The organism is Enterococcus sp. DIV0901a (assembly GCF_051711525.1).
Classification (GTDB): Bacteria; Bacillota; Bacilli; order Lactobacillales; family Enterococcaceae; genus Enterococcus_B; species Enterococcus_B faecium.
Map to the genome: position 1 here is coordinate 1 of NZ_JBIOMW010000003.1, position 57,495 is coordinate 57,495.

General features: G+C 33.4%; 57 protein-coding genes and 1 pseudogene. 7 read left to right on the plus strand and 51 right to left on the minus strand.

Annotation, left to right across the window (positions count from 1 at the left end; translation table 11 throughout):
- Positions 1-269, plus strand: a pseudogene (locus tag IGL70_RS13820) (hypothetical protein); the annotation flags it as partial.
- 358 nt (positions 270-627) lie between these two features.
- On the opposite strand, the gene IGL70_RS13825 reads toward IGL70_RS13820, so the two are convergent.
- From IGL70_RS13825 to IGL70_RS13875, 11 genes are all read right to left on the minus strand, one after another.
- Positions 628-948: a hypothetical protein gene (locus IGL70_RS13825; RefSeq protein WP_113844085.1), complete on the minus strand. Its 321-nt coding sequence runs from the start codon at positions 946-948 to the stop codon at positions 628-630.
- Between the two features lie 15 nt (positions 949-963).
- A complete protein-coding gene (locus IGL70_RS13830; RefSeq protein WP_104889591.1) occupies positions 964-1,293 on the minus strand; it encodes a DUF5406 family protein in 330 nt (109 codons plus the stop codon).
- Entirely contained in the window at positions 1,280-1,609 is a 330-nt protein-coding gene (locus tag IGL70_RS13835) for a hypothetical protein (RefSeq protein ID WP_104889590.1), read from the minus strand. The genes IGL70_RS13830 and IGL70_RS13835 overlap by 14 nt, the downstream gene beginning before the upstream one ends.
- A 79-nt stretch (positions 1,610-1,688) precedes the next feature.
- Entirely contained in the window at positions 1,689-1,964 is a 276-nt protein-coding gene (locus IGL70_RS13840; protein WP_104888027.1) for a hypothetical protein, read from the minus strand.
- On the minus strand, positions 1,961-2,104 hold the full coding sequence (locus IGL70_RS13845) for a hypothetical protein (RefSeq protein ID WP_164978338.1): 144 nt from the start codon (positions 2,102-2,104) through the stop codon (positions 1,961-1,963). The genes IGL70_RS13840 and IGL70_RS13845 overlap by 4 nt, the downstream gene beginning before the upstream one ends.
- Before the next feature lie 22 nt (positions 2,105-2,126).
- Positions 2,127-2,303: a hypothetical protein gene (locus IGL70_RS13850; protein WP_104888028.1), complete on the minus strand. Its 177-nt coding sequence runs from the start codon at positions 2,301-2,303 to the stop codon at positions 2,127-2,129.
- Positions 2,304-2,354: 51 nt separating this feature from the next.
- Positions 2,355-2,573: a hypothetical protein gene (locus IGL70_RS13855; RefSeq protein ID WP_096710568.1), complete on the minus strand. Its 219-nt coding sequence runs from the start codon at positions 2,571-2,573 to the stop codon at positions 2,355-2,357.
- Between the two features lie 73 nt (positions 2,574-2,646).
- A complete protein-coding gene (locus IGL70_RS13860) occupies positions 2,647-2,802 on the minus strand; it encodes a hypothetical protein (protein ID WP_162781606.1) in 156 nt (51 codons plus the stop codon).
- Between the two features lie 253 nt (positions 2,803-3,055).
- Complete coding sequence (locus tag IGL70_RS13865) at positions 3,056-3,313, minus strand: hypothetical protein (RefSeq protein WP_113844068.1); 258 nt, start codon at positions 3,311-3,313, stop codon at positions 3,056-3,058.
- Between the two features lie 984 nt (positions 3,314-4,297).
- A complete protein-coding gene (locus IGL70_RS13870; RefSeq protein ID WP_096710576.1) occupies positions 4,298-4,603 on the minus strand; it encodes a type III secretion system protein PrgN in 306 nt (101 codons plus the stop codon).
- A 180-nt stretch (positions 4,604-4,783) separates the two neighbouring features.
- Entirely contained in the window at positions 4,784-6,280 is a 1,497-nt protein-coding gene (locus IGL70_RS13875; protein ID WP_113844067.1) for a primase C-terminal domain-containing protein, read from the minus strand.
- Between the two features lie 516 nt (positions 6,281-6,796).
- Between IGL70_RS13875 and IGL70_RS13880 the strand changes: the two genes are divergently transcribed.
- Positions 6,797-7,678: a ParA family protein gene (locus IGL70_RS13880; RefSeq protein WP_113844066.1), complete on the plus strand. Its 882-nt coding sequence runs from the start codon at positions 6,797-6,799 to the stop codon at positions 7,676-7,678.
- Position 7,679: 1 nt separating this feature from the next.
- A complete protein-coding gene (locus IGL70_RS13885) occupies positions 7,680-8,060 on the plus strand; it encodes a replication-associated protein (protein ID WP_113844065.1) in 381 nt (126 codons plus the stop codon).
- Positions 8,061-8,418: 358 nt separating this feature from the next.
- Here the strand turns inward: IGL70_RS13885 and IGL70_RS13890 are convergent, their stop codons facing one another.
- From IGL70_RS13890 to IGL70_RS13915, 6 genes are all read right to left on the minus strand, one after another.
- Positions 8,419-8,520, minus strand: coding sequence for a putative holin-like toxin (locus tag IGL70_RS13890; protein WP_219621936.1), 102 nt, complete (start codon positions 8,518-8,520; stop codon positions 8,419-8,421).
- Positions 8,521-8,651: 131 nt separating this feature from the next.
- Positions 8,652-9,974, minus strand: a complete 1,323-nt coding sequence (locus IGL70_RS13895) for a C39 family peptidase (RefSeq protein ID WP_113844064.1) — start codon at positions 9,972-9,974, stop codon at positions 8,652-8,654.
- Positions 9,975-10,227: 253 nt separating this feature from the next.
- Positions 10,228-10,359: a hypothetical protein gene (locus IGL70_RS13900; protein WP_257971829.1), complete on the minus strand. Its 132-nt coding sequence runs from the start codon at positions 10,357-10,359 to the stop codon at positions 10,228-10,230.
- Between the two features lie 3 nt (positions 10,360-10,362).
- Entirely contained in the window at positions 10,363-10,926 is a 564-nt protein-coding gene (locus tag IGL70_RS13905) for a recombinase family protein (protein ID WP_104876446.1), read from the minus strand.
- A gap of 562 nt (positions 10,927-11,488) precedes the next feature.
- Positions 11,489-12,907 (minus strand): hypothetical protein, encoded by a 1,419-nt coding sequence (locus IGL70_RS13910; protein WP_113844063.1) that lies wholly within the window; start codon positions 12,905-12,907, stop codon positions 11,489-11,491.
- 100 nt (positions 12,908-13,007) lie between these two features.
- The gene (locus IGL70_RS13915) at positions 13,008-13,619 is read right to left on the minus strand and encodes a recombinase family protein (protein WP_104880694.1); all 612 of its coding nucleotides are present in this window, start codon (positions 13,617-13,619) and stop codon (positions 13,008-13,010) included.
- 341 nt (positions 13,620-13,960) lie between these two features.
- On the opposite strand from IGL70_RS13915, the gene IGL70_RS13920 reads away from it, so the two are divergent.
- Both IGL70_RS13920 and IGL70_RS13925 read left to right on the plus strand, forming a co-directional pair.
- On the plus strand, positions 13,961-14,575 hold the full coding sequence (locus IGL70_RS13920) for a recombinase family protein (protein WP_104880687.1): 615 nt from the start codon (positions 13,961-13,963) through the stop codon (positions 14,573-14,575).
- Positions 14,576-14,781: 206 nt separating this feature from the next.
- Positions 14,782-16,077, plus strand: a complete 1,296-nt coding sequence (locus IGL70_RS13925) for an ISL3 family transposase (RefSeq protein ID WP_002296623.1) — start codon at positions 14,782-14,784, stop codon at positions 16,075-16,077.
- Positions 16,078-16,169: 92 nt separating this feature from the next.
- On the opposite strand, the gene IGL70_RS13930 is transcribed toward IGL70_RS13925, so the two are convergent.
- The 5 genes from IGL70_RS13930 to IGL70_RS13950 form a co-directional block, all read right to left on the minus strand.
- A complete protein-coding gene (locus tag IGL70_RS13930) occupies positions 16,170-17,270 on the minus strand; it encodes an Abi family protein (RefSeq protein WP_104880686.1) in 1,101 nt (366 codons plus the stop codon).
- A gap of 252 nt (positions 17,271-17,522) precedes the next feature.
- The gene (locus IGL70_RS13935; protein WP_240187490.1) at positions 17,523-18,200 is read right to left on the minus strand and encodes a hypothetical protein; all 678 of its coding nucleotides are present in this window, start codon (positions 18,198-18,200) and stop codon (positions 17,523-17,525) included.
- Between the two features lie 279 nt (positions 18,201-18,479).
- Positions 18,480-18,665, minus strand: a complete 186-nt coding sequence (locus tag IGL70_RS13940) for a hypothetical protein (RefSeq protein ID WP_104880700.1) — start codon at positions 18,663-18,665, stop codon at positions 18,480-18,482.
- Between the two features lie 495 nt (positions 18,666-19,160).
- Positions 19,161-19,337: a hypothetical protein gene (locus tag IGL70_RS13945; protein WP_162781605.1), complete on the minus strand. Its 177-nt coding sequence runs from the start codon at positions 19,335-19,337 to the stop codon at positions 19,161-19,163.
- Positions 19,338-19,407: 70 nt separating this feature from the next.
- Positions 19,408-19,803: a hypothetical protein gene (locus IGL70_RS13950; RefSeq protein ID WP_113793238.1), complete on the minus strand. Its 396-nt coding sequence runs from the start codon at positions 19,801-19,803 to the stop codon at positions 19,408-19,410.
- A gap of 130 nt (positions 19,804-19,933) precedes the next feature.
- Here IGL70_RS13950 and IGL70_RS13955 point away from each other — a divergent pair, with 130 nt between their 5' ends.
- On the plus strand, positions 19,934-20,209 hold the full coding sequence (locus tag IGL70_RS13955; RefSeq protein WP_104880670.1) for a hypothetical protein: 276 nt from the start codon (positions 19,934-19,936) through the stop codon (positions 20,207-20,209).
- Positions 20,210-20,230: 21 nt separating this feature from the next.
- Here the strand turns inward: IGL70_RS13955 and IGL70_RS13960 are convergent, their stop codons facing one another.
- The 29 genes from IGL70_RS13960 to IGL70_RS14100 all read right to left on the minus strand — a co-directional run bounded on the left by IGL70_RS13960 (position 20,231) and on the right by IGL70_RS14100 (position 56,903).
- The gene (locus IGL70_RS13960; protein ID WP_104889514.1) at positions 20,231-26,698 is read right to left on the minus strand and encodes a helicase-related protein; all 6,468 of its coding nucleotides are present in this window, start codon (positions 26,696-26,698) and stop codon (positions 20,231-20,233) included.
- An 85-nt stretch (positions 26,699-26,783) separates the two neighbouring features.
- The gene (locus IGL70_RS13965) at positions 26,784-27,122 is read right to left on the minus strand and encodes a type II toxin-antitoxin system PemK/MazF family toxin (RefSeq protein WP_081123657.1); all 339 of its coding nucleotides are present in this window, start codon (positions 27,120-27,122) and stop codon (positions 26,784-26,786) included.
- Positions 27,115-27,342, minus strand: coding sequence for a type II toxin-antitoxin system PemI/MazE family antitoxin (mazE, locus tag IGL70_RS13970; RefSeq protein WP_071856366.1), 228 nt, complete (start codon positions 27,340-27,342; stop codon positions 27,115-27,117). The genes IGL70_RS13965 and mazE overlap by 8 nt, the downstream gene beginning before the upstream one ends.
- Before the next feature lie 78 nt (positions 27,343-27,420).
- The gene (gene mobP2 / locus IGL70_RS13975; RefSeq protein WP_113844060.1) at positions 27,421-29,640 is read right to left on the minus strand and encodes a MobP2 family relaxase; all 2,220 of its coding nucleotides are present in this window, start codon (positions 29,638-29,640) and stop codon (positions 27,421-27,423) included.
- Positions 29,640-30,026 carry a hypothetical protein gene (locus tag IGL70_RS13980; protein WP_129160175.1) on the minus strand — a complete coding sequence of 129 codons (387 nt, stop codon included), beginning with the start codon at positions 30,024-30,026 and terminating at the stop codon, positions 29,640-29,642. The genes mobP2 and IGL70_RS13980 overlap by 1 nt, the downstream gene beginning before the upstream one ends.
- Before the next feature lie 644 nt (positions 30,027-30,670).
- Positions 30,671-30,991 (minus strand): hypothetical protein, encoded by a 321-nt coding sequence (locus IGL70_RS13985; RefSeq protein WP_205224430.1) that lies wholly within the window; start codon positions 30,989-30,991, stop codon positions 30,671-30,673.
- Between the two features lie 299 nt (positions 30,992-31,290).
- Positions 31,291-32,223, minus strand: a complete 933-nt coding sequence (locus IGL70_RS13990) for a hypothetical protein (RefSeq protein WP_081123653.1) — start codon at positions 32,221-32,223, stop codon at positions 31,291-31,293.
- 33 nt (positions 32,224-32,256) lie between these two features.
- Complete coding sequence (locus tag IGL70_RS13995; RefSeq protein ID WP_104889498.1) at positions 32,257-32,892, minus strand: hypothetical protein; 636 nt, start codon at positions 32,890-32,892, stop codon at positions 32,257-32,259.
- 12 nt (positions 32,893-32,904) lie between these two features.
- Complete coding sequence (locus IGL70_RS14000) at positions 32,905-33,984, minus strand: lysozyme family protein (protein ID WP_104889499.1); 1,080 nt, start codon at positions 33,982-33,984, stop codon at positions 32,905-32,907.
- The gene (locus IGL70_RS14005) at positions 33,981-35,153 is read right to left on the minus strand and encodes a DUF3991 domain-containing protein (protein WP_104889500.1); all 1,173 of its coding nucleotides are present in this window, start codon (positions 35,151-35,153) and stop codon (positions 33,981-33,983) included. The genes IGL70_RS14000 and IGL70_RS14005 overlap by 4 nt, the downstream gene beginning before the upstream one ends.
- Before the next feature lie 24 nt (positions 35,154-35,177).
- Positions 35,178-35,366: a hypothetical protein gene (locus IGL70_RS14010; RefSeq protein WP_086325187.1), complete on the minus strand. Its 189-nt coding sequence runs from the start codon at positions 35,364-35,366 to the stop codon at positions 35,178-35,180.
- A 1-nt stretch (position 35,367) separates the two neighbouring features.
- Positions 35,368-37,920 carry a trse protein gene (locus IGL70_RS14015; RefSeq protein ID WP_104889501.1) on the minus strand — a complete coding sequence of 851 codons (2,553 nt, stop codon included), beginning with the start codon at positions 37,918-37,920 and terminating at the stop codon, positions 35,368-35,370.
- Positions 37,917-38,291 (minus strand): DUF5592 family protein, encoded by a 375-nt coding sequence (locus IGL70_RS14020; protein ID WP_081123648.1) that lies wholly within the window; start codon positions 38,289-38,291, stop codon positions 37,917-37,919. The genes IGL70_RS14015 and IGL70_RS14020 overlap by 4 nt, the downstream gene beginning before the upstream one ends.
- A gap of 48 nt (positions 38,292-38,339) precedes the next feature.
- On the minus strand, positions 38,340-40,370 hold the full coding sequence (locus IGL70_RS14025; protein WP_104889502.1) for a pLS20_p028 family conjugation system transmembrane protein: 2,031 nt from the start codon (positions 40,368-40,370) through the stop codon (positions 38,340-38,342).
- On the minus strand, positions 40,367-42,904 hold the full coding sequence (locus IGL70_RS14030; protein WP_104889503.1) for a type IV secretory system conjugative DNA transfer family protein: 2,538 nt from the start codon (positions 42,902-42,904) through the stop codon (positions 40,367-40,369). The genes IGL70_RS14025 and IGL70_RS14030 overlap by 4 nt, the downstream gene beginning before the upstream one ends.
- Positions 42,901-43,992, minus strand: coding sequence for a hypothetical protein (locus tag IGL70_RS14035; protein ID WP_104889504.1), 1,092 nt, complete (start codon positions 43,990-43,992; stop codon positions 42,901-42,903). The genes IGL70_RS14030 and IGL70_RS14035 overlap by 4 nt, the downstream gene beginning before the upstream one ends.
- A gap of 3 nt (positions 43,993-43,995) precedes the next feature.
- Entirely contained in the window at positions 43,996-44,322 is a 327-nt protein-coding gene (locus IGL70_RS14040; RefSeq protein ID WP_207494788.1) for a hypothetical protein, read from the minus strand.
- The gene (locus IGL70_RS14045) at positions 44,312-44,518 is read right to left on the minus strand and encodes a hypothetical protein (RefSeq protein WP_104857890.1); all 207 of its coding nucleotides are present in this window, start codon (positions 44,516-44,518) and stop codon (positions 44,312-44,314) included. The genes IGL70_RS14040 and IGL70_RS14045 overlap by 11 nt, the downstream gene beginning before the upstream one ends.
- Before the next feature lie 11 nt (positions 44,519-44,529).
- Entirely contained in the window at positions 44,530-45,360 is an 831-nt protein-coding gene (locus tag IGL70_RS14050) for a hypothetical protein (protein ID WP_086325195.1), read from the minus strand.
- Between the two features lie 360 nt (positions 45,361-45,720).
- On the minus strand, positions 45,721-46,470 hold the full coding sequence (locus tag IGL70_RS14055; RefSeq protein ID WP_104889507.1) for a hypothetical protein: 750 nt from the start codon (positions 46,468-46,470) through the stop codon (positions 45,721-45,723).
- 2 nt (positions 46,471-46,472) lie between these two features.
- Entirely contained in the window at positions 46,473-48,083 is a 1,611-nt protein-coding gene (locus IGL70_RS14060) for an FIVAR domain-containing protein (RefSeq protein ID WP_104889508.1), read from the minus strand.
- Positions 48,076-48,465, minus strand: coding sequence for a hypothetical protein (locus IGL70_RS14065; protein ID WP_104889509.1), 390 nt, complete (start codon positions 48,463-48,465; stop codon positions 48,076-48,078). The genes IGL70_RS14060 and IGL70_RS14065 overlap by 8 nt, the downstream gene beginning before the upstream one ends.
- A gap of 37 nt (positions 48,466-48,502) precedes the next feature.
- Positions 48,503-48,607 (minus strand): DUF3789 domain-containing protein, encoded by a 105-nt coding sequence (locus tag IGL70_RS14070; RefSeq protein ID WP_104889510.1) that lies wholly within the window; start codon positions 48,605-48,607, stop codon positions 48,503-48,505.
- An 89-nt stretch (positions 48,608-48,696) separates the two neighbouring features.
- The gene (locus IGL70_RS14075; protein WP_104889511.1) at positions 48,697-49,005 is read right to left on the minus strand and encodes a hypothetical protein; all 309 of its coding nucleotides are present in this window, start codon (positions 49,003-49,005) and stop codon (positions 48,697-48,699) included.
- Positions 49,006-49,014: 9 nt separating this feature from the next.
- The gene (locus IGL70_RS14080) at positions 49,015-49,362 is read right to left on the minus strand and encodes a DUF805 domain-containing protein (RefSeq protein WP_104889512.1); all 348 of its coding nucleotides are present in this window, start codon (positions 49,360-49,362) and stop codon (positions 49,015-49,017) included.
- Between the two features lie 416 nt (positions 49,363-49,778).
- On the minus strand, positions 49,779-51,302 hold the full coding sequence (locus tag IGL70_RS14085; RefSeq protein ID WP_308411812.1) for a peptidoglycan DD-metalloendopeptidase family protein: 1,524 nt from the start codon (positions 51,300-51,302) through the stop codon (positions 49,779-49,781).
- A 91-nt stretch (positions 51,303-51,393) separates the two neighbouring features.
- Complete coding sequence (locus IGL70_RS14090; RefSeq protein WP_104889626.1) at positions 51,394-52,398, minus strand: class A sortase; 1,005 nt, start codon at positions 52,396-52,398, stop codon at positions 51,394-51,396.
- A gap of 145 nt (positions 52,399-52,543) precedes the next feature.
- Positions 52,544-55,768, minus strand: coding sequence for a SpaA isopeptide-forming pilin-related protein (locus tag IGL70_RS14095; protein WP_113844086.1), 3,225 nt, complete (start codon positions 55,766-55,768; stop codon positions 52,544-52,546).
- A 217-nt stretch (positions 55,769-55,985) separates the two neighbouring features.
- Entirely contained in the window at positions 55,986-56,903 is a 918-nt protein-coding gene (locus IGL70_RS14100; RefSeq protein WP_113843478.1) for a LysM peptidoglycan-binding domain-containing protein, read from the minus strand.
- Positions 56,904-57,045: 142 nt separating this feature from the next.
- Between IGL70_RS14100 and IGL70_RS14105 the strand changes: the two genes are divergently transcribed.
- Positions 57,046-57,291, plus strand: coding sequence for a hypothetical protein (locus tag IGL70_RS14105; RefSeq protein WP_104761947.1), 246 nt, complete (start codon positions 57,046-57,048; stop codon positions 57,289-57,291).
- Positions 57,292-57,495: the final 204 nt, after the last annotated feature.

A 57,495-nucleotide genomic window follows, 5' to 3' on the forward strand; every position in this document is an offset into this window, starting at 1 on the left:
CGCTAAGCGAAGTAAAAGCCCTTCAAGGTGCTGATATTCAAGTGTTGGGGAAAACACAAATTACAACGGTATTATTTCAAGATAAAAATCTTGCTGTTCTTTCTCCTGAATCCGGAGAAGAAATTCAGTTACCAATCAAAGTAACTGACAAAGAAAAAAATTTATTTGAAATTCCAAAATTGAAATATGCTCCAAAATCTCTAAAAATAGGGGATACTTTTGGCTTAGCAAAAAAAGAGAATACCTATTTCGCATACAAAGAAAAATAAGCATAGTTTCATTGCTTATTATAACAAATTTTCCATAGAATGTTACGCTTTCATTCACAAAATATTGTTTTGGGATCATAATCGTTTATTACTTACGAGGGAACACCCCTCGTAAGATTTTTTTGTGAAAAGAAAGGAGTAAAAATGAAATTAGTTTCCACTAGTAAATAACTAGCAAATCTCAATTACTTCCATAAGAAAGTAACTGAAATTTGTTAGTTATTTTTCTGTTTAAGTGAACTTCACACTCATTTTCATGGATTTTTTCTATCAGAATTTCTCTCACATACTTCTTGTCGATCTTGCAAAAGAAATATCACAAAACCAACTAGTCCCAAAAAATTAAAAAAATACCCATTTATATAATCATCCGTTCTTTCCTTGTTTTTTGTTGATATATATGGATAACTGCATTTGCTAAATCGACTTGTCGCTGTCTCCAATTGTTTGGATCTCGATACCATTTCCTAAATTCATAACTCATTTCAAGATAAGGACTAGCGAAAATCTCTTCAAACATTGTTGCGAGTCCTTCTTCATCTGACTCAGCTACAACAAACAAATATAAATCTGAAAATGTCATGCCTTTTGAAAGATACTCTGCAAAATATTCGATTCTTTTTTGTACAAAACTTGGAATTTTAGTTTCATTTAATTCTTTCACTTTGAAAAATTTCATTGTCTATTCCTCCGTTTACTGTTCTTTATCTGCTACAAAAGCAATAATTTCAAGACCTACAATGTAGTCACCTAACTCTTCCCATACATCTTCCACTAACAATTCGTCCCCTTCGTCATTTGTCAGGGTCATTTTGAACCACTTATTACCTTCATCATCTTCAGGAAGTACTCCAAACCCGATTGGGTTATCAGTCAATGGCTGATAATACTCTAACGCTAGAACATCTAAACCTTTACAGTTGCCACCTCTTCTAAACGTCACAAACCCTTTGTAATCCCATCGTTGAAAAGTAACTTTAACAGTATGTGTTCCCCATCGAATATTGGGATCATAATTTTTCATTTGTTGTAACCTCCTCATAATCAGTTAGTTCTACAAAGCTATCCTTATTTTTGTTCAAAAATTCTAATAAATCTTGTATAGAAAATAGCTCTTCATCGGCTTGTCCATAGTAGATACCTTCGATAATTGCGGCTATATCTGAAAAACTAATTTTTACTGGACATTTGTCGTCTACCGCATTCAATACCGACAAAATTGCTTCTTTTTCTGCAATCTCTCGTTTGAATTTCTTTGGAGCTAATTGCATGACACTCAAGTCGTTTTCAAGCTTTTCAATCCATGAAATTTTACTCATTTTTACGAATGTTTGAATCATCCTTTTTCCACCTCTGCTATCTCCCAAAAATGGGAGTAATTTCTCTCTATATATCAGCAAGATAGCAATAACAGTTGTCTTACGCCTTAATCAAATATTGACGCGACATCCCTTCTTCCAATTGGTAATAGATCTTCACTCGTTCAAACCGTTTCAAAAGACCGAAAAAACAACGCTTTTCTTTAGGCGAAAAATTCGCAATATATTGACTTACTGGAAGCTTTCGATCCTTCCTCTTCTTGATCTCAGCTAAAATATCTTTCTCGAAACGACGAATCATTTTTTGCTCTTCTTGTAAATTGAACTTCCGACTAAACCCATCGACTAGAGGGTGATAATTATAACTTGTTTTCATACAATCTCTTCTTTTCTAGAAAGAACAAGAAGTACTAATGGCTCAAAGATTTTTTTCGCAAGAATCCATTCATTGGCTTCTTTTTTGCTTGGACAGGAATAATACACACGTCCGGTATATTTCCCTATAACCTTTACCATAGGCATTCACTCCTTCTCTTAATTACTTGTCTCGAAATGCTTGACGTATAACATATTCGTTATTGATTATTCGCTCTAAAGAGTCACAAGGATAAATTCTCTTGTTGTTTTTCTTTTGGTCTTCTTCTACGATCCACTGAAGTTTTTGAATCGTTTCCTCAGTGACCGCAATCTTGATCCTTTTTTTCTTTGTTCCCATATTCAGGTGTCCCCTTCTCTATTAGTAGGTGTCCCCTCTATTTTTCTAAACCTAAGCAGTTCGTAATTTCAATATTCGTACAACCTGCCCGTTTTGAGTGACATAATTTGGAGGAATCGCCTGACTTCTTGATAATTCAGCCAACAACTGGCGATAACGCCTTTCTGACCACTTATGTTTCCTCTTTTGCAGAGAAACATATTCAGCCATTGAAATTTCCTTGCGTTTTCCCGATTCTAAAAAGCAAATCAATCGTTGAATTTCCGTCATTTGGACGCCCCCTAGTAAAAATTTCTCTTGTTTACAAGTAAATCGTAAATCAAATAAAAGTTAGTGTTCGTTGTTAAGTAAAACGATAACTCGGCATATTAGGTAAATGCTCAACCTGTGAACCACAAATCACTCGAAATGTACCAAGTATCAGAAATCCTTCTGCTAACAGATAGTTACCGAGGTAACCCTTACCTGCGCTACTTATTTCTCCGCAATTTGCCCTCACAAAATCATCCCAAAGGGTCACTACACCTTCAGGTACTGTCTTTCTTTGAACACAATCGTAGATTAGACAGCGAGAATATCTACGACTGGTAAGAAAACATTCTTATCTCCTTCTAAATCTTTTCAACCTCCTCATTTAGAAACCAGACGGTTTTCTTACACCCTTAAACTGTGTTCTTTTTATTCAGTTTTCAAGGATCAGGGCGTTCACAAGCAAAGCGATTTACTTGCAAACAAGAAAAATCTTTCCGTTCTTACATGTGTTTTGCCTTATAAGGTTTCTCTAGAAACAAGAGACATCCTCGTTTCTTTTTACGCTTCGCAATCACTTGATGATTCACACCCACAACAGTTCGAGTAGAACGGTAAAGCAAAGAAATTGGTCGGATTTGCTTTGTTTGACGATTAATAAACCGTCCGTCCCCTAAATTAGCCCAAATACTGTTGTTATATAGCTTGATCGTAATTGCTTGACGCTTCAGATCCTCTACTGTACAAAATCTTTCAGACATGTTTAAACTCCTCTAAAAGTATGAACTTATTGCTCAACTTGTTGTCGAACAATGCAGAACCAAACAAAAAAAGAGAGAGACTAGCTACTACCTTCAAAGATAATAACAGTCTCTCTCTTTATGCCATCAGAGCCTTCTTTACAACACTATAATAATATACGCACTGTACCCAATAAAATTAGATACACTACTCCATAAACTTTTAATAAAACTAATACAAGTACAAAAGACATGATTGTTCATTACTACAAATTTATGGTATTATTGTTCACGTTGCAGGAAGACCCTGCGGCAAAAAGGAGCAGCACCGTTATCTAGGTCTTAACGGTCGGGGTAGAAATCTATGACCCTAGGAAGAGGTGAGAGCCTTTCTAGGCGAGATTTCTAAACCACTCCTTTTTTTGTTGGGCTCTACATTGCACAACAACATATCGCAACAAAAAAAGTATATTCACTTTTAAATTTCAAATTAATTTTTTCTAAAAGAACAATATCATATTCATTTCTAAAATACAAACAAATTCATTAACTAAATTACATTGAATCAATAACTTCCTTGAAATAACAATGTTTTTAATCCAAAAAATCTATTCATACTTTACAAAATATTCTATTCTCTTTTAAAAATCATTATTTTTTTAAATACCTCCCTCCTAATTCTAAGCTAAGAAGTACTTCTATTCGTATCCTATCACAACTTTCTAAAAAAATAAAAACACCAAAAATAACAACGTTTGTTCTTTTTTAAAAAACTTTTCGTTATAAAATTTAAACAATATATAATTTTTTTAGCCAGATTTTAGAAATTAAAAAAACAAAAATATACCCAGCCACTCTCTTTATCATTCTCTCTCTTATTAACGATTTTGAAACCAAAACCAACGATTATGATTTTATCGAATAAATTTCTAATAACAATTTTAAATAATTTAAAATAAATCATTACATTTGTAACAAATGTAACATACTAAAATTTATCAAAAATTACTCTAAACGTTTTTTCACTTTCTTCCCCTTCTTGAATCCTACACGTTCACGATAGCGATAATAATCATCTTGTAGTTTTAACAATTCCTCATAGATCTCCCCCATATTACGACTAGAAGCCAAAGATAAAGCATAAATAAATGACGCAGGCAACGTCTCTACCGAACGCTCTCTTGTTACCCAACTAGCCACCGTCCCTTGATTAAACCCATAAAGCTCACAGAATTGTTCTACTGGCATACTCAAATACCGCAAAATATACACATTCACTGCATGAGAATACACATACAACTTCATAGCCATAAAAACCCCTCCTTCAGATAAACAAACATCATTACAAACGTAATAATAGCAGAGAATCCTTAAATAAACAGAAAGAAAAATACCTGCATATTCAGAAGCACTGGAACAACTAAACACCAAAAGAAAACTAGAGAAGTATCAAAGATATATTGTAAAAGGCAATTGACGTCTTTTATTTTTTCAACCTGTATCGACCTCGAATAGCCTGATTTCTTGGACTTCTTTCTCAGGGATTAGCTGTTGAATGGTGCTTGTCCATTCATCGATGGTTAGCTTAAACTGCGCAATGATTCCTTGAATAAAGGCTTCTTTTTCTTCTTTCTTCGCTTGGATCAAGCTTGCGACTAATACCCGTACTGAAGCAAGTAAAAGTCCGCCGCCACGCCCTTTTTTGACATGGTAGAACACTTTGTGTTCTTGTTTTAAGGCACTTAATGCACGATCCAAACTTCTTAGTGGCATATTTAATTGTTCTGCCAATTCTTTTTTAGACAGTTTCAAATAAGGCATACGAAGATCACTTTTTTCGCTCAAATAACGCATGATATCTTCTTGCCATTCATGTTTATGACTATATTCTCGTTGCTCACGTGGTTTCTTGAACTTCCACCACCCACGACGTTGGATAAACAACTCGCTTTCTTGAATGTCTGAAGCGATCCATTCTTGGCATAATTCCAAAATAAAGTCACGATTGGCGGCTTGATAATTGCCAGAATACGCACTTTTGACAATCTTTCGCACTTCGCCTTCAGACAACGGCTCATTTAAGCGTTCGTTAAACTCAAACATGTTATACTCACAGGTTTCTTGTCCGTAACCAGAAGAATAATAAGCCAAAGAGAGTGTAAAAATCACGTTATTCCGTCCTAAACGACCTTCTCTCCCGATAATATCTGCTTTTCGTAGCAACAAATCAAACCAAGGCTCATCGACTTGGCGATACTCTTTTTTCTCGGGAAAAACAATCAATTTCGCGTTTCTTTCTGCTTCATTTTTTTGGTTAGACGCCATTTTCATTGACCAATTCAACCAATCAGAAAAAGAATATTGATTTTCTAGCTCACAAAATACGATATTTTGTTTGTTTGGGAATCGAGCAATCCCAAAATGGTTACAACCTACATCGATACCTGGTAACTGATTAGCTAATTGTGTCCGAATCGTTGTAGAAATACGTTTCGCTACTTCAATGACTTTAAAATTACTCTTTTTCGTCACATAAGCAGGTGTTTGCAACACAAAGTAAACTTGATAGCCATGATCCGATTCTAAAATCATTGTTGGCATATACCCTAATTCATCTACACAAGCTAAGAAAATCTCTCCTTGATGGTTTTCTTTGGAATCGATATCTACCACAAAAGTATTGATTTGACTTAAATTCTTTTCTGAGTGTCCTTTGACAACTGAACGATTTTCGTCTGCATAAGTCCCATAGCGATAAACGTTTGGTGTCCAATGGGTCAGTTTTGACTGATTTTCTAAAATCGCTTCTTCAGACGTAATAACCATGCCACGCCCTGCGTTCATCAATTGTTTACTGCGGTACGCAAAGACTGCACCATTCCTGCTGGTATTCTCATACCCGACAGGCTTCATGGTGCTGTTTCGATATTTGTATGTACGAATGCCTTGTTTCAACAACGCTGCATAGCATTGATCTAAGTTTTCCATCCTAAAATTTCCTCCGAATTGTATTAAAAAAGAGAACACATGCCAATTTTAAAAATGGTTCTGTGTTCTCTTCCAATATTCGGCTTAAATTCCTAGAAAAACCTAGAAAAATGTCGCTTTATCTATTGAACTGCTCGCTCTAAATGTGCTATAATTTAAGCACATTTGTAAAACAACTAAGTGGTTTGCGAGACCACTTAATTATTTATTGAGACGAGCGCGAACACATGAGTGCGTTTCATGTGATTCAGAAATAATTGATCCGACCAAAGTCAATTATTTCCGTCTCTCTTTTTTTATGTATTTTTCAATTATCAGAATAACTCACTTAAAAAAAAATGTAAATAGCTTTTTTTTTAGCTTTAAATGCTTTTGCACTTTTACACATTTACACTTTTACACTTTTGTAAAAAACAGTTTGACAACCCCGAATAGCATGATATAATCATGTTGTATTTTACACATTTACACTTTTACACTTTTGTAAAAGGACACATAAAGTTGGGAGGAATTTATATGAATATATTTGAAAAATATCAGTTGGCACAAAAAGTAAGAAAAATTACTGTAGGAAATGAAAAAGGTGGTGTAGGTAAAACATCAATTATTCGTCTAATTCCATTTATTCTTTCAGAAATGGGATTTAAATGTCTCATCATTGATAAAGATACTCAATCTAACACAACTAAGTCTTTATATGTCACTAGATCTCTATACCACGAAGAAGAAGTTACAATATTTAAAAAAACTCTTATGCGTGGTATTGCTGATGGAGATTTATCTGATTTAATAGTAAATGTAAAAGAGAATTTAGACTTTATTCCTTCTTCTTTAGACTTTGCTAGTTTTCCAACTTTTTTAAGCAAAAAGTTTGGTTTGGTAGACAAAACTGATAAAGACTATATCCCAGTGACAAAATCAAAATATGAATATTTCAAGTCATTAGTTGACGAAGTATCAAAAGATTATGATTTTGTTTTCTTCGATACTCCACCAACTATATCAGATTATACTCAAGCTGCTGCCTATGCTTCTGACTATATTCTAATCGCATTTCAAACTCAATCTGATAGTCTCGATGGTGCTAAAAGCTATGTTCAAAACACTTTAAAACCATTAGTAGAAGATTTAGATGCAGAAATCGAAGTAATGGGAATTTTACCAAATCAAGTTACAAAAAACGGAAGTATTGATAATAAAGTAATTGATGACGCAAAAGAACTTTTTGGAGAAGAGAATATATTTAAAAATATAATTCCTTATTCAAAAGCAATTCAAAATATACCGAGAAATGGTATTACTCGTGAAGGATATTGGAATGAAAAAATGTTTAAAAATGTATTTGAGCCTATTACTGATGAATTTTTAAGAAGAATTTCAGCAATGGAGGAAATTTAATATGGCAAACTTACTAGGAGGAAAAAATAAAAAAACTTCAAAAACAATTATCAAACAAAATAATGAGTATAAACAAGATATTTCCCCTCAAGAACCTTATACAGGTTACAGTGAAGAAATTGAAAAAAAATACTTGAAAGATGATAGAGGAACTATCCGTATTCCAAATGAAAACAAACTAGAATTTGATGCTTTATTAAGTATTCAAGAAGACTTTCAATATAGTTATGAGCTTTTTGCTGAACTTGTATATGATAGAGTAAAAAGATTATCCAAAGAAGAACATCAGGAATATTTGGATCAACTTGCTAGATTGAAGAAAAAACACATTCAAAAAGAAATAAAAAAGGCTGAAAAAAAAGCAAAGAATAAAAAAGTGTAAAAGTGCAAATGTGTACATTTACACTTTTTAAATCCTTGATAAATAAGTCTTTCTAACCAATTAAAAAATATTTTTGCACAAATATATTTGTGTACTTTTGTAAATTTACACATTTACACTAATTAACACTACTATATATTTTTTTCTTATTAAGTTTTTCAATATAATATAGCATTTAAAAAGTACACAAGTGTAATTTTACACTTAGCAAACTACAACCTCATATTTGCAACTTCTACATTACTTTGCTATACTTTGAATAAGAAAAAGGAGCTATGCTCAAACATAGCCCCCATGTAGAACCGTTAAAAAGACGGTGACTACGATATAAATAGTATTTTAACCATCTAAACGCCGGTCAAAGTGTCAGATGGTTATTTTTTTGGTCTTTATGGTCAATTATCAGCAAAACTAACGTCGCAAAAGCGATCATCAGTTGAATTGCTTCAAACGTTGACACGTGCTACTCCCTTCTAGGGATAAAGCTATGAACCATAGGCATCACCCCTTTTTCAAGAGATTAGCCACCATCTTTTCACTTTTCTACTGTTCAATTATAGCATATCTAATCGTTCATGACATTGCTATTCATTAACGAACAACAACGGCATATTTACGAGCATTATAGATATTCTCGAATGTTGTACGACTCATCCAATAAGAGCCACTGATCGGATCAGATACATGTACCTGATTACTTCCTTTATTGTAACCGTCAAGTGTCACTGCATGGTTATTATTCGCTGCCACACCAAAGCTCCAATTCCCCCAACGTATTGGCTGGAAATTAATCGTAACCCAAGCTACAACAGGATTGCCGTTCTTCACTTCATTAAGTAACGTATTCATAGAACTTCCTGAAATGTTCTGTACATTCCCATATTTTTGTCCCCATGTAGTCAGTGGGGCAGGGTAAATAGCAGAATACGTCCATGAATTTTCGACAAATGGACTGCCGACAAATCCATTATTGGGATTTCCATTTGGTGACTTAGGAATCGTATTTAAGAATTGTGTCAAACTCCAATTGGTTAACTTGCCTTTATATTGCAAAGCCTGCAAGAGAGAAGCTCCTTCACAACCGCTAGGCGCACCTAACGCATACTGATTATAGTTTTTCACACCCAATAATTTATAATCATCGTTGCTTTGCTGACCATTTCCAACTGCATACCAACCTACACCTTCGTATTTCCAGCCTTGTTTGGTAATCACGCGCTTTTCATTCTCATCTAGCGTATAATGATGCCAGTTGACTTTTTTATTGTACAAACGACTGACTGGAATCCCATTTACTCCTTTGTACGAATACCAACCGATCCCTTCATATGTCCAACCTTGTTTGGTAATACTGTCTCGCTCTTTCGCATTTAATGTGTAGAAATGCTCCCCATTATAGCGATTGTACAAGCGATAAACTGGATCACCACTTGTGGGCGCCTGCCAACCAATTCCTTCGTAGTTCCAACCAATTTTTCTCAAATGATCTCGCTCTCCAGTATCTCGTGTGTAAAAATGCTCACCACTATTGGGATTAAATAGACGATACATAGGGATCGTTTTAACCGCAGCTCTTGAACTACGACTCATTGAACCATCCATTAATTCTTCTTTTGGCGCTTGTGTTGCATTTGCTTCACTTTGTCCTGCTTTTTCTGGTGCTTCCAGTGTGACTTCTTGTCCATTAATGATTGCAGTTTGCGGTTGTTCTACATTACTTGTCTCGTCAGTAGTAATTGTTTCCATTACAGATTGTATCTCACTGGTCACTTGTGTATCTTCAGTAGAACTCGTCGTTGATTCAGTAGTGACTGTCGAACCTCCTATATTTATTTCCTCTGCAGATACATTTACTCCCATACTAACACTCGTTAGTACACTAAAACTTGCCAATAAATAGAGATAACGTTTCATTTTTTCCTCCTAAACAAATTATTCTCATAAGAAAATTATATCGAATGAAAAAGCGCATTCAATATTTAAATCCCAAAAAATAAAAAAAACTTCTGTTCTACATAGAACAGAAGACTGCAAAAAGTATTTAAAAGTAAGGATTAGGAACAACGATAGAACATCGTTGTTCTTACATTTTATCAAATCAATTCTAAACATTCAATATTAGCGATCTATCTATAAAACAGCATGATTATTATTAATCTCTGCTTAGTTATGTTAAAACTTTTTCTATGTCTTTTTTATTCCAACTTACATCAATAATTATAAAATTCTTGAAATCTTTAGAAGTGACAATTTCTAAAGACGTTTTTTCATCCAATTTCACAGTTTTTGTTTTCATCATTCTTTATTTTCCTTCCAGTTTATCTAAGTAACGATAAATTGTTGTTCTAGAAACATTCCATCGTTCTGCAATTGTTTTAATGGGTGTTCCACTATCAACTAGAGTCTTTAATAATTCTAAGTCTTGTGCTTTTAATTTTTCAGGACGTCCTCCAAATCGCCCTCTTGCACGTGCGGCAGCACGTCCAGCTGCTGATCGTTCCAAGATCAAATTACGTTCAAATTCTGCAAATGCCGCAAACAAATGAAACATAAGTTGTCCCGTAGAGCTAGATTTATCCATCGTAATATTTTCTTGAAGACTATGAAAACTCACACCGCGTTCATTCAATCGATTGACGATTGAAATCAAATCTTCCATATTTCTTCCCAAACGGTCTAAACGCCAAACAACAAGTGTATCTCCAGAACGAACAAAATCGATGGCCATTTCTAATCCTGGTCGATTACTTTTTGCTCCGCTCATATGATCGGTAAAAATTTTTTCACAACCAAATTTATTTAAACTATCTTCCTGTAAATCTAAATTTTGCAATCCGGTTGATACCCGGGCGTATCCTATTTTCACAAAAATCACTCCTTCATTAATTTTATTGTAACATAACTTTATCCATATAGTTTAACTGAACATAGATTTTATTATGGGTTTATGAACATAAAATGAGTTGATTTTTTGAAAAATAAAGTAAAAAATGAAAGTGTCCATAAAGGGACGATTTTATGAACACTAAAAAACAAATTAATCAAATTATATTAGTGTCATTTTTCTAGATAAATGGCATAAATTTTCAACGCTAAGTGACAAAAGCAACTAATTTTTCATAATAGATTTTTAAATATCTCAATCTATCTCCAAAATTAGTTGCTTTTGTAGCTATAGTTGACTATGAATATGACAAATAATTAGAAAAAACTGTGCCAATTAAATATAAAAATGACAAACTAACCACTTATTAGATTTTAAATGCGTTAGAATCTTCATATATCAACTAATTAGAATAAAAAAAGCAAAGTAACTAATGAAAATCCATTAGTTACTTTGCTTTTTATTAAAAATTTTCAATCGTTAAATTACTAAAGTTTTTTAGACCACTAGCAAGACAGATACAAAATAATGAATGAATTGAAAGTTATTGTTCCAATTCTCTTTTTAATTGAGGAAAATCATTAAGTAATTCAAATAAAATACTAAAGTTTGAGAGAAAACTCACATCCTTATTAGGATTTTCTGAATTATTCATTCCATATAATATTTTTAATCTTTTGAAAACTTCCTTCATGCTTTCATTTTCTGCATATTTACTTTCTAGAGATAAATCTGAGAGATAAATAATGTAATACATATTTATATATATATCATTCCATGAGAATGTATCTATATTTTTTTGTCTCCCGTTGTATCCTTTATAAGTATATGATTTTTCAACTGATTCCAGTGCAATGTTTATAAGCATTTCATTTATTTTTTCATTCAAATCCAACTCTTTTAGTTCTTTTAATTCAATTATTTTATATACCAGCAATTCCTGAAAGAAATAATTGAATTTTTCTTTTAAAGCAGCTGGAAAAACGGGGTCTAATTTATAAGGCTCTGATAGAACATCTATGAAATTACCTATTTTTTCTTTTAATATTAGATTATCTTGCATTTTAATAAATCTAATTATTTTATCAATCATCCGATTATCTAGTCGTAATATTGAATCACTTCTATCTCTGTTCCATTGCAAACATGCTACATCTATGTTATTAATTACAAAAATAGAAAATAAAGCTAATTCAGGATCAGAATTAAGCAGATTATACATTTCTAGTCGATGATTCTCAAATAAGTGATTAAATACTTCTTCAGTATGCAGAGTGTAAATATCATCGGGACGAGGATTAAAAAAACTTCTATAAAAAATACTAAGAATTTCTATCTTTTCTTTTTCTGTTAATAAATAAAAAGACTCTTCGATTACTCTTAATCTATTTTCAGGAATATCCCCAGATTGCTTATACCATTCGGTAATTTCTTGGTAATTTTTTAAAAAGCTTTCCTTGTTTTCGCCTATTCTAGTCCTATGTGCATATTCTATTATGAATTCCCATAAAGATTGCAATTGTGCTAAAGTGATTTGATTTGTTTTATCATGCACTGCATCATTTCTAATATTTTTAAAGTATAAAAGCTTAGTTCTATCCCCATCGTTCAGCCTTAATATATTAGTATCGGTATTTTCATTTAAAGCACTAATAAGAGCATTTTCCCATTTATCAACATCGATTAGATTTTTGTTTAACCCTCTCCACTTGTTTTCAATCTTTGCTTTATATTTTTCTTCTGTCTCATTTTCTTTCTTTTCTATTATACTGAAATAAGGATTTTCATTATAATTTATTATATTTTGTCTTATTTGTTGTAAAAAGCCTACATACGAAGTAATGTACGATGATCTATACGCTCCTATTGAATAGGTCATAAAAGACTCTTCAAATAAATAAGACACCTTATTAAAGTAGGGACTATTCAAAATTTTTTCTTTAGTATTGTTTATAAATTCCATTTACTCCACCCTTACTTAATTTTTAAATTAATGGATTATATTTGTTAATTAAGACTCAAGTAAAAATATGAAATCGGTTCAATCTCTGTGAATTTTTAAGTTATTTTATCTTATTTTTCTCTCTCAATTTACTAGTGATTCCGTATTTCATTCTGTACCTTCTAAATGTTCTTCGATTAATTCCTGTTTGCTCTTCTACTTCTTTATCTGTAGATCCAGCTAAAAATAATTTAAATGCTAATTGCAGACGTTTATCATCTTCTCTATACTTTGGCTTCCCACCTTTATATTTTCCTTTTGCTTTAGCAAGCGCAATTCTCTGTTGCTGCGTTTCACGAATATATCGACGTTCTTCTTCAGCCTGGTATTTATATAATTCAATAATTAAATTATTAAGTAATCGACGCAAATTATCATCAGTTATCCCTGTTAATGCTGGTAAATTCAAAACTTCCAGAGTCGCTTTCTTTAGCTGAATCAAATTCATCGTTTCTGTTAGCTCTTTATTATTTCGTCCAAGACGTTTTAATTCTGTTACAACGACAATATCACCTTCACGTATGAATTGCATCATTTCTTGAAATCCTTCACGATTGGTATCTTTCCCACTTGCCTTATCAGTAAAAATTTTATCACACTTTGATAACAATTCTAACTGTCGATCTAAATTTTGATCAATACTGCTTACTCGAGCATATCCAATTTTAGCCATAGAAAAAACTCCTTTAAAATTCAAAAACTTGGATCATTTTTAAAATCCTGTTGCCCAACTCTGCTGACCCCTTAGAAATCCAAGTGTCATTTTTCTAGATAAATGGCATAAATTTTCAGCGCTAAGTGACAAAAGCAACTAATTTTTCATGATAAATTTTTAAATATCTCAATCTATCTCCAAAATTAGTTGCTTTTGTAGCTATAGTTGACTATGAATATGACAAATAATTAGAAAAAACTGTGCCAATTAAATATAAAAATGACAAATATTGAAAAATCTGGTTTTCTAGTGTGTGATTAGGGTGTATTTTAAATAGTTGCAGAAAGTAGGTAAAAATTTTGAGAGTTGCATACATACGTGTCTCATCGATCGATCAAAATGAACAACGGCAAATTGAAGAAATGAAAAAGTTCGGCGCAGAAAAAATTTTTATTGAGAAACAATCTGGAGCAACGATTACTCATCGACCAATTTTCCAAGAAACTTTAGAATTTGTCCGAGAACAAGATGTTTTTATCATGGAAGCCATCGACCGACTTGGAAGAAATTATGACGAGATCATTGAATCGGTCAATTACCTTAAAAAGAAAAATGTGCAGCTAATCATCACTAGTTTACCAATCATGGCTGAAGCAATTGGAAATCCACTCCTGGATAAATTCATCAAAGACTTAATCATTCAAATCTTGGCTATGATTGCAGAGCAGGAACGTACAGAGTCTAAACGACGCCATGCACAAGGAATTAAGATTGCTAAAGCAAATGGAGTCTATAAAGGACGACCTAAATTATACAGTGCTAACGCAAAAGATCCTCAACGTCGCTTAGTGTATAAAAACATCGTTGAAGATCTCAAAAAAGGCATTGCTATTTCAAAAATTTCGAAAGAATACAATGTTACTAGACAAACAGTATATCGAATCAAAAACGATCTGAAATCGATTACAGAATAGGAGATAAACAAAAAAGGACTGGAAACATCCAATCCTCTAAATACAAACTAAAGTACTACGCCCCAATTTGATAACCTTATTATGGCTCTATACTTTTTGATGTTGGTGAACTTCACCAACATCTTTTTTGTATAAAAAAAATATAGAAAAGATACCCTGAAATCCTTTAGAATTAATTTGGCTACCAATTCATAGGAGGATTCAAGATGTCTCATACTCAGCTTATCAAAGATACCCTAAATATTCTAGACCTAAATATCTATTTCGAGGAAAATTGTTTAACTAAAGAAAAATACAAAGGGCAAATTTGCTTGATTTACAAAGGAACTCTTCTGTACAAGCCAGAAGAGTGTTCCCATTGTCTTTGTGTCGTCCCCTCTAGGATCATTCGTTGGGGGACGACAACCGTTCGGTTGTTACTGAATGATGTGTCTGAGTATCGCACTTATCTGGAGCTGAAGAAACAACGATTTAAATGTAAGTCTTGCCAAAGAACATTCGTAGCGGATACCTCTGTTGCTGAAAAACACTGTTTCATTAGTCAAAAAGTTCGTTGGTCTGTCATTGCTCGCTTAAAAGAGAATACTTCCATGACGGAAATCGCTCGTCAGAAAAATATTTCCACTTCTTCGGTCTATCGTGTCATGAAGCGATTCTACCGCCCATTGAATCCTTTCAAACAGACTTTGCCAAAGGTCTTATGCTTTGATGAATTCAAATCGGTTCGAAGTGTTGCCAGTGCAATGAGTTTTATCATGATGGACGGACAAAGCCATGCATTATTGGATATTGTCGAAAATCGACGCTTGCCTTATTTAGAACGCTATTTTTCTCGGTTTTCATTAGCGACTCGTGAAGCCGTTCAATTGATTGTTATTGATATGTATGCGCCTTATGTTTCGTTGGTGAAAAAGCTTTTCCCGAATGCTCAGTTGATCATCGATCGTTTCCACATCGTCCAACATATTGGCAGAACTTTCTTGAATCATCGAGTGAAAGAAACCACGGTACGACTTAAAGGAAATTCCCACTCTCAACGAGGGTTAGGGAAAAAATTGAAGCGCTATTGGAAACTCCTACAAAAAGAAGAAGCAAAGTTAAACTATGAAAAACGGGTTTGGCGTGCCAGTTTTAAAGATTATTTGACTGAAAGTGAGATTGCCGATCGACTGTTAGCTGCTTGTCCCAACTTACGCCAAGGCTATCAGTTATACCAAGACATTCTTTATGCGGTAAAGAAAAGAGATCAGTCACTATTTGAGGATTGTTTAACTAGAGACATTAGCGGTCTGCCAGAAACCTATACAACCACTTTACGAACGTTTAAAAAGTTTCTGCCACAGATCCAAAATGCGCTTCACTACAGCTATTCAAACGGACCATTGGAATGCTTAAACAACCACATCAAAGTATTAAAACGCAATGCGTACGGCTTTCGCAACTTTTACAATTTCAAACTACGAATTATGATTCGTCATGGCAAAACATTTTTAACCAAATAAACAGAACAGAAAGAGGTTTTCTTCTTTCTGTTCTGTCCAAATTATTCTAAGATTTCTCTTTACCAACATCATTTGACAAAGAGCCCTTATTATTAGTTTACTATTTTCAAAGAATCATACCAATTATCAGGAAATCCAATTCTATAGGTATTAGCTGAATATAGTTCTATACGTTGCATCAATTTATTTAAAAAAATATTCCAACGCTCTTGTTCGTGTTTAGGAAGAATTAAATAAAAATTCTTCATTGTTAATAGCCCAGCAAAAAATGTATGTTTTATTTTATCAATTTCTTTTTGATCATTTTTTAATTCTTCGGGAAATTGTTCAAAATCCCTTCCAGTAAATTGTGGATTATAATTAAACATTTTCCCATAGAATCTGGAACAATGTGCTCCTGAGTTTCTCAAAAACTGAATTGTTTTAATCCATTCTACAATCCATCTATCATTAATATCACTTATAAAATACTTAACCCATTTTTTTCTTATAGATCGATCAAGATAAGTTACAAATGTAGCAATATCACCTAAAGTCAGATGCTCTACTAGTACCCAGACTGGAATTTGACCACCATAATATTCAACATGGTGCCTAATACTTGGGTCTTTATCTTGCTTGGATTCAAGAAAGTCTGCGAAATGAGCTAACATCTCATCACATTTACCATTATTTACATATTTTTCTTTAAATATCGAATAGTCTAGATATACTAACGCTTCGTCTTTAGTCGGATTACCGATTAATCGTTTATAGTTTGTTGCTAAAAAATAAGCTAACGAAGTTTTTAAAGCTATTTCTATTGGAGGAATCAATCGATTCACTGACTCTCTCAAAAAATTATCAAACCTGTATAGATTTAAAAGACTTGTAAAACTAGAATCTTCATTATCCAAGTATCTTGAAAACACAGAAAGACGATAATAATTTGTTGTTTTAAATATGTTTAAAGCTTCTAATTCTTCTTCTTTAGTGAAAGTGACATTATGAAGTTTTAAATTATTAGGCATATCTTCAATTAATGCAGGTTTCTTAAGCTGGTTATTTCCCTTATTTTTTAATTTTGGACTAGTAAGTTTGATTGGAAATTTACTTCCATCTATAAAAATCTCGTCAAACTCACTAACATTATAAGTTTTAAACGGTTTTTTTATATCTTTGGAACTAAATGTTTTTCTTTGATTATTCGTCATATATTATACCTTTACAAAAAAAATAGGCCTTACCTGGTACGCTTCATCGATAGGCGCGGTAAGACTCGCTTGTCTATAATATACTAATTTGTCTATTATTTGTCAATACTTTACACTTAATAATATTAGATTTCAAAAAAACTATTACTCCCTTTTGTTAATCTCCCAAGAAGTCAAATATTTATAAAAAACATAACGGCAAAACTATTTATAATTAATAGTTTTGCCGTTATGTTTTTCTTGTACAAAATCTTATTTATTTATTTTTCTTATTGTAAACGGACGTTTACGATTTTCTTGTTGCTTTTGATTAGAAGTTACAATATTCTCTTCCTTTGGTATAGTGATATAGTCTGTCTTTTTGAACCCTTTCGCAACTTTTTTCAAAAAAAATGGTTTAAATTTCGGTTGAGTGAAAGTTACTTCTTTATTCAATTCTGTCGGTTTATAGACTTGAATAATTAATACATGAAACTTTTTACCTTTAACAGAAAAGATCACAATATCTCCTATGCCAATTTTCTTATAGACAGTTGGTGGTGCTTTAAAATAAACCTTTTGTTTGGTTTTGTGTAAAGTCTTATCTTTTAACTCCAAAAATAGCCCTTCAAAAATTGTCTTTTTATTTATGAATCGTATTTTAGGTACTCCTTCTCCTTTTCGCACAGGAAGAACGCCAGAATTTTCGTTAAAGATTTTACTAATGATCGCAGTATACTCATTTTCTTCTTCTTCAGATCTACCTGTAATTATATTTTTTACATAAACCAATTGACCATCTTTAGAATACACAAGCATTCCCTTTTGAATCTCTTTTTCTAATTTTTCAGCTACACGAAAAGTAAATATCTTATTTTTTAAGTAGACAGAATCATTGATCCTTCCATGTGCTGGTTGAACATGAACAGCTTCTACTAACAACTTATTCACTTCCTCTTCATTGAATATATTAGCAAATTACCAAATGATATACTATGAATAAAATAAAAAAAGCTATGCGTAAACATAGCTCCTAAATTTGCTTCAGAAACAGACAAAAAATGCTATCGTAAACTTACTACGTCTTGAGTATAACATCTATACATCAAATAAAAAAGATAGGTACTGCCTGAAACTTCATTAACGGACAGTACCTAAAAAGTCTATAGTATGGACGTTTAACAATATTATTTTATCAAAAAAACTTATCATTTCAACATATATAATTATCTAAATATTCTTCATTGAATGCTCATATTTTATTGATTGTTCTTCTACAATATATTCATCCCACAAACAAAACAAGTAAGTCATTGTTCCTCCAGATAAAATAACTTTCCATTCAATGGATAAAAAGCTAATCCAAATACCTACTGTTAATATAAGCATTGCTAAATTACAATTGATTTTATTCATAATTGATTTCTCTCCATTCTTTTGTTAGAATGGACATATATTGCCATATGTTTTGGGACTGTTTTTAGTAGAAACAGTCCCCTTTTTTATGCCCAAAAAGCTACTTGATATTTAAACCATCTTTACTTAATCTTTTCAAAATTTGTTGTTCCTTTTATCAAACGATATTGATTTCTACAATTGGAACACTGCCATATATATGTGTCATAATAATGACCATTCTTTCGACAATACTGGTGCTTTGCCAGCTCAGAACAATCACATCTGATATAAGTAGGTGGCCAACAATGTTTTTGGTTAAATTGATTAATAGGAATTTGATATCTTCCCCAAAAACACTCTCGATTTGAAAACATCAATATTCTCCTTTCACTTATTTTTCAAATTCGATAGAAACTTTTCTACTAGAAAATGGTGATCGTATTAGTTCTATTGTTCGTGGATAAATATGATTATCTTCTGAAGAATATGAAAGTTGCATGGAGTAATTCTTTTTCATAAAGCTTTGAGTAGATTTTTTTTTTCAAAATCATCAATTTTATGTTGCCTTTTTAGTGTCGATAGCTCCTGATTCAAATTTCCGTCAAATAAATAATCATCCATACGAATTGCTGAGAAAAAAACAGCTAAACATAAAGCAAAAATTAAACTGATTTTTTTGTAGTTTTTCATAAATTATTTTCCTCCTTTATATTATGACAAGAAGGAAAAATTCTTGTCATAACACTTATTTTTAACTAATTCAAAGGTCGGAGTTTTTATCTAATCCTATCTCCTGATAAAAGTTTGAATATTCGTATTCTTTGATATTTTCTGATAAAAATTTAGGTTCAAATGTTCTTTCATCAATCACAATTTCAATTTTTTCTTTTACGTCCCCTTCAAAAACTGTCGCATTTTCGCTTAGAAAATTATCAAACCAGATAATTCTATTCTTTGTAATACTAAAATAATTTCTAATTCCATCTGTCGTCCAAAAACAGATTACTTTTGAATTTTTCAATGATTCAGGGAGTTCAAAAACCTCCAAATCACGTTCGTCGACAATTGCTACATCAGAATCAGGAATCAATAATATCCCATCATCAGTAGCTTCTAATTTTCTTAATATTTCTTTGATTGAGTAAGTTTCTCGCATTTTCTTTTTCCTCCAATCAATAACTTATGATTTTATTATACTTTATAAAGTTAACTTTGTAAAGTATAATATTGATTTTTTTAACCTTATAAAGTATACTTTATACAGAAAAAAGGGGAGGTGCTTACAAATGGAAAAAGAAAAATTTTATGATATTTTAGATAAAAACCCTGAGTTATTACGAGAGTATTTACAAGATAACTTACTAACGAAAGACGAAGCACCCATTTATACACAACAGACTCAAGCAAGCTTCGATACCACTGCGAAACTTAATTCTGTTATTCAACCATTCTTTTCAAAACAAAAAAACGGACGTACTACTTTTAAGCTCTATTTAAAATCAGAAATGATCGAATATGGAAAAACAAGAAGAAGAATGCATAAAAAAGAAGACTGTAAATAATACAGTCTTCTTTTTATACATTTACATTCCCATTTCTATTTCTTCTTCACTACTTTTCTCGATAGAGTAGTTCGTTTCTTCGTCTTCCATAATTTCTTCATCTGTTGAATGCCTATCTGTTTTTTTGCTTAGTGAACATTCGATTTCTGTATTAATTCGAGTTTGTTCTGCTACCTTCTCTTTTAATTCCTCTTCTTGAGGGAAGGACTGACCAAGTTGTTTTTTAGCTATTTCTAACTTTTCTTCTGTTTCCTTTAGTTGTTTTTGTTTTTCTAATACCTGTTCAGGCAATTTTTGGACAACATTTTCAATTCGACGAACCATGCCAATACCTGCTTGTGGATCAATCAACGTTGTGTATCGTCCACCTTCAGACTGCAACTTCATTTCAAGCTGTCCATATTGCATCTCACTATGTTTTAAGAAAATACTAAAACCTTGATAAGCACCCACTTCTATAAATTCTTCAGAACGGTTATAAGTTTGACACAACTGTTCAAGTTTTTGCGTAGCTTCCGTTCGAGAATCATAAGTCATGTTCATTAATTGAACTTGAAATTCATTATTGGAATATTGTTTTGACAATTCGATATCTTTTTCCAATTGAGTGATTGATTGTTTAATTTCTTGTATTTTTTTCGGATAGTTTTGCTCTACCTTTCTTTTTAGACTCTCCTGTTCATTTAAGAAAGCAGATTGTAACATTCGCAAACGGCTAATCTCATTATCCAGTTTCATCTTCTCTGCAATCAATGGATTACCTGTTGCTAATGCCTTAACTTCTGAGGCATCTAGTACCGTTTCAGACAATTCATCAACACTTCGAGAAATAGCTTTACCAGACATCACTTGAGAGATATACGTTTGCTTTTGTTCCTGGATCTGCCACAAAAAGCTATCAAATGTTCCTTTGGTCACATAACGGAAGATTTGAATTTCTTTATTTTCATTGCCTTGTCGAATGATTCTTCCATCACGTTGTTGGATATCTGAAGGACGCCAAGGACAATCAATGTGGTGTGCCGCAATTAATTTGTTTTGGACATTCGTTCCTGTCCCAACCTTACTTGTGCTTCCCAACATAATGCGAATCGAGCCTTTTCTCATTTTCTCAAACATCTCTTCTCGTTGCTTGTCATTTTTCGCATCATGGATAAATACAATTTCTTCTTCAGGGATTCCCTTATCCACCAACAACCGTTTCATTTCATCGTAAACATTAAATTTTTTAGGAGTTGGAGTACCAGAGTCAGAGAAAATCATTTGTGTAGAATACGTGTTTTTCGTTTCCTTCCAGATCGCAAATACTTTATTGGCACAAGTAGCCAGTTTCGTTTTCTTCAAATCTTCAGAATCATATTTTTCTGGGTCATAATCTTCAAGCAAACGTGGATCTAAAGCCATAAGTTTGGCTTCATTCGTGATCTTCAACATATTATCGACGTCTGGAGTCACTTTTCTTTCTCGTATCGCCATTGCCCGATTCCCTAATTCTTCGACTTTATCTTTTTGATATGGAATTGGCTCAGTAACAACGATTTGAGCTTTTCCTGTTTTTACTTCAGGCACAGGAAGTTTCAACATATCAGGCGTTTGAATATCCGCAACCAAGTTGAACATGTTCATCAGTTCAGGCAAGTTATGGAATTTGGCAAAGCGATTTTTCATTTGATAACCACTACCTTCAGGATTAATCTCTAAAGAAGAAATAATCTCGCCAAAAGTTGACGCCCATGCGTCGAAATGACTGACACCATATGCTTCTAATACATCTGGCTGAAGATATTTCTGCATCGTAAACATTTCAGACATTGAATTTGAAATAGGTGTCCCTGTCGCAAAAACAACTCCTCGTTGATTATTTTCTTCTAACAGATATTTGACCTTCATTTCCATATCGCTGGCACGTAAACTATTGGAAGCGTTCACTCCTGCCACATTGGATAATTTCGTATAAGAATAAAGGTTCTTATAAACATGCGCCTCGTCGACAAATAAGAAGTCCACTCCTAAATCTTCAAAATAAATCATGTGGTCTTTCTTGTCTTGTTTATTTAATTTCTCAAGTCTTTCGTTTAATCGTTTTTCAAAAGAAATCATCTGTTTGATTGACCAAGATTCTTCTTCATTATTCATTTGATATTCCGCCACTGCTTCAGAAACTCGATCAATTTCTTCTTGTAACATTTTCTTTTGTCGCTCTGGAGAAAGCGTGATTTTTTCAAATTGACTATGACCGATAATGACTGCATCATATTCTCCTACGGCAATTCGAGAAACAAACTCTTTGCGTTTGCTTTTCTCAAAATCTTTTTTTGTGGTAATCAATACTTTTTTGGCAGGATAAAAGCGCAATAATTCTGTCCCAAAATCTCCCACTAAATGATTAGGCACAACGTACAATGGTTTCTTGATTAGTCCATGTTCTTTCATCATCATTCCTGCTGTAATCATGGAAAGTGTTTTTCCTGCACCTACAGAATGTGCCATTAACGCTCTTCCTTCATGTAAGATACGAGCAACCACATTTTGTTGGGCAGGACGTAAGGTGATTTTTTGATTCAGACCAGGAAATTCTAGTTGGCTGCCATCATAAGTCCTCGGCACAATTCGATTGAACCGTTCTTCATAGATTGCGTGTAATTCTTCCAATACCTCACTATGATTCATTACCCAACTTTTAAAGGTTTCTTGTAGCTCTTCTTGTTTCGTACGTGCATACATCGTCTCTTTTGGATTGAGTTCGTATCGTTTCTTACCGTCATCATCAATCACTCGATCTCGTACTTCCACTTTTAAAAGATTTAAACTATTTTCCAAAATCAAATACGCATTTGCACGCTTTGTCCCATATTTATTGGTTGTTAACGCATTTTCGTCTCTACTTTTTCCACGAATAAAATACTTAGAAGCATAGGAATCATACTCTAGTTGAATAATTCCATTTCTCTGCATGTATTGAGGCGTTTCAAATAATTCATACATAAACGATTGATAAATTTCAGTTGGAATCCATGTAGCTCCTAATGAATAGTCAATATCTCCAGCTTTTAGTGGTGTTGGTTGTGATTGTTCAAGTGCTGAAACATTTTTTTGAAAAATTTCTGGATACGATTCAATCGCCAATTTTGCTTCTGCTAATTTCTGTTTCACATCTCCACTGAGATATTCTTCACGTGTTTCCCAAACATCACCATAAATATCTCCCTGATACTTCGTGGGATTGATAAAAATTGAATCCTCTAATTCGTCAATGATTGTTTCTTTATCTTTTGGATAAATAGAAACCATATAATCAAGATCCACTTTCATTTGACGATTAATTGATAATTGTAAAGCTTCTTGGGCTGTCTCCACTTGAGTGATTTCTTCTATTTGTCGAATTGTCGCACGAAAGAAAATATCGTCCTTTTGGACTGTTCCATCCTCTTGAACAATTTCAATCGCTTTTAGTAGTGGACAATACTCGTCACGACTAAATACTTTCCATAACTTATCAATCGAACCATACGACGATACAAATGAATCATAGCGATCATTAAGCTTATTTAACGCAAGCTGAAACTCTTTCTGTGAATAATCTATACTCCGTTGTATTTCAATCACCGAAATCAGAGCTTCTTTGATTTCGACTAACCCTTTAATTTGTTCTGTTGCTTTTTGAGAACCGGAATATTTTTCAATCTCTCCAGCATTATTGTAATATACTTCATTATTAATAATGCCATAGTTAAATAATGGAATTTCTGCTTTGGATACTTCTGTCTCTTTAGAAGTTAGCTCAATCGTTTCTTCTTTTGTTGAACTATTTATTTGACCATCAAAATTCAAGAAAGCTTGATTTAAATGATCAATTAAGTCTCCTTCACGTGGTTTGACAGTTAACGTTTGACCTCTGAAATTCTTGATAGCTAAATCACCTAAGACCATCTCTTTGTGACGAATAAAGTAATTATTCATTATCACTTCTGGTATTTCTGGATCTGTGCCATCAAAGACCCAACTTGGAGAATACTTTAATTCTCGCTCAGAGTTCTTCTGGAAGAAAAGAATATCTGTCACCACATCTGTTCCTGCAATTTTCTTAAAGGCATTGCTTGGTAATCGAATAGCACCTAATAAATCAGCTTTTTCAGCATATTCACGTCTAATAGAGGAATCTGATTTATCCATTGTCGACATCGACGTAATAACCGCCACAATTCCGCCTTCTTTTACGCTATCAAGGGCTTTTTTGATAAAGTAATCGTGAATCGAATATTTTCTAGAATAGTTAGTATCTTCAATTTTGAAATTATCAAAAGGAATATTACTAATCACTAAGTCGAATTTATTCTTATTTAACGGAGTCTTTTCAAACCCTGTAATCTCAATGTTGGCATCAGGGTGTAATTGTTGCGCAATCTTGCCAGTGATTGGATCTAATTCCACTCCATAAAGCGTAGAATTTTCTCTTATTGTTTTTGGCATAGCAGAAAAGAAATTCCCTGTCCCTGTCGAAGGATCTAAAATTGTACCTCCTTTAAAGCCCATTGATTCAATTTTTTGGTAAATGGCTTGGATAATACGTGGATCAGTATAATAAGCCGTTAACACGCTTTCTCTAGCTGCTCGATAGTCCTCTGCAGATAACAAGACTTTTAGCTGATTTCGTTCACTTAAATATTGATCATCACGTTCATCAAAAATCGAAGCCAAACCACCCCAACCAACATATTTAGCAAGAATTTCTCGTTCTTTGTCGGTAGTTATTCGACCAGGTGTCTGGCTGATTTCTTTTGATAACCGAATCGCTTCAAGGTTTGCTTTAATTTTATCTCTTGTTTTGCTTGGATAAAATTGAGCAACGTCTATATTTTCAAAAGAAAAACCAGTTGCTTTATTCCGAGAGAATTGTTCAAACATCGTTTCATCATGATTGATTTCTTTATTTCTTTTTTCTGTTTTCAGAATAAATGCGACTTCAGTTCCATATCCTTCAGTTACAACAGGTTTTTCTTCCGTTTCTATCTCTTCTAAATCAAATAGCGTTAATTCCTCTGCTTCAGTATCCATTTGACTTAACTCTTCTTTAACTGATTCTTCTTTTTTTGATTGCACAAGTTTAAGTTCTTCTTCAGTTAGATACTCATTTTGACGAATTAACAAACCGATACGTTCCTCAACTTCCGACCATTTCATTACACGTTCATAGTCTTCATTATTGATTTTCTTAATTACCGTAATTCCCTTGCCTGGACGACAATCCATCATCGAAAAAGAAGAACCCTGAATATCTAGAGTAGAACCTGACCAACCATATTCTTCTTTTAAAAAAGAAACTCTTTCCTTTTTGGAGAGAGTTTGTTGGTATAAATGGTAGATACGTATTTTTCCACCTTCAATGCCTGATCCACGTCTCAATATGTTGTTTAGTTCTTCCTCTGTAAAATCCGGAGTAATTTCTTCGTAATCAGGATTTTTTTCAACAAAAAAAGACTCCGAAGATTGTTTTTCTTCCAAGTCTTTTATATCTGAATTGAAATTTCCATCTATAGAATCTCGCTCATTGCGAGTTCGATTGCTTGTTCCCGATATTGTGATAGAATCTTCGCTTTTTCTTCGAAGTTCACTTGTTGAGCTGGCGTTAATGGATTGGCTTTCTCCAGAGCTTCCATCAATTCGGTTGCTCTGTCCCATACCTTCTTGTCGATCTCGTGTCCCCACTTCATTAGTTCGCCTTCCATCAACTTGATTTGATATTCCACTGGATTTTCTTCCTGAAGCTTGTCGACGGCTATTTTCCCAAATCTCCCTAGTGGTTCGTTGTCTGGATACTCGATTTTCGGAATCAATTGTCCTGTCTCGTTCTCGTAATATTCTAAGTTCATCTTCTCGCTCCCTTTCTTTTTTATAGACTAAAATTTCTTTACTAAGAAATTGATTGATTTTATTGGCGTTTGTTAGAATTTCAACAAATAAAGAAAAATTTTGTAACTGAGTCAGTTCTGTATCTTTTATTTTTGGAATTTCAACTCCTAAACTCTTACTTTTGGCTAAAGATACTCCTAAATCTATAGACAACCGACGAATTATTGGATCAGCATTTAAATCAATTTGTTCATCGATTTGATCTTGAATTTCTTGAGAAAAGAAGAGCGCCCATTTTTCATCATTAAATGTGTAGTCAGGAAACCGAATCTCTTTTCCAACGGTCTGAGATACATCAAAAAAATGACTAATAATCATACGGTTTTGCTCACGATGAAGTACCGTAATAGCTTTCTCCCCTTTTTTTACATATCTACCTAAGGATTTCCATGTATCAAAGTCTGCAATATAAGACGCATGTGGCTTTTGACCATGAATAAAAAGTTGACTTGTTAAATCATACTTATGCAGTAACTTAATTTGATTAAGAAATTGCATGAAAGATTCAGGATCAGTTGTAACTTGTTGAAATGCTTCTTTAAATAATTGTTTTAAGTTTTCTTGTTTTTGATTGTTCATGTTTTCTCCTCCCATAAAGATAAAAGAAGGAGGAGCGGATACGCCCCTCCTTAGAAAAGGCGTACCCTTTTCTATTCAGTTTTTATCAAAAATCAATTTCTAATGAATAATCTAAGATTTGTTTCACTAATAAAAAGTCTTCTCCTCTTAATCGATCTATAAACTCTTTACTCACAATTCGTTCAGTATCAAAACTATGAATCTGTGTCGCATTTATTCTTCCATGAATCTTATATCCATGCAATGGAATATAACCAGAAAAATTATTTCCTCCTGAAGTAATTGGACACACAATAATATAATTCGTTTTACGATTATACGCATTGGAAGAAACAACCAGGGCTGGGTGCTTCCCCCTCATCTCTCTTCCAAAAGACGGCGTGAAATTCAACCATATAAGGTCACCTTGTTGCGGTTCATACATCCTTTTCTATCTCCTCCTGAGCTAAAAATTGCCATTCCTCATCTTCTGCTTTTTGAAAAGATTCATCTGATAAAAATGGATTTTTAATTTTTGGTGTAAAAATCAATCCACCATTTTTTGATTTATAGGTGACATACTCTGTTCCTGCTTCAACTTGATATTGTTTAGGAATTGAAATAGAGATTGAATTACCAACTTTTCTAGCTGTTACATGAATCATTCTGCATTCCCCCTGTCCGCCAAATATTTTACCACGTAAAATTAGATTTTACAACGTATTTTATCTGTGCTTACACAATTAAAGGTTATGCTCAATTGCATATTCCATTTCTTCATATGCTCGTTGATTCAAATAATGTTGAAGACTCCGGTCGCAACTTTTTCTTAGCTGATTCATTATCTTTTTTAATTCATACTCTTGGTTCTTTGGTTGATATCCGTTGTATCCTATTCTAGTTTGAACTTTAGATTTAGGTCGCTTAGATTCAATCTCATCATTTTTATTTCTCTCATGAAGTGGCAATTCTTCTGTTTGGCTAATGTCATAAACCAAAATTTCCATAAATTCTATATAACCCATTTCATCTCTTCGTGGCGCAACAATTCGTATACCATTTGAAAGTTCATCTTCTTTTACTTTGCGATTTTTCAATCTCCATTGCTGTGAACCATATACCAGAGTTGCTTCAGAATATTGTTCTAAAATTCGGCGCTGATTTCCTCTTGAAAAAGCATCTAAGTTACTATTTATTTTTTGTTTATCTTTCTTATACGAAACAGATTGTTTATCTTTTGAATCTGAAGAATATTGTTTCTCTTCATCATCTGAAAAAAATTGCTTATCTTCTGAACTGGAAAAATTTAGTGACTGAATGTCAGGCTTTTCTCCGCTATGAAATACTCTTCTTTGTTGTAACTTTTCATGAGTAAATACAGATACAGGTTCAAAAAAGATATCTCCATCTTTTTCTCGAATATACATCGCACGTTTGTTCTTCCCATTCAACTTCTGTTCATATTTCATTTGTTCAATCACTGAAGCTTTTCGTTCCTCTAATGTTTCATCTCGTTTTTGAAAATAGTCAGTTAATTGACTCATTGCTTCATCTATTTTTTTAGAAGTTTCTTCCTGAATAAATAATGACTTATTTTTTTGTTCGTGCATACTATCAGTCTCGTCAAAAGAAACAGATTCTAAAAAATCGTCATTGATTTCTTGGTATTCTTTATCAGAAATAGCTATAGATTCCTCCATCTCATCAGGAATCTGATCTTCGAGTGATTGTAAATCATTATATGCTTGATAAACTTCTTCTGATTGAAAGTTTTCTAATGAAGCGTCAGGTAAATCCGTTCGAATACAAGCCTGTTCTAATCGTAATTGCTCAATATCATCCGTACTTAGACTTCCCATTACTCGACCTTTTTGTTGTTGCTTCGCATACATTAATGCTTCTTTTAAAATAATATTTCCTATCCTCGCATACAAACCTTCTTTACCATAAATTTGATTATGAAAATAAGTCGGTTTATTTCGTGGATTGCCATAAGCTTCCTCATATTCGTCTGATACTTTTTGTAACAGTGGTAATAATCTTTCCATTGTTTTTTGACCATCTGTTTGTAGAAATAGATTCACTATTCGATCTAATTCTGGTTTGAAACCATGACGTTCTGCATAACCATATTTCCAATAGTTTTTCTTGCTAGGTAGCTTTTGATACAAATGTTCAAACAATTTTTCATATCGACCAGATAAAAAATCAGTGGAATGCTCTAAAGCAAGATTTTTTTGTTTTGCCAACAATTCTTCCATTTGAACCAACTGGTCTTTATTTTGTATTAGCTCATTCACAAATGTTCGTTTCGCAAAGTTGACATTTTTCTGTTTGAATTTTCCTTTAAATTGCCACCCTGTCTTTTCAATATCTGTCGGGTGTTCATAATAAATCCATTCTCTCGTAGGAAACTTTTCAACATAACCCACATGAATATGAATATGTCCTGTATTGTAATGAATAGCGGCAGACCATTCCCCTTTAAGTCCTTCTTTTTTTTCTAAAGATTCTACAGAAAGTCTTATCGCTTCTATCAATTTTTCATGATCTAATTCATTCGTTTTTTGATCTAAATATCCTTGTTTAATCAACCACTCATTACGAAAACTATAAACGATTGACCATAATGGTGATTCATTTTTTTGTGCTTCTGTAAAATATTCTTTTAAATATTTTACTTCTTCTATAGGTGCTTGGTCATGTCTTCGAGTAAATAGACTAGACGTTTTTAAAGGATCGTTCATGTAATCATTATAAGTCGCAAACATGGTCTCGCCAGCTCCATCGATTGCATTATAACTACCTGCTCGATTCTGATCAGAATATAGATTGTATTTTTGAAAATTTTCGTTACGAACCGCTTCACTTCGATCCATATATGAGAGAAATTCAGCATATGCTTTACTACTAGGAAGAGTAAACGCAACGGTCATAATAATACCTGCAGTTTTCTTAGTCATTAGTCTCTCCTAAGATAATATTTTGCCTTATGATTGGCAGTTGTAACCAATCCTTTCTTCTCACGTTTATAGGCTTTCCTCGCTTCCATTAATGTCACCGATTCTTCTTCACGATAACCTGGTAGATTTTCGGAAAGTAACCAATTATCTGTCAGCCTTAACGTCAAGTTAGCATCTTCTTCAATACGCTTTTGACTAGCATATAATTTTTTTAGTTGGTGTAAAATCTCATCTTGAGTCTCTCTCTTTTCTTCCGCATGACGCTCATAAAAAGCGATAAGAAAGTCGAGTACATCTCCTTCATTTTTATTCATTGAATCGGAGTAACCTTTTATTTTTTGGATCGTTTCTTCTGAAACATAATAATTCTTTTTGCGTTTTGCCATAAATAAAAAATTCCCTTCTAACTTTTTGAAATTAGAAAGAAATCTTTTGACTTGGAGAAAATAAAATTTTGGAAAAGTCATATGCTATAATTAAATTGCTGTCTTCCTATTTGGTTGAAATCTTCAGCCAGAAAGGAGGGTGTTAAATGTTTTATATGCTTGACGTTTGTTTTAGAATTATGGTTAATGTGGTATCACACCTCATTAACAAATGGCTAGATTCTAAATTCACGAAAGACAGCTAGCCTGTTCTCTAAATTAACATAGAGAATAAAGAAAAGAGCCTTATGCAGGTGCAACTGCTAGGGCTCTTTTTTGGTGTTAAATGTTTTATATGTTTGCATAATAATTATAGCATACACTTCAAAATCAAAGCAAGTTTAGAACATAAAAGAACCTTACGCAGGTGCCACTGCTAAGGCTCTTTTCTTGGTATTCAATAAATTTTGTGTTTGCACAATGATTATAACATACATTTAAAATTTTAAACAAGTTTCCATTTCTGAGTGATTCATTATATGCTTGACATTTGTTTTAGAGCTATAGATTCTCACCTTATTTTTGACAATTGATCTTCCAGTTTAACTTTATTTTTCTCACCAAACAGTCAAAAGATTTCCCATAAAATTTTGTTCCAAACGATCTCATGAATCGTCTGGAACAATAAAGTAATTTTCTAGTTTTGAAATCTCATAATCGGAAAATTGTTGCGCCAAACTGTACATAAAATCTTTCTGCTGAATCAACAGTTGTTCTTGCAGTCCTTTGAGAAATTTTGTCTGTTCACTAATCAAATTTTTGTACCGTATTTCCGTCTCCATTTGGTACTCTTCATAAGCTACTTTTTCTAAAATTTCTCGCAACATTTCGTCCCGACTACTGTACCCTTTTCTCTTCGCAACTTCTACTAACTTTTTCTGTATTTCTATCTCTACGTCACGTATTTTCATGTCTCTTTTAGTCACATCGTCACATCCGCTCTATTTACACTTTTGTTATTTTATTTCTCTTTTTATTGAGTCAGTTCTTAGCACTCACTTAAACGTTCCTGTTTGTTGTATGAGCATAAGGGGAAATGGGGGACACACAAGGTGTCCCGCCTTGCAGTGCAAGGCTTTCCCATGGGTCCCAAAATTACAGTTTGTCACCCCAAATTCGCCCCTTTTCGCCCTAGTTTCGCCCCGACTGTCGCCCCAAATTCATCCTTATTCGCCCTATCTTCGCCCCGACTGTCGCCCTGTTTTCGCCCCAATCTAAAAAGGGATTAATTTGTTTTTTCACTCTGTGCTTCTCGGTTCTTTTCAATCAGTTTTTGGCGTTTTTCTTCTAACGATTTTTTGGTCTCATTTAATTCTTTTATTTTATCTTCGTACTTCTGTTTTTGAGACTCTAGTCGTTGATTCGCTCGCTCATATTCTTCTTTTTCTTCACCAGTTTTGTACTCAAGTTCTTCACGATTTTCTTCTATTTTTTGGTCAATTTTTTTCATTTCTTCTGTTAATTCTTCGATTGTTTTATCCGCTTCATTTCTAGTTTTTAAAGTCTGTTCAATCTGTTCTTGAGTCATTTCAATCACATATTCTTGTTTTGATTTTTTCTCCAAATCGTTTGTTTCTTTTACTTTTCGATAATCAAAATTAAAAGTTGTTTGGAGTGTTTTTTCCTCCTGCTTAGTCGAATTTTCTAAATCAAAATCAGCTAAATCGGTCTCTACATAACCAAAATCAACGACTAATTTTTTCCAATCTACCGGAATGTTTTCAACCTGTAAAACATAATAATTATCGTAAATTTTCATCAAATGCGACTTCAATTGTGTCTTGTTTTTTTCTTCCGAAACAACCGCTTGAAATTCTCGATTCGTATTTAATTGATCTCCTTCAACTTCAAAAAGAAACTCCCCATAATGACTCGAAGGATTCACTTTTCTCGATAAAACTTGTACATTAATTTCGCCAATTTTTTGTGTACTCATTGTGCCAGTCCCACTGTCAATAATTGGACTATCATCGACAAAAATATCTCTTGAAAAGAAGAAAAAGAAATAACCCACAATCGTTAAAATAAAGAGAAAAATATAAAGCCGAGAAGAAATTTTCTCGACTTTTTTACTGAATTTTGATTTACTTCTGCTTTTCGATTGGACTTGTTCACGATAATCGAATATCTTTTCTTTTAGTTCTAAAATTTTATCCAAAGTATCCCCCTCTTATTCTTTTTTTGTATCTTTTTAAGAGTAGAAATCCTCCACATTAATGTAATCATCACTAGTTGCTGTCCACTTAAATCCTGTTACTTTCCAAACATTGTTTTCGTCTTTTTTCAACTCCACTCGGTTCAAAAATTGTTCAGGAAAAACGTCGCCATCCCCTATTTTTGCCTGTAAACTCAGAAATGCCATAACGCTTGCTTTCCCATTTACTGCATGTAAATCAGTGTAATATTTTTCTGATACAACTTCTTGTACAAGCACATTTGAAGCATGTTGTGTCAACCATCCTGGACGATATTTTTCACTGTTATTATCAATAGTTAACTTTTTGAGTTCAGCTAAATTTTTATCGACATTTTCTGTTGTTGTTTGATAATACAGTGTTAAAAAATCAGACGCAACTGCCTGAATAGCTTCTAATTCTCTTGCCGTTCGTGTATCATTTGGCAATCCTTCATAGCTATTTTTTTCTGCTTCTTCTTTGATTTGAGCTGTTGATTCTTTCGTTTTTATTTCCTCTTTCAACGTTTCAATTTGTTGGTCTTGACTAGCAGTTTCTTTCTTTTGAATAAAAGGATTAATCAAATAAATAGTTGCTACTATCCCAACCAGAAAACTAATACTAACTAACAATATTTTCTTTCCTAGATTCAATTCAATCACTCCTTATTGTATTCCTAAAACTCCTTTAGGGTCGATTAGATTTCCTCGCGATAAATCCGTTGACTTAGCAATTTCTAAGTGTAAGTGCGGCCCTGTGGAGTCACCAGTACTTCCTATTTTTCCAATGACTTCTCCTTGTTTCACTTTCTGACCAGCTTTCGCAATCAATACTGATTGATGTGCATAGAGACTCACTTTTCCATCATCATGTTGAATAACAATATGATTTCCCCAACTATAATGATACTCAGATCGGATCACTGTTCCAGAAGCAATTGCTTTAATAGAACTACCTGCTGCATTGGCAAAATCAAGACCTCGGTGAAATTCAGAACCACCTGTGAGTGGACTACCTCGCCAACCAAATGGACTTGAAACAACTGGATTATCTACTGGCAAAATGTACGAAGAAGAACCACCTTCAGAACGATTACTTTCAGTATTTTCGATATATTGATAAACCAAATCAGCATAAAACATATTTCCATAAGCATAGCGCCAATTTCCTCTAGAACTTGCAATAGGGTTCGTATAAACGACTTTCTTACCACCTGCTTGTTGACACGCAAATTCCGCTCCTGCTTCAAAAGAATAGCTCTTATTATTCTTACTTAGCCAATATAAAAAACCTGCACCATAATTGTAAGATTGAATGACCGCTTTCTTATCTGTAACGTTTAAATTCTGAGCTGATTCTAAACAAGATTTATAATAAGCGACCCCTTGTTTGATGGATTGCTCTGGACTTGTAAAAGCATTTGGTGCTAGACCTGCACTCTCTGAACTTTGCATAGGGTCTAACCCTTTCCCGCCTGATTCGACCATCATAATTGCCAAAATAAATGGGACTTCATCAGGAATCCCATTTATTTTAGCATATTTTTCGACAATACTTTTTAGTGCTAAAACATCTTCTGAAAGGTTTGAATTAGTACTTATTTCGGATTGTTGCTGAGTCTCAGAACCACCTAATAAAACAATGACTGATTGTTGAATATATTCAATCGTCGAAACGGTTATCCCTATTATTCCTCCCCCGACTAAAACAATGACCAAAATTTTCCACTTCCATGAACGAATCATACAGAAGCCTCCATTTGTTGCCTGATCTTTTCCGTCCACAGCGCTTGTGCCAAATGTTTTTCTTTTAGTTTTTCTTGCCGACTAGCTAATTGACCAGTCTCTTTCAACTCTAATATTTCATTCCAATCCCCATTTTCTAAATCAGGCAAGAATAAAGCTAACTTAACCCTTTCATCGAATTGAGAGTCTTCTTTCTTCTTTAAATAATCTTGATGAATTTTTTCAATACATTCTCTTCCACGAGTATCATTATTCAGTGCTAAAACAACTTGAACTCTTGGCGCAAGTAGATAATCTTGTAATTTATTGACTGTTGCCCACATGGTTTCTTCCTTCAATCCAGATAAAGATAAAAACCAAGAATTATCTGGTAAAGAGTCTTTAGTCAGTTCATATAATGACATCGACTCAATGGGACTTTCCGTAACATATAACGTGACATCTTGTTTATAGGAACACTCACATCCAAATAAGAAACCGTAATTATCCTGGCTATTCAAAGCTACACCTTTAAAATATTTTCTTTCTAATTCTAATTTATAGGGATTGTTATAGTTAATTCTTTTTTCTAACGGGCGTTCATACGTTCCTTGTACATCTGCACCTACTGGTTTACCAAAATTTCCATAATCTAAGCCACTAAATCGAAAAATAATATTGTTTCGATTGTCACTAGAAATCAACTTTCGTTGTGCTAACATATTTATGATTTCTTCAGATAAAAAACGACTTTTTAAGTATTTTCTCCCTTTTTCTGATAACTGATTCGTATCATAGTTGCCTGTTTCTGTTAGCTTTTCAAGTGAAAAATCAGGCTTTTTGTTTTTAGCTATTGTCTTCTCTTGTTCGTTCCATTTCTGATTAAATCTTTGTTGCACACGTTGATATTTTTGAAAATCTAACAAGGATTGAACGACTTGTTCATAGGGTTCGTTAAAAAATTGCATGGCAAAATCAATCGAATTGTTCCAAGAAGTAAGCCCTCTTGAATACCAATTGACTACACCCGTTTTGATATTCGCACGCAAACTATCATGTACTGTATGTTCTACAAATTTACTACTAACCACATCAAAATCTTCTCCCCTTGCTAACATGTACTTAAACATATTCGTTCGTCTAGCATAAGCAATTTGTTTTTCCGTAAATACATCAATAGCTGAAGGCATTTTCTTTCACTCCTTTAGCACTTTTTAAGCAAAAGCTGAAAAAATTAAACGTAATAAAAAAATGAAAAGAACAACGAAGAAAAGTTTTTTGCTTCGTGTTCTTTCCATTTTTTCAACGGGTCTTCCCCAAGTAATCAGCTTTCCAAGATCAATCGCTTTTTTTACCCCTTTTTTTATCTTCTTTGATTTTAATTTTATTTTTGGAGTTGCCATATTATAATCCTCCATCGAATAATTTCTTTTCAATATCTGTTAAATCGAATTGAAATTTGATATTTTGTGCGCCCTTAATATTTAAAAGAACATCCCTTTCTTCAAATTTCACAATATCATCAATATCATATTTGCTTAATTGCGCACCAAATACCTTTTCTAAGAGGTTACGTGAAGATTCATCTTGTTTGAAAATAAAACGATAAGTCGATAATTTAAAGAGTTTAGAAACAACTGTTGATATAGCGCCCATACGCCCTGTATCAGGTGAGTAATCAGGAAAGGCGTCTGAGATATCATGAAAGATATAAGTCTGCCCTATCAACAATTTACGTCCTTCTCGACTATATTTATCTAATTGATTAATCAACTCTAAGTTCCCTGTACGAATCGGATTGTGAAATTCATCAGAAGTAATATTGGTATAAACGAGTTCATCGACTCTTTTTTGTTTTCGGTCAAATAAATATTTTTCCCTTTGCCCAACACGTACAGCTTCACTGAAAGCCGCCGTATATAAGTTGTAGTATTGTGCATTGTAAGTAGAAGTATCACTTTTGTTTAATTTATCCATATCAAACGTAACAAACTGTTTATCCTTAAAATCAAAAACAGATTTTTGATTGAAAATATCTCCTGCGTCAGAAATAAACGATTCCATACTTTCAATCAATTTATAAAGCTCTTTTTTTTCAAACGGTTCGGATTCTTCGTTATATCTTTTTTTAATATAAGTTAATAAATCACCATAGATAGGATATTGTTCCGGTTCATATTGCGTAATACGTTGAATATCTAAGTGGTTCTTATCAATATATTCAAGGTATCCTTCATTGAAGTATCGTTTTGCCTTACTCATAGTGACACTATTATTTGGTAAATTCGACGCCATTCCAAAAACTAAACGCATTTTCACTAAATTTGTTTTAAAGGACTCTTCTTCCAATGTCCTTTTCGTTTGTGCATCTACCTCTGAAGCAAAAATTTGACAAGGATTCATCACAGCCTTTCTTCCATCTAAAAATGTACCACCCATATATTCTGTTAATCGTTTCGTTTCATCAGACATATAAAAACCAAAATGATTGTTATTCATTTCAATCGCTTGTTTTGCCATCTTCTTGTCGGCAGTGGTCTTCCCAAATCCTTGACTTCCAATAATCATCGTAGAATATGATTTTCTAAGATTATCTTTATGGAATCGATTAAATGCGACAATTCCTGACCCATACAAGGGATAACCTGTATATAGTCCATCCGGATCAATATGATTGGCATAGTTGAATGCATAGCTTGCGGCTAGAGCTGTTCCTTTGATTTCTTTCCCCTTTCGCCTTACAAACTCATGCCCTCGTTTATGGGAGACAAATGTAGCTTTGAATTGACGTTCATGTTCATCTAAAAAACAAGACGCTTGAAATTGTGATTTTTTCAGTTTACGGTGTACTTCTTGTTCTCTAGCATCTAATTCCTCAATCGTAGGCTCACAAAGAATATAACGAACATGAATTTCCTTTAACAATTCTGTAGAATCAAGCACATGTTCGACTGTATCATTTAATTTTTGATATTCTTTGATTGCTTTCTTCCTAGAAATCTTATCTTTGGAACTTTCTATACGATCTTCATACTCTCCCAAACTACGATTTAAATTTTGCTCTACCATCGGATTAGAAATATCAATCGTATGAACATCCACAGTAGTTGTGACATTCTTCATTAAAAAAACTCTTTCTCCCCAAAAATTAGGATTATTTTTTGGTCGATAAACAGTTAAATTTAACGTGCGTATATAGCCGTCTGAAATTTGCAAATCCTTAGAAGAACATGGACGAATCCCTCCTAATGGTTGAATTTGTCCGATAAAAATAGGATCATACCCTTTTTTATCGACAATTTTTTGAATTGCAGGATCTCGTCCTGTTTTATCAGTTTGTTGATAAGGAATACCTAAAGGTAATGGTGACAATGGATTATATCGTCGGAAAAGTAACTTGATTTTCTGTGCCAACGTCATTGGTAATACTCGAAAATTTTGACTCTGAGCAGTTCTTATCTCCTGGTCAACTTCTTCTAGAGACTCTTCATCTTCCCCAAAAACTTGAAGATACACCGTATCAATCAAACGATTATTATCTAAATATTCTAAGGTCTCTAATGACTTTTTCTGTTCATTTTGAACAGATTTGGGAACTGCACGCATTTTGAATCGTCGTTTCGCATAATCAATATTTTCAGACATATCTAATGGAAAACTCGTAAAGATAAACTTAATATCTGAATGAATCGACCGTAAAAATTGCAAAAAGCTATCTAGGGCTTCTTGCTGTTGTTGCAAACTACCTCTTCGAGCAGAAGCGTCCTCGATTCGATAAAAATTCGTTACTCCCTTATCCAGTGCAATACACTCTTCAGAGATTAATCTACGAAAAGGCAAAAATTTCAACACCGTTTTTTCATTTTTGATTTTTTTTACTTTAGATTTCTCTTTTCTTTTATTTTTAGTTTCTGGTTCATGTACTGGCTCTGCAAGTAATTTGTCGGCATCAATCACAAATAATCCTCTCCTTCAATCATTGAATCTTCTTTTGCTACTTCTTCTTCCGTTCCCATGACCATATCAATTCGTTCTTCCACATTGAAATCAATCCGATCAATCGAATGATAGGTTTCTCGATTATTTGTTAGGATAAAATATAAACGATGGTAGTTTTTCAATTGCTTATTTCCAAAACTAGGAAATAGCCAAAAAATTCCCATCAAATTCACAAAAAGAAAAGCGAAAGTACTTAGTGGTCGATAAGTTCTTTCTTGTAATCCAGTTGCTAACTGAAAAATAATAAACATACAAACGGCATCTTGAGCTAAGATTTTCCCTACAAATTTTGCTTTTGTAAAAATTTCTTCTTGAATGTCATGTCGCAAATTCTTTCACCTCAAATTAAAAAAGAGAGAATATCATACGATTCTCTCTTACTCATTATGATTGTCATTTTCTTGATTTTTCCTTTCTTTTAACCAGTCACGTACATCTTGACCAAACTCCTTATTTCTATTGTATCTATCTACCTGTTGACCAATATAGCTTTTCCCTTGATTTTCATATTTTGAACGATGAATCACTTGATTCATACGTTTCTTAAATGGATTAGGAGTTTCTGGAGACGTCGTATTTGTATCTTGTGAATCAGAAACTGAAAACTCATTTTTCTTCGTTGAATTTGAAAAGTCCGATTGGTTAGAATGAGACGAATCATTCGCTTTATTCTTATTTGAATCAGAACTTTCTGTTTTATTTTGGTTGTTTTTTGAAGTGTTTTTATCATTTTCAACGTCATCTTCTTGATTAGTTGAAGAAGTAAATCCATTGTTTTTATCTGACTCATTTTTATCTTTTGATTCATCAACCGTCTCTTCAGTATCTGAAAACTCAGAAAAATCATTTGTGGTGTTTTTAGGCTCTTCTTCATTTAAAGTATCTTCATCAGTTTCTTTATCTTGGATACTTACTGAAGACTCATCCTCTGATACATTTTCATTTTCTGTATTTTCATCTGGTATATCTTCTAATGAATCGCCATTATCTTCAGATTCTTCTTCATTTACCGAGTCATGGGTATCCATTTCATTTTCCTCTGTTTCAGTCGTTTCGTTTGATTCGTTTTCTGGTTTTTCATCATTTTCGTGATTCGTTTCTGGGTCTTGCTCATTTTCTTCTTTATGATTTTTTTCCTCTTCCATTTCAGAGTTCACACCGTTATCTTCGCTATTTTTCTTTCCATCAGAAAATAGACCTGAAAGGAATCCAGCAGTACGAACAGTACTATTAGCTACACCTTCTACTGTTCCTTTCGCTAAATCAGTTGAACCTTTAATAGCTTTTGCACCACCTGCAGTCATTAAAAAGGCACCTGCAGTTGATAATCCTGCATCAATTCCTAATGTCTTTTGAATAATTGCTGGGCCATCATAAATAAACCATGCACCTGCAATCAATCCAAAAATCTTAGTTAAATAAGAAACATCTGGTTGTTGGAATATATACGTGTTCCAGTTGATAAACACGTAATACATCGTAAAAATAGATAGTAATAAAATAAAGCCTCCTAAGAGACTCATCAATGCCATTTTTAATTTCTTAATGTCTCGAATACTAAAAAAGGCGATCACATTTGCCCAAATATAATCAAACGCCATTTCGATAGAGACTCGACAAGCTCTTAAAATGGAAATAATCATCGCAAAACTTAATGCTAATAACGTACCAATAGTAGCTACCCAATCGACACGCCATCGATAATACGTTTCTGCAAATAGTTTTTTTGTGATCCAACCAAAAATCCCACCACCACCATCTTCTAGTTCAACCACTTCTTTTCCTTCGCCCCCTTTTTTATCAACCAATTTATTTTTTAAGGGGTCTCCATTATCTCCATCTGGAGCTTCTAATACTTTTTCGTTGATATCAAAATTATCTCGATCTTTTAAATAATTCGGGGGATCTGGAGTAGTGGTTGTCCATCCATTATCTGCTAAAACATAGACATCGGTCAGATTGTCTTTAAATGTTTTAAATCCTAATTCTCCTTGTTCTACCTTTAAAGAATCTGTTGTAGAATTAACAATCTTAATGCCATCTCTCATCATGCCTGGTAACATCAACGTGATAATTAACATCATTAAGAAGTTTAAAGGTACTTCTCTTGTTTCGGAAGTTTTCCCAAAAAATAAAACAGCACCAATTAATAATATGCTGATTCCTAAACCAAATTTTTGGAAATTCCCCAATGTACCAAATAATCCTTTATCACCCATAGATTCCGTATTGTAAAAACCTAAGAATTTGGTTGTTTCATACAAAATACCACTAATATGGTCTACTACCCAAAGTAAAACAGAAACAATCCAATCTAAAAAAGAGCGTGCAATATCTCTAATCATCCCACTAATATGGAGGTAATCATTAAACTTGGTTAGAATATCTAATAGCTGTTCATTGCTCATAAATGACCACCTTGCCATTCTTTAAATTGTTGAATACACAAGTTCAATAATTTTTCGTCTCCGTTAGACACTAAGAATGAAAATAAGGAATCTAATGTTCCTTCTGCCACGATTTGATTAAATTCATTAAATGCTTCTGGAACATTAAAAAGAGAACCTTTCACTAATTGACGAATCTTGCGAATCTGATCCTTTGAAAAAACCTCAGAGATACTTCGCTTACGAATCTCTGCATGATAAATCTTTTCTAATGCTCTCGCCTTCTTTTCCTTCATATTTAATTCTTTTTGTTCTTGTGTACCTAAATCCTTAATTGATTGAATAGCCATTGGCGTTTCCTCCCTTCTCTTTGGTTTTTGATAAACCGGAATATCAGGAATAATTTTTTCTTCCTCTGCCTGATATTCTTGAATTTCTTCAGGCTCTAATGACCAAGCTAAATCCCTTAACTCTACTGCCATAAATTCATTATTGACAGGTATTTCATCCCATGATACTTTTTCCATTTTCCGAAATTCATAAAAGGGAATCATATGAGTATCATTCTGACGTGTATTATAAATCGGATACTGATAAATCGGTTTTCCTTGTAAATCAGTATGTTTGTTTCCTCGCAAAATAATCGATTCTCCAATTTGTGTTCGTTCTAATTCAAAAGAAGCCATCAAATCAATTCTTTCCGAACTTTCTGTTTCTGTTGATTCAATAGACAGAGGGCTTCTATGCCTTGTTTTAGAATAATTCGAGCGTTTACCCAAACGTCCTGCAATATATTGATTGGTTTTATCTGAAGCTGTACGAATATAGGTCAGAATCCCTGTACTACCAATAATCGTATCTTTCGTATCTTCACTATAAAGCATGGATAATTGTTGTAAATCTTGTAATACCAAATGTAAAAACAAGTGTCGACTTAATCCAGACGTCCATTTTCTTGATAAATCTCGAATCGGAACACCTAAGTTTCCCCCTTCTTCTAAAATAAAGTGAACATCACGATAACATTGCGATGAAGTTTCTAAATTACAACGATTCAGTAATACTTGATAAATTTGGTCGAGATACATCACACCTAAATCATTATTAGAAGAATCTGCGTCACTCATCACAATGAAAACTGCGGTTGGCTGTTCTCGGTCAAATCCTATCAGTTCCATATCAAATCCGTCATCAAAAGCGGTCATTTTCGCATTGGCAGACATAATAAAAGGCTCTAAGTCGCCGTCAAAATGAGTAATAATATTTCCTAATGTGACGTGAGCAGGAGCAGAAGCCATGATTGCGTCATAGAAACGAGCTGCGGGGTGTTCTCTAGGTAATTCTCCAAAGAATACGTCTAGCTCACTTTTTCCATCATAGTCAGCCAAAAGCTTCGCTAAATGTTCCTCAGAAGTCGCATATTTTTTCAAAAAATCATGACTTTTTTCTTTAATACGTCTCTTTTGCATTTCATTTACTACTGTATAAATCGTATAAGGATTTACTTTTAATGTTTCCCCACGATCGTATTCTTGATCTGCTAATGCCATCCCTACTGATTTAAATAAATTACGACAAGCTTTCGTCCAAAAACCACCATCTTTTCCCTCATTTACTTCTTTAAAATACATATGAGCAATTTGACTAATCATTTTTTCTGCATTTGCCAATTGCTTTTCTGCTTGAATAGAGAGATTCAGTGCCTGATCTTCATGCCCTTTTTCTTTTTCTTGAATGGATTCTTCCCTTAGACGTTTATAATGCTTATAATAATGATTAAAGACCCCTAAAACTGGCATGGGATCAGAGTAAAATTGATTGACCGTATTTGCCACTCTTATACGATAACCACGTCTTTTTAGCGTTTTGTACCATTTACGGGGTTCGTCTCCTTTAGTGGCTGTCATTACAAAAGAAGCACGATTAGCAATCAGTCTAGCTCTTGTTAAGATATCAATGAAAGGATCAACAAAATAAATTCCTTTCCCTTGTCGTGTCCCTGCCAATGTAATAGAGTCCGAATCACTAGTGTCTACATAATAATAAAAGCGATTCAATCGTCTATCTTCTTCTGTTTGCGGTTTCCTTCCCACAGGATAACCAGGTTTACCATCAAAAAAGTCGTCCTTGTCAGTGTTCATATGAACAGGTACAAGCTCGTATTGTTTGTCCATATTTTCTACTGTTTCAAATTGCATTGTGCCTTGAACAAGATCTTCTTCTAATGGGCGAAACGACGTATATAGCTGATAGCTCACTTTGGCTAATACAGCAATATTAATGACAGATAAAATCATATACAGTAAAAGGTTAGAAAAAATGGAGTGAATAATTCTTATCTTCCAAAGTGAAAGTACCTCAAAATCCCATAAGGATTGACTGGTTAGCGCAAAGAAATTTTCTACAAGCCACACTTCTAAAATCAGTAAACAAAAATAAGCAATAATCGATCCACTAATCAGCAATTTTTTATTTGATAAAAAGCGTAGTGGATTTTGTTTTCCTTTTTGATAGTTTTTTTTCTGTGATTTACTCACTTCTTTTTTTCGCTTCATGAGCTTTCACTTTCCTCTATACCTAAATTTTTAAATTTACGTTCCCAAATTTCTTGATTAGTCGTGTCTTTTTCTGCTTTATAATAGTCAACCATTTCTTTATAAATAGCTGCTGTATCAATCAATTCCTCCAAATTTTTGTCTCTTAATTGTTTTTGTATTTCTTTAGCTGCATTAATATCTTGATCTTGTAAATAAGCAATCGCTATTTTTTTAGATAATGTTTTACTTTGAATCTGTTTGTTAATTAGCTCTGCTTCTTTTTTATTACCCAGTTCTAAAAATGCAATAGCTAACATCATTTTTCGTTCATCAGTCAAATGAGAAACATCTGCTTTTACTACTTTCTCCCATTCTTGATGATTAAACGCCAACTCAAATGCCCCTATTTCCGTTGGATATTTTTCTTCATATTCTTCTAACTTTTTGAAAGCATGATTTTGAGCTAAAAAATCCGCAATCTCTTCTTGACGTGAAGGAACTTTTTCCGCAATTTCTAAATAGTTATCCAATGTAATTTCTGTCTCTTTATTAAAATGATCGCCAGATACAATGGTTTGATTACTTTTATCCGTATTGAAAAAAGTCTTTTTCACTCCAATCCCTATACCTAAAACCAAAAAGAAGAAAAGAAAAATAAGACCAATGCGTTTCAGCATTGGTCTCATTTTTTCTAAATGAAATTCTACTTTCTTTAACTTAGGGAAAGAAATCTTAGGATACTTTCTCTTGATTACTTTTGAACTTGAATTACTTTTGAAATTAGAATTATTAGCTTCAGAAATTGGCTCATCATGTATAGCTTGCCAAATCTCGTCTTTCTTTAATTCTGTAATGCTTTTATTTTTAACTAATAATTCTAACTTTTCTTCTAAATCTTCTTCAAAAGTCTGCAAATGTTTCTTTTTATGATAGGTTCCTTGATAAATCGGCTCTCCTTCAACGATTAATAGTTGAAACTTAATGTATTCTCCAGCTTTCATTGCTTCAGTGATTTCAAGAAACTCATCATAAGAAAATAAGGTCATTGGCGGTTGATTTTCAAAAACAGAGATATTTGTCGTTAGAATCTCCACTTCTACAGCCATCATCTATCCTCCAATCCAACCCCATACTGTATTTCTAATCCAATCAAAGTTTACGATAACAATTGCTCCTACAAATGCACCAAACGCAATACGTTTTGCCCACTGAGCAAGCTCCATTCCAAAAAATCGGCAAGCTCCATAAATTAACAGAACAATCCCTAATCCAATATTAGCATAATTTTTGAACTCACCACCTAACCCTGTTTCAACGTCTTTCAACGTTCCTTGTACATCAGCAAACACAGGATGGGCTTGAGAAAAATCTACCCATGCTAAACCTAAAAACATTTGAAGAGAAGCCACTAAACGTTTCACTTGATTATTTACCATATTGAATTCCTCCTTGATTATTTTGTCTTCTTTTAATCTCTTTATCGATAATTTCATCAATACATTCCATGTTTTCATTGAGATAAAGCTCATGTTGTTGGTTCAACCACGTGTCGTAATCAACATTTTTTAGTGTCATAATTTGTTGTACACGTTTTTTTAACATGTTTTGTTCTGATTTTGTTTTCTTTGCCATTTTTATCTCTCCTAATTCGTTTCATGTATTATTTTAGGGGTTATTAATTTGAATGGAACTTCTAAGCGTAACAAGAAATCTCGCTCATGAAAGAAATATTTTGTAGGAACTCGTTTAACATAGTGTTTTTTGACCCCATATTCTTCATAGCGATAGCCATGTACTTGAAATGTCTGATTTAATTCCAGTTGAGGTTTAACAACCACGTAATAATCAAAATCAAAGAGCATTTCTAATCGTGTTTGTATGGATACGACAATTTCACTATCTAATTCCCATAAAGCTATTTTTTCATTTTCAGCTTCTTCTTGAGTAGAAAAACTTTTTATCCACGCTTTTTGAGAAGAGTTCCATTGATACCCTGATCGATAAAGTTTCCCTTTGATTGAATAACTATTTTTTACTACTACATATAGTGGAATTTCAGACTGTTCAATATTCCATGTTGAAAATTCTCCACAATTTTCAACGATATCATTAATACATCCTGTTCCTGCTAATTCGATCAATTCATCTAATGAAAAAAAGCCACTGGATATAGCAGCTTCCATTAATTCTTGATAAATTGGATAAACTCCTTTGGAGTCGTCAAACAGTTCATTATTAATTTCTTCAATGTGACAAGCTAAGCAATATAAACCTGTTAAACATTGTTCAATTGGTTTTCTAGTTAAATTATTGATCTCTATTGTTCGTTCAAAAGAATGATAACGACCATTTCTTGATTTTAATTCCTTTAATAGAACTGAAATCAAAAAATATTTATAAGCTTCAGCATTTTCAAAGATTCGATCAATAATCTCTATAAACGCTGTTTTTATCGCTAATTCTTTTTCGTTCATAAAAAATCCTTTCTGGTGGTGCTCTCACCCAATAGTTCTTCATATTATTCACCGTAACAAAAAAAGCATAAATCCTAAGATCTATGCTTTACTTTGAACAGTCGATTCACTATTCTACTGATTTTTAATTTCATTTGCCTTACAGCAGGCAAATAAATACCTAAAACAGAAAAACTAAAAAAGATATAAGTGATTCTAGCAAGTAGTGAAACCTCAAAAAAATTCACCAGATTCGCTAGAATAAATGATATAGAAAAGAAAAAATAAACCGTTTGACATTTCAAACTTGTCTTAAAAATAAAACGTCTCTCTACAAGTATAGTCAGCAATAGAAAAACTAAAAAGAAAAGAGAAAAACAATTACTTATTCCATTCATTTTCTTCTGCTCCTTTAACAGCCACTCTCATGACTTCTGATTCTACAGTTGGACTTTGAAAGCCTGTAGTAATTTTTAAAGGATATGGTGACCATTTAACTTTATAAATGAAAATAGTCACTTCCTCTGTTATAAGCGTTGATAAATACCTTGATTTGATTGTTCTTTCAGTCAATTCTAATTTATCTAATATCATATTTGAAAGATGTCTTGGAAAATACTTTTCTCTATGTTTCAGTCCATATCGTATATTTGTATCAGATAAATCAACTCCTTCCATTTTCAACCTCTTAACTAATTCTTCATCATGTATTCGATTATATTGTCGATACATAATATATAAACAATACGAAATCAATAATTTACTAATTGATTCTATTAAATCCTCTGTACTTAGTACGAATAAACCAAACAAACCAATCCCATAAAATCGTCCAAAAATCCCTATACAATTTTTTAAAATGATTCTTATTGAATTTCCGAAATACCAAGAAAAAAAGCAATACACTAATAGCATTGCTACAAGTAGGTATAACATTGTCTCCACAATTTCTTGCAATGTAATGCCGTTTACATTTGATAGTTGGAAACTAGTCATCGAAAGTTCTTTCAGTTGTTGCCAACCTAAATAACAGCAATAAAAATAACTAGCTACTAAACTTAGTTTGAGTAAGGCAAGTAGCCATTTTCTCATAACTAAAAATTGATACTGCCACTTCCAGTCCGTATACATTCTCACACCTCTTTTTCAATTAGTGCATTCTTAGCACTTTCAAGTGCTTTTATGGCTTCATTCACTTGTTCTTGTGTAGCATTTTCATTGCTAAACACACTATTAGCAGTTTTTAAAGTTTCTTGTAACTCAGCCCATGATTCCGGTGTATATTTTTCTTCTTGAAGTGCCGAAACCGTATCAATCATTGATTTCAAAGCTGTTTTATCTGCCTTTTTCACTAAGTTTTGTTTTGCTTGGTTTAAATCCTCGATTTGTTTTTGTACTTCTTCTTGCGTGACACCTTCTTTTTTAGCCAATTCTTTTGATTGATTTAGGATAATTTCAAATGACATAAAAGAGTCACTCGTATAGTCTTCAGACTTCAGAGAATCACATTCTTCAATCAAACGGTTTAAATAGACCAAACTTAAATCTGGTTCATCAATTTTCTTCAATGAATCAAATGTACTCTTGAGATTGTTATAGGCTTGGTTCACATCGTCTTGAGTGGCATCTTTATTGTTCAAGACAGCTTCACTCTCACCGATTGCCTCATCTAACGCTTGAAGAGATTCAACAGTATAAATTTGTCGATCAACTTGTTTAGTCTTTTCTAACAATGCCTGTAATTCCGTTTTATCTCCACGCTTCACTAATTGATCCATCGCATGATTTAATTCAGATACTTGGGAATCTATATCTTGTTGTGTCAATTCTGGTTCATTATATACAGCTAATGCTTGCGCATATACTCGATTAAAGTTTTCAACTGAAGCAGTAGTATATAGTTCTAAATTGATCGACTGTGCTTTTTCAATTGCTTCAGCTAATGAAGCTTTATTTCCTTTAGGAACTAATGAATCAATGGCTTGTTGAATACGCATAGTTTGAGCATTTACTTCGCTTTGACTAGAATTTTGAGCATTTAACATTTGTTGTCCAATACTGATTTCTGTTTGTAAAGCTTGATAGCTAGTAGCTAGATAAGCTGAACCATCAATATTTTCAGCATAAAAAAGAACCTGTTGTAATGCTTGATAATCAACTACTTCCTCTGGTGGTACAGGTGTAGGGTTAGGTTCAGGTTGTTGATTATCTGGCTTCACAATTGGTTCTTCTATTGGTTTATTGGATTCAATTTTATCATTTGACTGCTTATCGTTCTCTACTTTATTGATTATTGGCTTTGTATCATCCTTTTTAGAAAGATTGTTTAACCAATTCATACCGGTAGAATTTAATAAGTTTTCTCTTGCTTCTTCTTGTTTTTTAGCTTCCTCTTTCTTGTTAGATAAAACTTGTGAAACATGAGAGATTTCTTGTAATTCTTGACGTGTTAAATTAGGAGAACTACTTTCAGTAGAATAACTGATTCCTGCCCTGTCATATAGATTAGAAACCGATTCTTCAGTGCTATTTTCAGTTTTAGTAGTTTCTTTTCCCTTATTTTTCTTCGTTTCTCTATTTCTAGTTGTTTTCTTTTCTGTTTTCTTTACAATACTAGAACTGGTTGGCTCTTTTTTATCTTGTTCAGCAGAACAACCTTTTAATAAAGCTACTGAACACAAACTAATCATTGCAATGCCTACGACACTACCACCAATGAATTTAGTTCTTTGTTCTTTATTCATTGCACTCTTCCTTTCTAATATATTTATTTACTTCTTCAGTAAATTTGCTTCGATCAATCCCAAAATTTAATGCCCCACTTCTTGACTGAAGAACCCTCAATATAGGAATTTCTTGAACAATCCTTCTCTCATTATTTAAAATACATAATTTCTTAATGTATCGAGCATTTGGCAATTGGTTTTGATAAAATCGTTTTTTTTTGATTATTTTTTCTGGCAAACAATAACAATATTCAGATTCGATTATACCGCTCTTTCCTTTTCTCATTTTTCTTGAAACACGAGATTTGATAATATCTTTCCTATAAACAGTAAAAATTAAGTCCTTTTCTTTTAATACAAGATCCCTCACAGGATATAAATTCGATTCTTGGTTGTCCAAAATAAAAGTTCCTCCTACAAATTAGATAAATCTGTTTTTATTCTCTTCCAAATTGTTGATCTTCTTGTTTTCCTGCAACTAATAGTGCCATGATTCCTATTCCAAACATAGCACCCACAAACAAACCTGTACAAAATAACATATGAATCTCTCCTTCTTTTATTCATAGCATTATAAAAAAAGCCCTATTCATCATAACAAGACGTTTCTGAATCCGACACCTTCATTTTTTTAAATAAAAGTTTTATCTTTTACGGTGAAGGAACAAGATCTATAGAACAATTCTTGTGCCAAAAATTGATATTCTGGCTTAATATTTTTTCTAAATTCATCAAAAAGTTCTGAAATACTTTTATGAGGATCAAAAAAAGAGTTTCCTATATCTTTAAAAAACGGATCAACAACGATTCCTCTATAAATAAAGAAACTAGCTTGATTTACCTCTCTTAAATACTGAATCATCATGTCTTCGTCATAAAAGATAATATGATCTTCAAGATATTCATTATCAAAAAATTTTTGAACAATGTACAATCGCATTTTCTTCTCCTATTCCTTATACTTTGTTGGCATACAATACAAAACTGTCAAAACGAGTGGACCAATATAGGGAACAAAATAGAAAAACATGAATGCCCAATGAAATCCTGCGTCACGTAAACGACGAACACCAAGAGGCAAAGAGGGTACTAACACTGCCAAACAATAGAAAAGTGAAAGAACAGCTATTCCTAATGAAATGTTCACTTCATTCATTCCTACTGCTATTCCAATTAAAATCCCTAAAACCAATCCGATTAACGCATTGACTAACGCCACTAACCAATACTCTTTACGAGTGGATACTCCTTTATAATTAAATGCTTGTTTCCAAAAATTTTTATACGCTTGAATCATTTTTTTGTTCTTCCTTTCTTTGTAAAAAAAACAGCCTCATTTTTTTGATTTAGGCTATTTTTTTACGAATTATTTTTAGTTGATATTCCAGTTTAATACTTGTCCTTATTGATTTTTTTATCATTTATTTTCTTATCACCCTTTTGGTAGTAGTAACAGATACCTACTTACCAATAATAAAAGAATTCCTACAATAAAATAAACAGCAAATATAACCAAAGAAATAACAATTTTAAAAAAATTCATTAGCCATTCTTTAATACCAGTACTAAGTATCAACTCAAAAATAGAGGACTTTATTGTACTGCCGAGACATTGCCACCAGCACGTCAAAACGAAAAAAATATAAAGCAATAATGCTATTCTATTCATAACCTTCTCCAAAATTATTTAGCAAACGAAAACAGCCTTATTCCTTAGAATAAGGCTGTTTCTGGATCAACCAATTGTGATTGATTCAAGCTATGATCTAAACAAAGTTCAAAATGTAAATGGCTACCTGTGCTATTTCCTGTTGAACCAACATAACCAATAATCTGACCTTGTTTTACTTTGTCGCCAACTTTGACTTGATATTCTTGTTGGTGCGCATATAAAGCTGTTGTACCATCTTCATGCTCAATAGCTACATAATTCCCCCAAGAAGGGTGAAACTCTGCTTTAATGACTGTTCCTGCCTTGCTGGCATAGATTGGTTCGCCTTGTGCAGCGGCTAAATCGATTCCTCGATGAAATTCTCCCCCACGAGTACCAAACGGACTAGAAATCGTATAGTTTTTGACTGGTACGATATATCCTTCTTTGCTTAGTTGTGGGCCCGCTACTTCTTTATCATACTTGGTTAAGTCATAAGTTTCGATTAACCCATTTAATTTTTTATCGTAGCTAGTGTCTGTCGCATAACGACCTGTTAGAAACTTCGTTGCTTCTTGATAGGTTTTTGCATTGGTCTTCCAAACGCCATCGTAGAAATGGCTATTTCCTGTTAAGCCCTCTTTTAATAGTTGAGCATAGTCATTTAAGCTATCTTCGTAGTTCTCATACTGTCTGAAAGTAGCTTGGGTAGTGTAGAGTGTTCCGTCCCCTAAATCTTCTTGTGTCGCAAAAGAGACACCTTTTCCATTATGTGTGCCTTTGATTCCAAACAAGTTATAATTTGGCGCTTGAGCTAACTGACTTTGACCACTAGCTGATTCTAAAATCGCCTGGGCAATCATGACTGAAGCATACAAATCATTTTCTTGTCCGATCTTACGAGCAGATTCGCCAATTTTACGAATAAAACTTTCGACAGACTCGTCTTTTTCAAAATGAATGTTTCCTTCATTATCCTGTTTGCTAGAAGGAACTAATTCTTGAATGGGCGCAGTTGGTGCTTGATGGTAAGCTTTTGATTCTTCTTGCACAGTTTGTTGAGTTTGTGCCTTTGTTTCTGCTTTTGGTTGCGCATTTTGTCCAGTGGTTGAAGGCTGTGTCGCAACTGATTGTGAAGAAGTGACTTCCGCAGGTTTTGTTGGCTGTGTCACTTCTTGATTCACTGATTCATTTGGTTTGGTGGTTGGCTGTTCCACAGGCTTCGTTTCTGAAGGCTTAGTCGTATCTTGCGTATTATTTTCTGATTGACTAGAGTCTGTCGTACCAGGAGTAGTTGTTTCTGGTTTAGATTCTGTTGTTTGTGAACTATCTGTCGTAGAGTCTGTCGTTTGATTGGTTGATTCACTTGGTTTTTGCTCGGGTTGTTCAATGGAAGAATCAGTTGTGGTTTCTTCCTTAGTTGTATCTGTACTAGCTGTTGTAGAATTGTCAGTATTCACTGTCACTGATTGCTCTGTCGCTACAGTTGATTGTTCTTCGTCTGCTAATACTTGTAAAGGTGTTGTGACCAACAGTTGAGATAATACAACCGTTGACGTTAATATAGAAAATTTTCTCTTTTTCAACACTTCTAATTCCCTTCTGTCCATTTTTTTATAAGATAAAAAATTTTTTTGAAGATTTTGTAAAAAAAGAATAAAATCTTTCAATAAAAAATTATTCTACTCTGATTTTCCACTGGAAAGTACCGAATAACACCAACAGATAAACTACTGAAGCTGTTATTAGCACATACATATCATTACATTCTTTGACTAACCAAATACAGTACCTTTCAAAAGAAGAATACACTTCTTTTTCTTCTTTCGATACACTAGTTTTGTTATCCTTTTTTACTAATTGATTCGTAGACTCATGCTTTTCTGAAATAGTGTCATAATCCGACACGGTATCCGTCGAATTTGGCACAATTGTATTATCTACTTGTTCTTGATCTTGAACAACAGAATCAAGTCCTAACTTCTCTTTTATCTCATTATCTGCTTCACTTGCAGGATAAGAAGAAATAAACACTCCTTGCACCACCGCTCGTTGAGTCGTATTTAATCCTCCTTCACATCGGATAAAAGTAATGATTGGCATTTCTTCTTCCTTAGGCTCGTCTAAGAGTTCCCCTTCTGATTGACTTACTACTTGATTTTTTGTTACTCGATACTCATAAACATTGGCAAAATCCGTAGCATAAATCAAAGACCCTTCTGAAGTCTGACGAAGATTTTTTAATGCACCGCCACCTCGTACAAGGTTATGAGCCAGTAATACATAGTTGCCTTTTCCTAACCGTTGTTCTGCTCGATATGTTCCAACGCCTACCATTAGATTTTCGTTGCTCATACCAGCCAAAATTTTGGTTTGGATAGATGAACTTGGAATATACACCGCACCAATTCCCCATTGGTTCACAATATCCTCGTAATGCAATTGAGCTTCCGCAAATTCTTCCGCATGAACAGGCTGAATTAACAGTGGATTGAAAGAAGCTTTCGCATTTTTACTCTCTTGCTTTTTTTCTACTTGTTCTTCCTGTTGGATTGGCGAACGCAAAGATTGACTACGATTGTCTGGCTTTTGCAAAAGAAAATAGCCATAAGCAGTCGATCCTACAATAAAAAATCCAAATAATATCCAGATAATCAAAAAAGACTTTCTCCATTTATTCATGAATCATCGCTCTTTTCTCTAAGCGATTGATTTTTAGTAAAGTACTCTGTGAATGTTCTTGTCATATTGATTGCCCACCTTTGTAAACAAATTTTACAAAATAGAAAAAGCTAAACGCCTTTTCAGACGTTTAGCCTAGTTTGAATTACTTATTCGCATGTTGTTTTTTCACATAGATGAAAGCACCTACGGCAATTACCATTACTACAGCAAATACGCCAAATACCCTTGCCCCATTTAACTCGCCTGAAGTTCGTGGAAGAATTGCTTTAGGAGTGCTTGGAGTATTTGGAGTTACTGCTTTAGCAGGAGTTTTCGCAGTTAACGTTTGTTTTTCATTTTTCAAATCAAAGTGTTTTGCATACTCATTTTTGTGTTCTTTGTCAGTATAGGCAATATGAGTCGCAACTAATTTTTCGCCGTCTTTCAATGTGTTTGCTTTGTAATTGTAAACAGCTTTGAACTCATAAACCATTTCTTCTGCTTTGTGTTCTGATTCATCCGTACCTACTACTGTGACCTTCCCATCCTTATCAATTTTGTGGAATTGGGTTACATAGTAGAATGTTTTACCAATGTCTTCTTTAGGTACAGTGGCTTTGACTTCATCGATTAATTCATTATCAATCGTTGGATCGAATATTTTACCACCATCTTTTGTTACAAATAGTGTTTCGATTGTTGGCATACCAGGTGTTACTGCTTCTAATGTTTGTTTTTCATTGCTCAAATCAAAATGACGGGCATATTCATCGGTATGTTCCTTGTCAGAATAAACAATGTGTGTCGCAACTAATTTTTCACCATGTTTCAATGTATTTGCTTTGTAGTCAAATTCCACATCAAAACTAAATTCTTCTTTTTCTACTTTACGTTCAGACTCTACCGTACCTACAACAGTATCTTTTCCATCTTTATCAATCTTATGGAATTGTGTCACATAATAGAATGTTTTATCCACATCTAATTGATCAAATTTATTATCTACCTTATCAATCAATTTTTGATTCACAGTCGGATTAAATGTTTTCTCTCCTTCTGTTGTCACAAATAAAGTAGAAATTTCTGGTTGTTCAGGAACACGAGCATGTTCATCTACTAAGAACAATTTACTTAAATGAATGACATTTGAGCCTTCATTGATTTCTTGTTCTGTTTTTCTTACAACTTTTAAAGGTTCTTTAGAGCCTTTTTCTGTAATAGTAAATGTATACTCACGTTTTTCTTCATTGAATGAAGAACGGATAGTTAATGGTGTAATTAATTCATACCCTTCTGGTGCTTTTACTTCTTCTAAGTCATAGTCACCATATGGTACTCCTTCAAATTTCCAATAACCATCATAACCATTAGCGTCTGTTTCTGTTTTAACAGTGCGTGCTTCCCCTTTTGTTGGTTCAATTGGTGTTAGTTTCAACTCAATACCGTTGTAACCACTTTGAGTTGAACCACTCTGAGATTTTACATATTTAAATCCATCAAGAGTAAACTTGATTACATTCTCTTTAGAAATCGATTCTGTTGCAATCACTTGTGTATCTTGATCTTTATACGTGATTTCAAATTCACGTTTTGTGTTATCAAGTTGATATCCTTCTGGGGCAACAAGCTCTTTCCAGAAATATTTACCTAATGCCAAGTGTTCAACGCTTGCTTGTTGTTCTTTATCAGATAACTCAAATTTGACCTCGTCGCCTTCTAATTTATTTCCTTTAGAAGTAGTTGGTTTGAAATTATCAGACCATTTCACAGGAGTACCGTCTTCATGGAATAATCCATATTGCGCACCATCAAATGTTGCACGCCCTTGTGTTTCTGAACCAGTTTCAGCGTCTTCTTTCGTTAATACTGTTGATCCAGTTACTTCTTGGTTCGTACCTTCAGTATTTTTTATAATAACCGCAGTGGTTTGATTTTCATATTCGATTTTTACCTCTACTGGTTTAAATGTATTCGCAAAACCGTTTGAAGCTGTCTTTTCAACTACCCAGTAAGTTCCTAATTCTAAATCTTTAGCTGTCTCCGCATGACCAGTTTCTTCTGTTGTAATCGTACGAATAACTTCTCCTGTTGGACTATCTTTTCTAACTTCAAAGACATTCCCTGCTAAAGAATAGTTACCATTCCACATATCTTTGCCAGACTCGACACCTGATTTTTCGACAATGATTTGTCCTTTTGCCTTTTTATTACGTTGTGTCAGAGTAATTGTCTGTCCTGCGACAATATCGCCTTCTACGACGTCAGAATCGCCAATCGCAGATCCTAATACATAAGGAGCTGGAACGAAAGTTTCTGTTGCTTTAACATGTACACCATTCAATGCCTTGATTTTTGGTGATAAGCCATTTTGATCTGTCACCACTTCTGTTGGTGTAGGAATAGCGGGGCCTGAAACACCGTTTGGAAGATTACTGTATTCTAATTTGAAACGTGTTCCTGGTACTGTTTTTCCTGTTTCCTTATCAACTTTTTTAATTTGAAATTCTCCAAATGTGTTGATTTTAAATTTAACTGAATATGAAGCTGGATCATCTGTAGAAGGAATGAAAACACGTTGTGATCCTTGTTTTTCTAACGCAATTGGCGTTCCTTCCATAAACGATCTTTTATAGGCAATCATACCACTTTGAACATTTAGATCTGTAGGTGTAACTGTCACTGATTTGCCGTCTGGAGAAATAGACCAATTTACCTTCGCACTATTAACAACTTGCGTTTCAAATGAGTTTAAATTGACTGAAGAAGTTAAGGTTTTAGACTCTCCATAAGTCAGTTCAATTGTTTTTCCATTAAATTCTGGACGTTTATTATACTCTGAAATCTTTTGATATAGTAAAGCTTTACGTTGAGAATAGTTTGGAATACGAGGAATATTATCTACATGTATTCCATATGGTAACAATTCCCAAATAACTGATTGAGTCACAATACGGTCATTTTCATTTGTATCTCCGCAAATACCTAAATCTGGATTATTCCAGATAATTGAAGCAATCTTAGCATCACGTGGAATATCATTTGCGCTAACTGCTTGATAACCAGGATTGTTACTAGAAACAAATGGAACACCTGGTTGAATACAAAATGTCATAATGTCAATGCCACCATCATCTGGTTTTACTGCCATTGGTGCAGTGGCATCGCTCCAAGGTTGCCCATTACGTGTTCCATACATCATATAGACATTACTAGTATCATAATAAACATTTCCTGTTTCCCCTGGTTTCATGGTAAATTCATTTGGCACAGCCGCATGAACATTTCCACTTCCAAAACCAATCCCTACCATACTACATACTAAAAAGAATGCCATCATTATAGGCTTAGATTGAATAAATTTCTTAAACAAAGAACTTATTTTTTTCACTGAGTAATTCCCTCCTAAAAATTTAATAAAAAAAGACACTAAAAAGATTTTTTAGCGTCTTAAAAGCAAAATTAAATTCAATATAAACTCTCTCAAATACGATGAATAATATCCATAGAAAGCGTAATAATTCAGTGTCATTATTCTCGTGACCTCCTAAAAAAATAAAAAAACCCACAAAAAGATTTTTGTGAGTTTTACTTTATTTAGTTGATAATCATTTCACTTCCCAAGAAGTTGTACCGTAAGAACTAGAACCAATGCCTTGCATTAATAAATTATCTGCATAATTATCAATCCATGCTCTTGCTTCTTCTTGTGTGTCGAATATGTGTTGTCCCTCTACAATATTATATTTAGGATCGTCAAAATTACCCCAAACAGTATATTTATATTGTACTGGTTTTTCAGGAGTAGTTGGTTGGCTTGGATCTGTTGTGGAACCTCCTGTATTTCCTCCAGTTGATCCACCTTGATTTCCTTCATTGTTGCCAGGATTTGATGGTGTAGTTTGTCCTCCGCCAGTGTTTCCACCTGTCGAACCATTTTGGTTACCATTATTATCTGGTTGACTTGGTTGTGTTGGTGTTTGAGTTGTGCCACCATTGTTTTCTGGTGTACTTGGCGTTGTTGAACCAGTATTTCCAGTTGTTTGACCGCCAGTTTGTGTATTACCTGTCACCGTGTTGCCAGTTGAAGGTGTTGTTGTATTTTGAGTTGCTGAATTAGTTGTATTATTGCTTGTTGTTCCTTGTGAAGTTGCTGGTTGTCCTACTGGTTTAGTTGAATCTACTTTATCTTGTGGTTGAATCACTGATTGTACAACTGTTTCTCCTTTGTTATTTTGAACAGTTGCTACATTTCCATCAAAAACTAGTTTATTGCCTGCGTAGATTAAGTCTACATTCGCAATTTTGTTCATATCTGCTAATTTTTGTACAGAAATGTTTGTTGCTTGACTGATTCCACTTAGTGTATCTCCCCAAACGATTGTATATTCGTTACCTTTCATATCTGCTTTGATTTGTTCCACTGTACGTGGTGTCCATTCTGCTGCAGCTACTTTCTCGTGAGCAGTTGCCAATGCAACTCCACCAATAGTCGCTCCAATTGCAAGTACTCGTAATATTTTCATTTGTATTCCTTCTTTCTTTTTTATATTCTTTATGACTACAAACTTATGATACTAAACTTATAGTCTTTTGTAAACAGTTTTTTGAAAAAATTTTTTCTTTTGATATAATAAATTTATGATCATAAGAAAAGAGGTATAAATATTGGATAAAGAAACTATAAACTCATTTCAATCTTGGGCTCAAGAAAATCTTGTAACTAGAAGAGGTGCTGCTAAAATTACCGGTCAAAGTTATGCTGGAATTTCTCAAGCAATCAATAGAAAAGTATTAACACCTTTTCTAGAATTTGACGGTGATCCTGCAACATCATTAGTAAGATTATATTTAAAAAGTGATGTCGAAGCTTACGCTAAACAGTTACAAGCTAAAAAGCAGAAACAACAATAAGTCGTTTCTGCTTCTTTATTGAAAAAACAATTTTATTATGGAGAATAACTATTATGAAGAAAAAATCCCTCATAATCTTATCACTCAGTGTCGTACTGATATCTGTACTTATCATTGCTTTTTCTCTGTTTAGAAAAACAGAAACAAGTAGTTCCACAACCACAACAACTTCTAGCAGTGTGATTAGTGATTCTAATTATCCTT

What these genes read in the sequence shown, in the direction of transcription:
- IGL70_RS13885 (WP_113844065.1), top strand. Translation starts at nt 7,680, where the DNA reads ATGGCAAACTTACTAGGAGGAAAAAATAAAAAAACTTCAAAAACAATT.
- IGL70_RS14100 (WP_113843478.1), bottom strand. Translation starts at nt 56,903, where the DNA reads ATGAAAATATTACGAGTACTTGCAATTGGAGCGACTATTGGTGGAGTT.
- IGL70_RS13960 (WP_104889514.1), bottom strand. Translation starts at nt 26,698, where the DNA reads ATGAACAATCAAAAACAAGAAAACTTAAAACAATTATTTAAAGAAGCA.
- IGL70_RS13835 (WP_104889590.1), bottom strand. Translation starts at nt 1,609, where the DNA reads ATGATTCAAACATTCGTAAAAATGAGTAAAATTTCATGGATTGAAAAG.
- IGL70_RS14050 (WP_086325195.1), bottom strand. Translation starts at nt 45,360, where the DNA reads ATGAACGAAAAAGAATTAGCGATAAAAACAGCGTTTATAGAGATTATT.
- IGL70_RS14040 (WP_207494788.1), bottom strand. Translation starts at nt 44,322, where the DNA reads ATGGTAAATAATCAAGTGAAACGTTTAGTGGCTTCTCTTCAAATGTTT.
- IGL70_RS14080 (WP_104889512.1), bottom strand. Translation starts at nt 49,362, where the DNA reads ATGATTCAAGCGTATAAAAATTTTTGGAAACAAGCATTTAATTATAAA.
- IGL70_RS14010 (WP_086325187.1), bottom strand. Translation starts at nt 35,366, where the DNA reads ATGGCAACTCCAAAAATAAAATTAAAATCAAAGAAGATAAAAAAAGGG.
- IGL70_RS13930 (WP_104880686.1), bottom strand. Translation starts at nt 17,270, where the DNA reads ATGACGAATAATCAAAGAAAAACATTTAGTTCCAAAGATATAAAAAAA.
- IGL70_RS13910 (WP_113844063.1), bottom strand. Translation starts at nt 12,907, where the DNA reads ATGGAATTTATAAACAATACTAAAGAAAAAATTTTGAATAGTCCCTAC.
- IGL70_RS13865 (WP_113844068.1), bottom strand. Translation starts at nt 3,313, where the DNA reads ATGTCTGAAAGATTTTGTACAGTAGAGGATCTGAAGCGTCAAGCAATT.
- IGL70_RS13855 (WP_096710568.1), bottom strand. Translation starts at nt 2,573, where the DNA reads ATGACGGAAATTCAACGATTGATTTGCTTTTTAGAATCGGGAAAACGC.
- IGL70_RS13950 (WP_113793238.1), bottom strand. Translation starts at nt 19,803, where the DNA reads ATGCGAGAAACTTACTCAATCAAAGAAATATTAAGAAAATTAGAAGCT.
- IGL70_RS14045 (WP_104857890.1), bottom strand. Translation starts at nt 44,518, where the DNA reads ATGGCAAAGAAAACAAAATCAGAACAAAACATGTTAAAAAAACGTGTA.
- IGL70_RS13880 (WP_113844066.1), top strand. Translation starts at nt 6,797, where the DNA reads ATGAATATATTTGAAAAATATCAGTTGGCACAAAAAGTAAGAAAAATT.
- IGL70_RS14090 (WP_104889626.1), bottom strand. Translation starts at nt 52,398, where the DNA reads ATGAATAAATGGAGAAAGTCTTTTTTGATTATCTGGATATTATTTGGA.
- IGL70_RS13925 (WP_002296623.1), top strand. Translation starts at nt 14,782, where the DNA reads ATGTCTCATACTCAGCTTATCAAAGATACCCTAAATATTCTAGACCTA.
- IGL70_RS14070 (WP_104889510.1), bottom strand. Translation starts at nt 48,607, where the DNA reads ATGTTATTTTGTACAGGTTTGTTTGTGGGTGCTATGTTTGGAATAGGA.
- IGL70_RS13870 (WP_096710576.1), bottom strand. Translation starts at nt 4,603, where the DNA reads ATGGCTATGAAGTTGTATGTGTATTCTCATGCAGTGAATGTGTATATT.
- IGL70_RS14000 (WP_104889499.1), bottom strand. Translation starts at nt 33,984, where the DNA reads ATGATTCGTTCATGGAAGTGGAAAATTTTGGTCATTGTTTTAGTCGGG.
- IGL70_RS13850 (WP_104888028.1), bottom strand. Translation starts at nt 2,303, where the DNA reads ATGGGAACAAAGAAAAAAAGGATCAAGATTGCGGTCACTGAGGAAACG.
- IGL70_RS14055 (WP_104889507.1), bottom strand. Translation starts at nt 46,470, where the DNA reads ATGTATACGGACTGGAAGTGGCAGTATCAATTTTTAGTTATGAGAAAA.
- IGL70_RS13840 (WP_104888027.1), bottom strand. Translation starts at nt 1,964, where the DNA reads ATGAAAACAAGTTATAATTATCACCCTCTAGTCGATGGGTTTAGTCGG.
- IGL70_RS13900 (WP_257971829.1), bottom strand. Translation starts at nt 10,359, where the DNA reads ATGATGAAAACAAAAACTGTGAAATTGGATGAAAAAACGTCTTTAGAA.
- IGL70_RS13830 (WP_104889591.1), bottom strand. Translation starts at nt 1,293, where the DNA reads ATGAAAAATTATGATCCCAATATTCGATGGGGAACACATACTGTTAAA.
- IGL70_RS13875 (WP_113844067.1), bottom strand. Translation starts at nt 6,280, where the DNA reads ATGGAAAACTTAGATCAATGCTATGCAGCGTTGTTGAAACAAGGCATT.
- mobP2 (WP_113844060.1), bottom strand. Translation starts at nt 29,640, where the DNA reads ATGACTAAGAAAACTGCAGGTATTATTATGACCGTTGCGTTTACTCTT.
- IGL70_RS14025 (WP_104889502.1), bottom strand. Translation starts at nt 40,370, where the DNA reads ATGAGCAATGAACAGCTATTAGATATTCTAACCAAGTTTAATGATTAC.
- IGL70_RS13825 (WP_113844085.1), bottom strand. Translation starts at nt 948, where the DNA reads ATGAAATTTTTCAAAGTGAAAGAATTAAATGAAACTAAAATTCCAAGT.
- IGL70_RS13845 (WP_164978338.1), bottom strand. Translation starts at nt 2,104, where the DNA reads ATGGTAAAGGTTATAGGGAAATATACCGGACGTGTGTATTATTCCTGT.
- IGL70_RS14035 (WP_104889504.1), bottom strand. Translation starts at nt 43,992, where the DNA reads ATGGCTGTAGAAGTGGAGATTCTAACGACAAATATCTCTGTTTTTGAA.
- IGL70_RS13945 (WP_162781605.1), bottom strand. Translation starts at nt 19,337, where the DNA reads ATGAAAAACTACAAAAAAATCAGTTTAATTTTTGCTTTATGTTTAGCT.
- IGL70_RS14075 (WP_104889511.1), bottom strand. Translation starts at nt 49,005, where the DNA reads ATGCGATTGTACATTGTTCAAAAATTTTTTGATAATGAATATCTTGAA.
- IGL70_RS13965 (WP_081123657.1), bottom strand. Translation starts at nt 27,122, where the DNA reads ATGTATGAACCGCAACAAGGTGACCTTATATGGTTGAATTTCACGCCG.
- IGL70_RS13940 (WP_104880700.1), bottom strand. Translation starts at nt 18,665, where the DNA reads ATGAATAAAATCAATTGTAATTTAGCAATGCTTATATTAACAGTAGGT.
- IGL70_RS13915 (WP_104880694.1), bottom strand. Translation starts at nt 13,619, where the DNA reads ATGGCTAAAATTGGATATGCTCGAGTAAGCAGTATTGATCAAAATTTA.
- IGL70_RS14005 (WP_104889500.1), bottom strand. Translation starts at nt 35,153, where the DNA reads ATGCCTTCAGCTATTGATGTATTTACGGAAAAACAAATTGCTTATGCT.
- IGL70_RS13980 (WP_129160175.1), bottom strand. Translation starts at nt 30,026, where the DNA reads ATGGCAAAACGCAAAAAGAATTATTATGTTTCAGAAGAAACGATCCAA.
- IGL70_RS13955 (WP_104880670.1), top strand. Translation starts at nt 19,934, where the DNA reads ATGGAAAAAGAAAAATTTTATGATATTTTAGATAAAAACCCTGAGTTA.
- mazE (WP_071856366.1), bottom strand. Translation starts at nt 27,342, where the DNA reads ATGATTCATGTAACAGCTAGAAAAGTTGGTAATTCAATCTCTATTTCA.
- IGL70_RS14030 (WP_104889503.1), bottom strand. Translation starts at nt 42,904, where the DNA reads ATGAAGCGAAAAAAAGAAGTGAGTAAATCACAGAAAAAAAACTATCAA.
- IGL70_RS14060 (WP_104889508.1), bottom strand. Translation starts at nt 48,083, where the DNA reads ATGAATAAAGAACAAAGAACTAAATTCATTGGTGGTAGTGTCGTAGGC.
- IGL70_RS13895 (WP_113844064.1), bottom strand. Translation starts at nt 9,974, where the DNA reads ATGAAACGTTATCTCTATTTATTGGCAAGTTTTAGTGTACTAACGAGT.